Source organism: Brotaphodocola sp. (assembly GCF_983179755.1).
In genome coordinates this window covers 1-57,453 of record NZ_CFAHBC010000017.1, presented here as the reverse complement: position 1 = coordinate 57,453, position 57,453 = coordinate 1, and the positions used below count along the sequence as shown (strand labels likewise).

Annotated in this window: 48 protein-coding genes and 1 riboswitch; of the genes, 40 read left to right on the top strand and 8 right to left on the bottom strand. The window is 48.6% G+C overall.

What is annotated here, in order from left to right:
- The 7 genes from AC4EVX_RS07955 to AC4EVX_RS07925 all read left to right on the top strand — a co-directional run.
- Nucleotides 1-977, top strand: a 977-nt coding sequence (locus tag AC4EVX_RS07955) for a class I tRNA ligase family protein (protein WP_490159944.1), incomplete at its 5' end; no start/stop codon positions are given.
- Between the two features lie 187 nt (nt 978-1,164).
- Nucleotides 1,165-2,490: a bifunctional folylpolyglutamate synthase/dihydrofolate synthase gene (locus AC4EVX_RS07950; protein ID WP_177977758.1), complete on the top strand. Its 1,326-nt coding sequence runs from the start codon at nt 1,165-1,167 to the stop codon at nt 2,488-2,490.
- A gap of 46 nt (nt 2,491-2,536) precedes the next feature.
- The gene (locus AC4EVX_RS07945; RefSeq protein ID WP_177977757.1) at nt 2,537-2,674 is read left to right on the top strand and encodes a hypothetical protein; all 138 of its coding nucleotides are present in this window, start codon (nt 2,537-2,539) and stop codon (nt 2,672-2,674) included.
- Between the two features lie 12 nt (nt 2,675-2,686).
- Nucleotides 2,687-3,997 carry a tetratricopeptide repeat protein gene (locus tag AC4EVX_RS07940; protein ID WP_177977756.1) on the top strand — a complete coding sequence of 437 codons (1,311 nt, stop codon included), beginning with the start codon at nt 2,687-2,689 and terminating at the stop codon, nt 3,995-3,997.
- A gap of 317 nt (nt 3,998-4,314) precedes the next feature.
- The gene (locus AC4EVX_RS07935; protein WP_177977755.1) at nt 4,315-4,653 is read left to right on the top strand and encodes an STAS domain-containing protein; all 339 of its coding nucleotides are present in this window, start codon (nt 4,315-4,317) and stop codon (nt 4,651-4,653) included.
- A 16-nt stretch (nt 4,654-4,669) separates the two neighbouring features.
- On the top strand, nt 4,670-5,086 hold the full coding sequence (gene spoIIAB, locus AC4EVX_RS07930; RefSeq protein WP_308450782.1) for an anti-sigma F factor: 417 nt from the start codon (nt 4,670-4,672) through the stop codon (nt 5,084-5,086).
- A gap of 4 nt (nt 5,087-5,090) precedes the next feature.
- On the top strand, nt 5,091-5,816 hold the full coding sequence (locus tag AC4EVX_RS07925) for a SigB/SigF/SigG family RNA polymerase sigma factor (protein ID WP_177977754.1): 726 nt from the start codon (nt 5,091-5,093) through the stop codon (nt 5,814-5,816).
- Nucleotides 5,817-5,832: 16 nt separating this feature from the next.
- Here the strand turns inward: AC4EVX_RS07925 and AC4EVX_RS07920 are convergent, their stop codons facing one another.
- Genes AC4EVX_RS07920 through AC4EVX_RS07905 form a run of 4 tightly spaced genes read right to left on the bottom strand, consistent with a single transcriptional unit; the run spans nt 5,833 to nt 7,618 of the window.
- On the bottom strand, nt 5,833-6,288 hold the full coding sequence (locus AC4EVX_RS07920) for a SpoVA/SpoVAEb family sporulation membrane protein (protein WP_177977753.1): 456 nt from the start codon (nt 6,286-6,288) through the stop codon (nt 5,833-5,835).
- Between the two features lie 43 nt (nt 6,289-6,331).
- The gene (locus AC4EVX_RS07915) at nt 6,332-6,784 is read right to left on the bottom strand and encodes a stage V sporulation protein AB (protein WP_490159943.1); all 453 of its coding nucleotides are present in this window, start codon (nt 6,782-6,784) and stop codon (nt 6,332-6,334) included.
- Nucleotides 6,771-7,406 (bottom strand): stage V sporulation protein AA, encoded by a 636-nt coding sequence (locus AC4EVX_RS07910; protein ID WP_177977752.1) that lies wholly within the window; start codon nt 7,404-7,406, stop codon nt 6,771-6,773. Before AC4EVX_RS07910 ends, AC4EVX_RS07915 begins: the two co-directional genes overlap by 14 nt.
- Nucleotides 7,403-7,618, bottom strand: a complete 216-nt coding sequence (locus AC4EVX_RS07905; RefSeq protein ID WP_177977751.1) for a hypothetical protein — start codon at nt 7,616-7,618, stop codon at nt 7,403-7,405. Before AC4EVX_RS07905 ends, AC4EVX_RS07910 begins: the two co-directional genes overlap by 4 nt.
- Nucleotides 7,619-7,839: 221 nt before the next feature.
- On the opposite strand from AC4EVX_RS07905, the gene AC4EVX_RS07900 reads away from it, so the two are divergent.
- Nucleotides 7,840-8,856 (top strand): stage V sporulation protein AD, encoded by a 1,017-nt coding sequence (locus AC4EVX_RS07900; RefSeq protein ID WP_177977750.1) that lies wholly within the window; start codon nt 7,840-7,842, stop codon nt 8,854-8,856.
- 199 nt (nt 8,857-9,055) lie between these two features.
- Nucleotides 9,056-9,433, top strand: coding sequence for a SpoVA/SpoVAEb family sporulation membrane protein (locus AC4EVX_RS07895; RefSeq protein ID WP_490159945.1), 378 nt, complete (start codon nt 9,056-9,058; stop codon nt 9,431-9,433).
- A 25-nt stretch (nt 9,434-9,458) separates the two neighbouring features.
- Here the strand turns inward: AC4EVX_RS07895 and AC4EVX_RS07890 are convergent, their stop codons facing one another.
- A complete protein-coding gene (locus AC4EVX_RS07890; protein ID WP_490159942.1) occupies nt 9,459-12,146 on the bottom strand; it encodes a transglycosylase domain-containing protein in 2,688 nt (895 codons plus the stop codon).
- Nucleotides 12,147-12,492: 346 nt separating this feature from the next.
- Here AC4EVX_RS07890 and AC4EVX_RS07885 point away from each other — a divergent pair, with 346 nt between their 5' ends.
- From AC4EVX_RS07885 to AC4EVX_RS07805, 17 genes are all read left to right on the top strand, one after another.
- Nucleotides 12,493-13,149 carry a YigZ family protein gene (locus tag AC4EVX_RS07885; RefSeq protein WP_177976646.1) on the top strand — a complete coding sequence of 219 codons (657 nt, stop codon included), beginning with the start codon at nt 12,493-12,495 and terminating at the stop codon, nt 13,147-13,149.
- A gap of 192 nt (nt 13,150-13,341) precedes the next feature.
- On the top strand, nt 13,342-15,174 hold the full coding sequence (typA, locus tag AC4EVX_RS07880) for a translational GTPase TypA (RefSeq protein WP_308452093.1): 1,833 nt from the start codon (nt 13,342-13,344) through the stop codon (nt 15,172-15,174).
- A 191-nt stretch (nt 15,175-15,365) separates the two neighbouring features.
- Complete coding sequence (locus tag AC4EVX_RS07875) at nt 15,366-16,301, top strand: LysR family transcriptional regulator (RefSeq protein ID WP_177976629.1); 936 nt, start codon at nt 15,366-15,368, stop codon at nt 16,299-16,301.
- 174 nt (nt 16,302-16,475) lie between these two features.
- Entirely contained in the window at nt 16,476-18,101 is a 1,626-nt protein-coding gene (gene nikA / locus AC4EVX_RS07870) for a nickel ABC transporter substrate-binding protein (RefSeq protein WP_177976630.1), read from the top strand.
- Nucleotides 18,102-18,217: 116 nt separating this feature from the next.
- Complete coding sequence (opp1B, locus tag AC4EVX_RS07865) at nt 18,218-19,159, top strand: nickel/cobalt ABC transporter permease (protein ID WP_490159941.1); 942 nt, start codon at nt 18,218-18,220, stop codon at nt 19,157-19,159.
- A complete protein-coding gene (gene opp1C, locus AC4EVX_RS07860; protein ID WP_490159940.1) occupies nt 19,159-19,983 on the top strand; it encodes a nickel/cobalt ABC transporter permease in 825 nt (274 codons plus the stop codon). The genes opp1B and opp1C overlap by 1 nt, the downstream gene beginning before the upstream one ends.
- A complete protein-coding gene (locus AC4EVX_RS07855; RefSeq protein ID WP_490159939.1) occupies nt 19,980-20,852 on the top strand; it encodes an ABC transporter ATP-binding protein in 873 nt (290 codons plus the stop codon). The genes opp1C and AC4EVX_RS07855 overlap by 4 nt, the downstream gene beginning before the upstream one ends.
- Nucleotides 20,845-21,624, top strand: a complete 780-nt coding sequence (locus AC4EVX_RS07850) for an ABC transporter ATP-binding protein (protein ID WP_490159938.1) — start codon at nt 20,845-20,847, stop codon at nt 21,622-21,624. Before AC4EVX_RS07855 ends, AC4EVX_RS07850 begins: the two co-directional genes overlap by 8 nt.
- Before the next feature lie 48 nt (nt 21,625-21,672).
- A complete protein-coding gene (locus tag AC4EVX_RS07845) occupies nt 21,673-22,599 on the top strand; it encodes a M14 family metallopeptidase (RefSeq protein ID WP_490159937.1) in 927 nt (308 codons plus the stop codon).
- Nucleotides 22,600-23,083: 484 nt separating this feature from the next.
- The gene (locus AC4EVX_RS07840; RefSeq protein ID WP_177978432.1) at nt 23,084-23,713 is read left to right on the top strand and encodes a single-stranded DNA-binding protein; all 630 of its coding nucleotides are present in this window, start codon (nt 23,084-23,086) and stop codon (nt 23,711-23,713) included.
- Between the two features lie 87 nt (nt 23,714-23,800).
- Nucleotides 23,801-24,295, top strand: a complete 495-nt coding sequence (locus AC4EVX_RS07835) for a cob(I)yrinic acid a,c-diamide adenosyltransferase (RefSeq protein ID WP_177978433.1) — start codon at nt 23,801-23,803, stop codon at nt 24,293-24,295.
- A gap of 134 nt (nt 24,296-24,429) precedes the next feature.
- A riboswitch (Lysine riboswitch) is annotated at nt 24,430-24,605 on the top strand.
- 148 nt (nt 24,606-24,753) lie between these two features.
- Nucleotides 24,754-25,638, top strand: a complete 885-nt coding sequence (dapA, locus tag AC4EVX_RS07830) for a 4-hydroxy-tetrahydrodipicolinate synthase (RefSeq protein WP_177978434.1) — start codon at nt 24,754-24,756, stop codon at nt 25,636-25,638.
- 60 nt (nt 25,639-25,698) lie between these two features.
- Nucleotides 25,699-26,466: a 4-hydroxy-tetrahydrodipicolinate reductase gene (gene dapB, locus AC4EVX_RS07825; protein ID WP_177978435.1), complete on the top strand. Its 768-nt coding sequence runs from the start codon at nt 25,699-25,701 to the stop codon at nt 26,464-26,466.
- 247 nt (nt 26,467-26,713) lie between these two features.
- A complete protein-coding gene (locus AC4EVX_RS07820; protein WP_177978436.1) occupies nt 26,714-27,082 on the top strand; it encodes a hypothetical protein in 369 nt (122 codons plus the stop codon).
- 574 nt (nt 27,083-27,656) lie between these two features.
- Complete coding sequence (gene purF / locus AC4EVX_RS07815) at nt 27,657-29,096, top strand: amidophosphoribosyltransferase (RefSeq protein WP_177978445.1); 1,440 nt, start codon at nt 27,657-27,659, stop codon at nt 29,094-29,096.
- Nucleotides 29,097-29,323: 227 nt separating this feature from the next.
- Nucleotides 29,324-30,754: an adenylosuccinate lyase gene (gene purB / locus AC4EVX_RS07810; protein ID WP_177978437.1), complete on the top strand. Its 1,431-nt coding sequence runs from the start codon at nt 29,324-29,326 to the stop codon at nt 30,752-30,754.
- Between the two features lie 238 nt (nt 30,755-30,992).
- Nucleotides 30,993-32,285, top strand: a complete 1,293-nt coding sequence (locus AC4EVX_RS07805; RefSeq protein ID WP_177978438.1) for an adenylosuccinate synthase — start codon at nt 30,993-30,995, stop codon at nt 32,283-32,285.
- Between the two features lie 141 nt (nt 32,286-32,426).
- On the opposite strand, the gene AC4EVX_RS07800 is transcribed toward AC4EVX_RS07805, so the two are convergent.
- Nucleotides 32,427-33,524, bottom strand: a complete 1,098-nt coding sequence (locus AC4EVX_RS07800) for a ribonuclease H-like domain-containing protein (RefSeq protein WP_490159936.1) — start codon at nt 33,522-33,524, stop codon at nt 32,427-32,429.
- Between the two features lie 213 nt (nt 33,525-33,737).
- Between AC4EVX_RS07800 and ruvA the strand changes: the two genes are divergently transcribed.
- The 9 genes from ruvA (at nt 33,738) to AC4EVX_RS07755 (ending at nt 46,349) form a co-directional block, all read left to right on the top strand.
- Nucleotides 33,738-34,379: a Holliday junction branch migration protein RuvA gene (gene ruvA / locus AC4EVX_RS07795; protein WP_490159935.1), complete on the top strand. Its 642-nt coding sequence runs from the start codon at nt 33,738-33,740 to the stop codon at nt 34,377-34,379.
- Between the two features lie 41 nt (nt 34,380-34,420).
- Nucleotides 34,421-35,428 carry a Holliday junction branch migration DNA helicase RuvB gene (gene ruvB, locus AC4EVX_RS07790; protein WP_177978441.1) on the top strand — a complete coding sequence of 336 codons (1,008 nt, stop codon included), beginning with the start codon at nt 34,421-34,423 and terminating at the stop codon, nt 35,426-35,428.
- A 150-nt stretch (nt 35,429-35,578) separates the two neighbouring features.
- Nucleotides 35,579-36,112 (top strand): cell division protein ZapA, encoded by a 534-nt coding sequence (locus AC4EVX_RS07785; protein ID WP_490159934.1) that lies wholly within the window; start codon nt 35,579-35,581, stop codon nt 36,110-36,112.
- Between the two features lie 119 nt (nt 36,113-36,231).
- Nucleotides 36,232-39,045 (top strand): U32 family peptidase, encoded by a 2,814-nt coding sequence (locus tag AC4EVX_RS07780; protein WP_490159933.1) that lies wholly within the window; start codon nt 36,232-36,234, stop codon nt 39,043-39,045.
- 83 nt (nt 39,046-39,128) lie between these two features.
- Nucleotides 39,129-40,448 carry an FtsW/RodA/SpoVE family cell cycle protein gene (locus AC4EVX_RS07775; RefSeq protein WP_490159932.1) on the top strand — a complete coding sequence of 440 codons (1,320 nt, stop codon included), beginning with the start codon at nt 39,129-39,131 and terminating at the stop codon, nt 40,446-40,448.
- Nucleotides 40,445-41,875, top strand: a complete 1,431-nt coding sequence (locus AC4EVX_RS07770) for a peptidoglycan D,D-transpeptidase FtsI family protein (protein ID WP_490159931.1) — start codon at nt 40,445-40,447, stop codon at nt 41,873-41,875. Before AC4EVX_RS07775 ends, AC4EVX_RS07770 begins: the two co-directional genes overlap by 4 nt.
- 318 nt (nt 41,876-42,193) lie before the next feature.
- Nucleotides 42,194-42,646, top strand: coding sequence for an NUDIX hydrolase (locus tag AC4EVX_RS07765; RefSeq protein WP_177978619.1), 453 nt, complete (start codon nt 42,194-42,196; stop codon nt 42,644-42,646).
- A gap of 93 nt (nt 42,647-42,739) precedes the next feature.
- On the top strand, nt 42,740-44,692 hold the full coding sequence (locus tag AC4EVX_RS07760) for an ABC-ATPase domain-containing protein (RefSeq protein ID WP_490159930.1): 1,953 nt from the start codon (nt 42,740-42,742) through the stop codon (nt 44,690-44,692).
- A 154-nt stretch (nt 44,693-44,846) separates the two neighbouring features.
- Nucleotides 44,847-46,349 (top strand): carboxypeptidase M32, encoded by a 1,503-nt coding sequence (locus AC4EVX_RS07755; RefSeq protein ID WP_490159929.1) that lies wholly within the window; start codon nt 44,847-44,849, stop codon nt 46,347-46,349.
- A gap of 130 nt (nt 46,350-46,479) precedes the next feature.
- On the opposite strand, the gene AC4EVX_RS07750 is transcribed toward AC4EVX_RS07755, so the two are convergent.
- Nucleotides 46,480-47,850 carry an MATE family efflux transporter gene (locus AC4EVX_RS07750; RefSeq protein ID WP_490159928.1) on the bottom strand — a complete coding sequence of 457 codons (1,371 nt, stop codon included), beginning with the start codon at nt 47,848-47,850 and terminating at the stop codon, nt 46,480-46,482.
- A 707-nt stretch (nt 47,851-48,557) separates the two neighbouring features.
- Between AC4EVX_RS07750 and AC4EVX_RS07745 the strand changes: the two genes are divergently transcribed.
- The 5 genes from AC4EVX_RS07745 to AC4EVX_RS07725 all read left to right on the top strand — a co-directional run bounded on the left by AC4EVX_RS07745 (nt 48,558) and on the right by AC4EVX_RS07725 (nt 56,572).
- The gene (locus tag AC4EVX_RS07745; protein ID WP_490159927.1) at nt 48,558-49,925 is read left to right on the top strand and encodes an MATE family efflux transporter; all 1,368 of its coding nucleotides are present in this window, start codon (nt 48,558-48,560) and stop codon (nt 49,923-49,925) included.
- A 56-nt stretch (nt 49,926-49,981) separates the two neighbouring features.
- Nucleotides 49,982-50,578, top strand: coding sequence for a cytidylate kinase family protein (locus AC4EVX_RS07740; protein ID WP_177976585.1), 597 nt, complete (start codon nt 49,982-49,984; stop codon nt 50,576-50,578).
- A 180-nt stretch (nt 50,579-50,758) separates the two neighbouring features.
- Nucleotides 50,759-52,669, top strand: a complete 1,911-nt coding sequence (locus tag AC4EVX_RS07735; protein ID WP_490159926.1) for an ABC transporter ATP-binding protein — start codon at nt 50,759-50,761, stop codon at nt 52,667-52,669.
- Nucleotides 52,666-54,507 carry an ABC transporter ATP-binding protein gene (locus AC4EVX_RS07730; protein ID WP_490159925.1) on the top strand — a complete coding sequence of 614 codons (1,842 nt, stop codon included), beginning with the start codon at nt 52,666-52,668 and terminating at the stop codon, nt 54,505-54,507. Before AC4EVX_RS07735 ends, AC4EVX_RS07730 begins: the two co-directional genes overlap by 4 nt.
- Nucleotides 54,508-54,622: 115 nt before the next feature.
- Nucleotides 54,623-56,572 carry a S8 family peptidase gene (locus AC4EVX_RS07725; RefSeq protein WP_490159924.1) on the top strand — a complete coding sequence of 650 codons (1,950 nt, stop codon included), beginning with the start codon at nt 54,623-54,625 and terminating at the stop codon, nt 56,570-56,572.
- Between the two features lie 38 nt (nt 56,573-56,610).
- On the opposite strand, the gene AC4EVX_RS07720 is transcribed toward AC4EVX_RS07725, so the two are convergent.
- A complete protein-coding gene (locus AC4EVX_RS07720) occupies nt 56,611-57,165 on the bottom strand; it encodes a methylated-DNA--[protein]-cysteine S-methyltransferase (RefSeq protein ID WP_177977257.1) in 555 nt (184 codons plus the stop codon).
- Nucleotides 57,166-57,453 lie beyond the last annotated feature (288 nt).

Sequence of the window (57,453 nt, the reverse complement as noted above, 5' to 3'; positions counted from 1 at the left end):
GCCGTAACTTTGCAAACAAGGTATGGAATGCATCCCGTTTCATCATGATGAACATCGAGAAGGCAAGTGCAGAGCGCATGGCAGAGTATGACCGCGCATATGCGAAGGATGCAGATGCATCTCTGGCAGAGAACGCACCGCTGACTCTGGCTGACAAGTGGATTCTCTCCCGCGTCAACACGCTGGCGAAGGATGTGACCGAGAACCTCGACAAGTTCGAGCTTGGAATCGCACTTCAGAAGGTTTACGATTTCATCTGGGAAGAGTTCTGCGACTGGTACATCGAGATGGTAAAACCGCGTCTGTGGAACGATGAGGACACGACGAAGGCTTCCGCTCTGTGGACGCTTAAAAAGGTTCTGATCCAGTCCTTGAAACTTCTGCATCCGTACATGCCGTTCATCACCGAGGAGATCTTCTGCAACCTTCAGGAGGAAGAGTCCTCAATCATGATTTCTGCTTGGCCGGAGTACAGCGAGAAGCTCAACTTTGCATCTGAGGAGCAGGCAGTTGAGACGATCAAGGAAGCAGTTCGCGCAATCCGTAACGTGCGCACCTCCATGAACGTTCCGCCGAGCAAGAAGGCAAAGGTATTCGTTGTATCCGATCGTCAGGATGTTCTTGACATCTTCGAGCACAGCAAATCCTTCTTTGCGACTCTGGCATATGCGAGTGAGGTTGCACTCCAGGCAGATAAGACAGGAATCGGTGAGGACGCAGTATCCGCAGTGATCCCTTCCGCATCAATCTACATGCCGTTTGCAGAGCTTGTCGATGTGGAGAAGGAGATCGAGCGTCTTGAGAAGGAGAAGACCCGTCTTGAGGGCGAACTTAAGCGTGTAAACGGAATGCTCAGCAACGAGAAGTTCATCAGCAAGGCTCCGGAGGCAAAGATCGCTGAGGAGAAGGCAAAGTTAGAGAAGTACACCCAGATGATGAAGCAGGTTGAGGAGCATCTGGCTCAGCTAAAGAAATAAGAGTTTTAAAGAAATAAGATCGGCAAAATCCGTTGCGGTTTGCGAGGCGTGTGAACGGTGACGGGAAAGCATCAGGCAGAAAACAGCAGGCATGTCCGGGGGCACAGGAAGAAAGTGTGCATAACCCCGGACATGATTGCATACATTGTAACAGTTCAAAGCCTGGAAAGGAAAGAATAAGAAAGAGATGGAAGAGCAGGCAAGAGCTTATCTGGATCAGATTCCATTCTGGACCAGAAAGAAAAATACGCTGGAGCAAGTCAGAGATTTTCTCACAGAACTTGGAAATCCAGACGATTCCCTCCGCATTATTCATGTCGCGGGGACAAATGGAAAGGGTTCGGTCTGTGCGGATCTGACGGCTGTCCTCCTGTGTGCGGGATACCATGTCGGAACGTTTATCTCTCCGCATCTGACGGATGTGAAGGAAAGATTTCTTCTCGATGGGAGTCCGGCACCGGAAGAGACGTTTGAGAAGAGTTTTGAGAATGTGCGCGCAGTCACCGGGAAGATGTGCGCGAAGGGCTATGCTCATCCGACGTTCTTTGAATTTGTCTTTCTGATGGCGATGGATCTGTATGGGCGGGAGAAACCGGACTGGGTGGTGTTGGAGACCGGACTTGGCGGACTTCTTGATACGACGAATGTTATCCGGAGTCCAAAGACCTGTATCATCACCTCGATCAGTCTCGACCATACCGCCTATCTTGGTACAAGCATTCCGGAGATTGCGATGCAGAAGGCGGGGATCATCAAGCAGGGAGTTCCGGTGATTTTTGATGATACTCAGCCTGAGGCGTCCGCAGTGATCGCAAAACAGGCAGAGAGCAGAGGCTCTGCATTCTATCCGGTGAATCCGATCAAGCCGATTAATGTGCAGGATATTCAGGAAAATGATGCGGTCGATCGGAAAGTGGTCTCGGAGGTGAAGTTTTCAGCTCCTTATCAGGCACAGAATGCGAGAATTGCGCTCAAGGCGATTGAGGTGCTGACAGAGCGCGGAGAACTTGAGACTGTGGCAGAAGAGACAAAGCGGGAAGCACTCAGCCATGTGTGCTGGCCGGGACGGATGCAGAACGTTCGCGAGGATGTCTGGCTTGACGGTGCTCACAATCCCGGAGGAATCTCGGCGTTTATTGAGGCAGTCAAGGCACAGAAGAGTGATAAGGCGATTCATCTGCTGTTTGCGGCGGTTTCGGACAAGGATTACCGGGAGATGATCAAGATGCTCTGTGACAATCTTCATCCCGCTGTCGTGACGGTTGTCCACATCGACAGCGCACGCGCGACAGATGAAAATTTGCTTGCTAATCTCTTTGGGCAGGCAGGATGCGAGACTGTGGAACAGTATGGATCTGCAAGAGAAGCACTTGAGTCTGCACTTGCAAAGAAGAAAGAGACGGATCGATTATATGTCGTCGGCTCTCTGTATCTGATCGGGGAGATTCAGCGCATCTTAAAGACGATGCCGGAAGCTGTCTGTGAGAAAACTGTCGGAGGGAAAATGCTCTGAAAAACAGTGACTTTGGACTGGAAGAAAGGATTGGTGAATAACAATCATGCTGGATTTTGAACAGGAAATTGCCCGCTTTAAGCCGAGCCTTGAGGTGAGTGAGGTGGAAGCGTCGATTGTGCGGGAAGATTTGACGGATATGAATGACCTGATGATGGAATTTTTAAAAGAGAAAAAACAGTAAGGCGGATATAGGATGGATACACAAAAAAGAAACCGCCGGATCGCCGATGCCTACTATAATCTGGGACTGGAGAGAGCGGGGCAGAGGGATTTGACCGGAGCTGCTATGGCGCTCAAGAAGAGCCTGCGGTTTGATAAGTACCAGACGGATGCCCGGAATCTTCTGGGTTTGATTTACAATGAGACCGGAGAAGTGGGATCGGCGCTCACACAGTGGGTCATCAGTCTGAATCTTCAGGAGAAAAACAATCTTGCGGAAGAGTACCTGCGCCGTGTCCATGAGGATAAGGGATATTTAGAGCTGGCAGACCAGTCGGCAAAGAAGTTTAATCAGGCACTTGGACATGCCGTAAACAACAACGAAGATCTTGCGGTGCTGATGCTTTCTCGCATGCTTGAGGATTTTCCGCAGTATGTGAAGGCACAGGAACTGCTTGCCCTGCTCTATATTCAGCGTGAGGATTACACGAAGGCGGGGCGCTGTCTGTATCAGGCACTTAAAGTTGACCACTACAATCCGCAGGCACAGAGATATATGGATGTGGCGAAGAAGCACACCGGAAAGGCTGAGGTGGAGAAGAGAAAACTCAAAAATGCGTTTTCCCATCGCCAGATGCAGGATGACGACATCATCATTCCGCCAAGTTACAAGGAAACGACGGGACTTCAGTCTGTCTTGAACATTCTGGTGGGACTTGTTCTCGGTGCAATGGTGATTTTCTTCCTTGTCATGCCGGCAAAGACCGAGGCACTCAATGCGAGCCACAATCAGGAGACACAGAAGATTCTCGAACAGCTGAATCAGAAAAATCTGGAAGTCGATGACTTGAACAGCCAGCTCGATATGGCAAATGCGGAAAAGCAGAAGGCAGAGGATTCGCTTCAGACGATTGTCAGCAGTAATGACGGAATTTTAAGTCAATATCAGAGATTGGTACAGATCCTTCAGGCATATCGGGACAATGATATGAAAACGGCTGCTCGGCTCTATTCCGACACCGACTTTTCTGTGATGAATGACGATGCATCCATGAGAAACACGATCTCATGGATTCAGACTGATATGGAAGAAAAGGCGTGGAAGATCCTTGAGGAGTTGGGCGATGAGGCGGTCTCTCAGGATCCGGCATCCCAGCAGGCACTTGTGTATTACCAGAAGAGCCTGATAGTTAAGGGCGACAATCCATCGGCTCTGTACAAGCTCGGAAGTGTCTATCAGGCACAGGGCGATATGAATTCGGCAAATACTTATTACGGGGATGTGATTTTGAATTTCCCGAACTCCGAGTATGCGAGAGAGGCGCAGAGACAGAGAGGATACTAAGTTGTGAGTAAGCGCAGATGAAGCACAGATTAAATGTGGATCAAGTGTAGTGCAGATCAAATGCGCGAGAAAGAACATAACATATAAAAATATTAAAAAATTAAGAATTTTAGGAATTGAAAAGCACGACAGAGAAATTGCGTAGGCGATGGATCTGGAGTGCTTTTTTGTATGATAGGAAATTGCACCCTCGCGGAGCGGAGCGTATAACTCAGAAGGGGATTGTCTCCCCTCCTGAGAAGACTTGTGATACCCCCCACCTAAAGAGGAGGGGGACATCCACTCTGAGTTATAAATGATAAAGGGAGGACACAACTATGACAGAAACCTTCACCTATGAAGCGCGGGATCAGATTCTGGTGATTCATCTTCCGAAGGAACTGGATCATCACAACTGCCGAAATTTGAGATATGAGACGGATCTTCTGTTCTCGGAAAATTATATCCGCAAGGTGGTGTTTGATTTTTCCAGAACGGAATTCATGGACTCTTCCGGTATCGGGGTTCTCTTAAATCGCTATAAGCAGATGGCAAGAAGCGGGGGGAGTGTGACGCTCTACGGGGTCAGGGAACAGATTGGTCGTGTGCTTGCGATTGGAGGAGTTACCCGACTGATTGCACATTTTGACACAAAGGAAGCGGCAATCGCGGGGTGAGATGGAGGAGATGTGCATGCAACGGTTTCATATGGAAATGGAGAGTTTATCGGAGAATGAGGAATTTGCCCGGGTGGTGACGGCGGTCTTTATGAGTCGTCTCGACCCGACACTCGAGGAGATCGAGGATGTGAAGACTGCGGTCTCGGAGGCAGTAACGAATGCGGAGATCCACGGATATGCGGGAAAGCAGGGGATCATTGAGATGGACTTGGAGATTGAGGGGCAAGAGCTGACGATTCAGGTGAAGGATTGCGGGCGGGGGATCGAAAATGTGGAGAAGGCGATGGAACCTCTGTTTACGACCGACCGCTCGGGAGAACGCTCCGGTATGGGATTTTCTTTTATGGAAGCCTTTATGGATGAGTTGGAGGTGAAATCGGAGGTCGGAAAAGGAACGTTGGTGATCATGAAAAAGAGGATCGGACGGTGAGAGCATGGAAGAGGTACGGGAACTTTTACGGCGTGCCCGGGCAGGAGAGACAGAATGCCGGGAGGCAGCTGTGCTTGCAAACACTGGTCTTGTCTGGAGCATGGTCAGACGCTTTACAGGGAGAGGATATGAGGCGGAGGATCTATTTCAGATCGGATGCATCGGGCTTTTAAAAGCGATTGATCGGTTTGATCTGTCCTTTGATGTCTGCTTTTCGACGTATGCGGTTCCGATGATTGCCGGGGAGATCAGGCGATTCTTAAGAGATGATGGGATGCTTAAAGTCAGCCGGTCGATGAAAGAACTGGCGATGCGCGTTCGCTCTGCGAGGGAGGCATTGACTGGGGAGCTTGGGCGAGAGCCCGGGATGGATGAGATTGCCGGTCGTGTCGGGGTGTCACGAGAGCAAGCGGTGGCATCACTTGAGGCAGTGACGCAGGTGGATTCGATTTATCGAAATATCGGAAATAAAGAAGGGCAGGAGCTTGCCCTGATGGATCGACTCACGGATGAAAATCAGGAAGAAGAAAACTTGATGAATCGAATGGTTCTTGAGCATCTCCTCGAAAAACTTGACGGGCTGGAAAGAGAAATCATTGTGCGCCGATATTTTGAGGATCAGACGCAGACGCAGATTGCACAGGAATTATCGCTTACGCAGGTGCAGGTATCCCGCATGGAGAAGAGGATTTTACAGCGCATGCGGGAGTGGATGAGGGAATCTTCCTAGCTTTCTGGAAATTTTTCTAAATAAATCCTAAAAATTTTCCGATCAGGAAAATCAGACCGAGAATCCAGCTTGCGAGGACTCCGTAGAGGATCACAGGACCGGCGATCGTAAAGATCTTGACGCCGATGCCGAATACATGACCTTCTGTGCGGTATTCGATTGCGGGTGCGGAGACGGAGTTCGCAAATCCGGTGATCGGGACGAGAGCACCTGCACCGCCCCATTTGACGATCTTGGGGTAGATTCCAAGACCCGTAGAGAGGGCGCTCAAGAAAATTAAGGTCAGCTGTGTGAGCGTCTGTGCCTTTTCTTTTTCAAGACCGGCACGGCTGACGAGAAAAAGAATCAGGATCTGGGCACCGGCGCAGATGACTCCTCCTGTTACAAATGCCTTTCCCATATCTGCGAGAAGTCCGTTGACCGGAGTTACTTTTTTGACGTAATCGCCATATGCTTTTTTGTTCAGTTCCATAGAAAATCAGTCCTCCAGTTCATATATTTATCTTAGAAAATTCTTACCCATCCATTCCATAAAAAAAGTAGAGCAGAGATCCAGCCAACTTTCCGAGGGCGATGGAGAGAATCAGATATTGGAGCCCGACAGAGAGATGGCTGCGTCTGCTGATAACAGGAAGTGTCTTGAGCGTTTCCGCAAGTGACATGGCGAGACAGCCGACAAAAATTCCGACCGAAGCTCCAAAGATCGCGAGGAGAAGTGAGGCGATCGGGGCAAAAATCGAGGTGAGCGGGAACTCGTAGAGATCCCAGAGATTTCCAAAGATTCCGCCGGAAACAATCACAGTCTCATAGAGCATAATGTGAGATCGTGTTTTTGTTTTTCCGATCAAACGGGGAAATACGCCGATGATGGCGAGAAATGCGAAGACACCACCTGCAATGATGCTTCCGGCACTCAGTCCAATCAAAGATAAGAGAAGCGTATGCAGAAGTGGATTATTGAATATCAATGTCCTGCTCCTTTCGAGAGTCGTTTTGAATCAGTGTCTTGCAGATATTTTCCTCATAGAGTCGCATTTCCACCTCAAGCGGTGTCGGGTCCGTGTTCAGCTTGAAACGGAGTACATGATTAAAAAAGGCGAGAATTCCGACAGCAAGTCCGATGGAATAGGATGCCTCTAAGACCGTGAAGCCGGTTTTCTCCTGACCGGTCACAAGGCGGTAGACCTCGGAGAAGACGTCGGTTACATTAACATCGTTGTTGAATGTCATGATCGCAAATGCAGATCCGCAAAAGGCAATCAGACAGACAATCAGTGTTTTCGTCCATGCCAGAGCCAGTTTTGGCGGGTGCGGGGGCTGATAGTCAATGATGAATTCGACTTTTCCGATGTTTGTGACCTGAATCGTAGAATCCGCAGATTCTAAAAGCGAGATCACATCCAGAGCCTGACAGACATAGCGCCGGGGCTTTGAGCTGTGAAGCGTGCGGATCTTCATCGATTTACACCGGTTCTGGATATGCGGATTTTTGCAGTAGACATCAGCCACATTCCGCAGAAAGACATCTTTTTCATGCACTTCCGTGATCTCTCTGAGATTGAGATAGACCACAGAGGCTGCCAAACTCATAAAATGACCTCCAGGGTGATGGAGGCATCCGCTGTGAGAGCCATTCTCTGCTCTGGCATTTCTATGGAAGTTTGCTGTACGAGGGTGCTTCCCTCATGGTGCGGGCGCCTGGTGTCTGTCCAGAGAATGAACAGGAGGACGCTGATTGTGAACAGGCAGATCAGTGTCATAAGTGCGCGCGCGTGGTTTTTTAAAAAACTGAGAATCGTCATCGTATATCACATCCTTTTCAGAAATCAGTATATGCAAAGAATCGTTCCAATATGTGTGGACGAGAAGTCAATGACTGGAAAAACTGAACGCAAAAACAGACGAGAGACGACAAAGATAGAAAAATAGAATAGAAGTTACATGGTGCGGGAATTCTAATGGAAAAAAGAATTAAAAAAGGACTTTGAAAAACTTTATTGAGGAGAAAGGAGCTTGAAACAACATGCAAAAAGGAAGAGCGAGTATGGTTCCGGGGCGACCGGTTTATCTGGTCTCATCGGCTTCAGTTGTCGGAAAAAAGGAGGGGGAGGGACCACTCGGAAAAAAATTTGATGTTGTGGAGCAGGATGCGATGTTTGGAGCGCCAAACTGGGAGCAGGCGGAGAGCGCGATGCAGAAGCAGGCAGCGGATCTTGCACTTGAGAAGCGGGATATTCACAGAAAAGATGTCCGTTACCTGTTTGCGGGAGATTTGCTCGGACAGCTGATTGCAACCTCGTTTGGAACCGTGGATCTCGACATTCCGCTGTTTGGACTTTATGGAGCGTGTTCGACAATCGGGGAGGCGATTGGTCTTGGAAGCATGTGTGTCGGGGCAGGGGATGCCGACTGTGTGCTTGCGCTCGCTTCCAGTCATTATGCGACCGCAGAGAAGCAGTTTCGGTTTCCGCTTGGATATGGGAGTCAGAGACCGCAGAGTGCCTCGTGGACTGTGACCGGATGTGGAGCAGTCGTACTCTCATCGAAACGTCCATCGTCTGGAACAGCAGTCAAGATTGCAGGCGTCACGACAGGAAAACTTGTAGATATGGGAATCCATGATTCAATGAATATGGGAGCTGCGATGGCACCTGCTGCTTGGAACACGATTATGACAAATTTTCAGGATTTTGGGGTGGATGAATCCCATTATGACCGGATCATCACCGGGGATCTTGGGCGAATTGGTCAGAAGATTTTGCTTGATTTCATGAGAGAAGAAGGTCATGAGCTGTCAGGGATTCACATGGACTGCGGAATTGAGATTTATGATTATGGATCTCAGGACATTCATGCGGGCGGAAGCGGGTGCGGATGCTCGGCAGTGACACTGTGCGCGCAGATTTTCCCTAAACTTTTGAGCGGGGAATGGAAGCGCGTGCTCTTTCTCCCGACAGGTGCACTGCTCTCGACGGTCAGCTACAATGAGGGACAGAATATTCCGGGGATTGCACACGGAGTAATTCTTGAGAGCGTTTGAGTGAGATAAAAAATAAGTAAAGATGAATGAAGTTAAGTGAAATAAATGAGATAAGTAAGATAGGGTTGCAGAGGTGTGGAATTTACCCACATAAAAATCAAGGATGACAAAATGGAGAAAACAACGACGGGAAATGGATCGTGTGAGCCATGGACTGAAAAATGAGAAGAAAAGGAGACTGTGAGAAAATATGATGAATATGACAGGGATGGAAGTTACAGTGGAGATCGGGAAATCGTTTCTCGTCGGAGGGGCTATCTGCGCGCTCGTTCAGATCCTGCTTGACCGGACAAAGATGATGCCGGGAAGGGTGATGGTACTGCTTGTGGTATCGGGGGCAATTCTTGGATTTTTCGGGCTTTATCAGCCATTTTCGGAGTGGGCGGGCGCAGGTGCGGGGGTACCGCTTCTCGGTTTTGGAAATACACTCTGGAAGGGAGTAAAAGAAGGAATTGCAGAGAATGGGATGATCGGGATTTTCAGCGGAGGCTTGGAGGCCAGTGCAGCGGGAATTTCCGCCGCACTGATCTTTGGTTACCTCTCAGCCCTGATCTTTAAACCTAAGATGAAAGAGTAATCTAAGTTTTCGGTGTTGTTTTAACCTAGTCACGTCCGGGACCATTTGAGATTCCGGCTCTTGGCAGTGCCGAAGCACCGCCTCCCGGACCATAGCCCGGACCAAGGTTGCTGATTCCGGCAGGCGGAAGCGTCTCCGGAGTCTGACTGGAAGGTCCACCGCTCTCTGCACCATCAGTTGCCGGGGCAATCGTGGAAGCCGTGTGTCCGCCACACTTTCTCGTCGGCATTGCGTAAGCAGAATCATCGGTTGAGCTGTCTGCATCTGCGGGAAGTGCAAGGCGGATTTTTGTTGATTTCGGGCATCCGGAGTTTGGAAGCAGTCCGGTGATGCTACATACCGTTGCACGTACATGAACATCGCACAGATCCGTCGGGACACTGCCCTTTGCAAAGTACTCGGTGTAGGTTGCATCTCCGCGCGGATCCTCATCGCAGACTCCGGGAATTGCAAGCTTTCCGGATTTCCGGCAGATCACAGCGGTCTCTACGCTGTCCGGAACACTGAATCCCGGATCTTCTTTTCCCTCGTGAACCCGGGTCATGATCTTTCGCCAGATATCCTTGTGGAAGGAGGTTCCGCCGTTTCGTGAAGTCAGTTTCTGGTTATCGTCACAGCCGGCCCAAATGCCGGCAGTGAAGTACGGGGTGTAGCCCACAAACCAGATATCGTTGTTCTTGGAAGTCGTTCCGCTCTTTCCGGCACTTGACATGTTTGCGATTTTTGCGCGGGTACTCGTCGAGTTGATCGAGCTTCCGAACTTTCGGTTTGCCTCCATCGAATCCGACATGGCGTCCGTCAGAAGAAAGGCTGTGGAATCCTTGAGCACGCGGTGCGTCTCCGGCTCGTTGTTGATCAGGATCTTGCCGTCGTGGTCTAGAATCTTCGTGAAGAAGATCGGTTTCGTGTAGACACCGCCGTTTGCGATCGAGGCGTAGGCGGCAGTCAGTTCAAGGTTGCTGACACCTTTTGTCAGTCCGCCGAGAGCAGTTGCGGCGTTGTAATCAGTCGCGGTCAGCGAGGTGATTCCGAAGTTATTGGCGTACTCGACACCGACCTGAGGAGTCACGGTTTCCATCAGACAGCGTACGGCAACGATATTCATTGAGTAGATGATACCGTCGCGGATGCTTGAGTAACCGGTGTATCCCTGACTGTACCAGTTGGAAAATGTTTTGTTTCCAACGGTGTACGGAGCGTCGTAGTAGACGGTTCCGAGAGTTGCTCCGCGTGCATCGATCGCGGGCGCAAAGGCAGAGATGATTTTGAATGTTGATCCCGGCTGACGAAGCGTGTTTGTCGCGCGGTTCAGCGTCAGGCTTGCGGTCTTGGAACCTCGACCACCGCTGATTGCCTTGACCTGTCCGGTTTTCTGATCCATGAGTACAAATGAAACCTGAGGCTCTAAGATTTTTGTCAGGCGCTCGCCGATGATCGTGTCTCCCTCCTTGAGCAGATAAGCCTTGTATGCTTCAATATCTGCGTCAACTGCCTCCTCCGTGTCATAGAGACCGTCGAAATTGTCGTCGCGGACATCGGTGTGCCAACTGCGGATCGATTTTTCTGAGAAATGCTCGGTCGTGCCATCCGCGTGTGTCACGGAGAGACGGTACTCGATCGAATAGCGTTTGACGGAGTAATTGTCCGGATTGTTGACTTCCTCATCGACGATTGTCTGGAGATCCGGGTCCTGAGTCGTGTAGATCTGAAGACCACCGCTGTAAATCAGGTTGTGCGCCTGTGTGTCGGTGTAGCTGAGTTTTTCCATCAGCGTTTCCTTGACCTGCTGGATCAGCTCATCGGTGAAATAGCTGTACGGGGTGGAGTTCTCGCGATTTGCGGTGTCAATGTTCTGAATCCGGTCATAGACATCGTCGGCAAGAGCTTCCTCCTGTTGCTCCTTCGAGATATAACCCTGTTCGAACATATATTGAAGGATGACCTTGCGCTTCTCCGCATTTGCCTCCTGCCCGGTGATCGGGTTTAATCGAGACGGGTTCTGCGTGATTCCCGCGATGACAGCGCACTCGGAGAGCGTCAGATCGGAGACATCTTTATTAAAATACCGTCTTGCGGCAACCTTGACTCCGAGCGTGTTGTTTCCGAGATTGATCGTGTTTAAATAGTTGGTGAGGATGAGCTTGCGGTCCATCGAGCGCGTGAGCTGGAGCGCAAGATACTGCTCCTGAATCTTTCGCTCAAGGCGGGCACCAAAGCTGGTCTCCATTCCGCCATTAAAGACGTTGTTCTTGATCAACTGCTGGGTCAGTGTACTTCCTCCACCGAGGTTCTGACCCGTCAGGACACCGACTGCCGCACGGGAGATCGAGCGCAGATCGATGCCGTTGTGTTGCCAGAATCGGGAATCCTCGATTGCGACAAACGCGTTGATCAGATCCTGCGGGAGCTCGTCGTAAGTAGCTTCCTCGCGGTTCGAGCCGGTCTGTACGAGAGTATCGGTCAGGTTTCCGGCACTGTCATAGACCGTCGTGGCATAGCCGACCGGGACAATGCTGTCGACATTGAGCTCCGGGGCACTGTCAATGATTCCCATGAAAATGCCGATGCCGATGCTGGAAGTGACCAGAACAGCAAAAAGGCAGAGAATCAGAAAGGTCTTAAAGAAGGTGAGAAAGACACGGGTGGTGTATTTCTTTTTCCTGGAATAGATCAGATCGATCTTCTTTTCTGTTGCTTCTTTTCCATAATTCATGTATTTGCCAAAAAATCCTCCTGCAAAATAAAAATGTGTATCAGCTTTTCTCATTATAACAAAAACTGACGGACAAGTAAACCGTGGAGCATGTTTTCAAAAATATGCCCGGATTAGCCGTTCTTGTTTATACGTTGTGGAAAGGAAAACAGATTTTGCCGGTGCTTTGCATATTTTCTTTTCTTATGATATGATGGAAAACAGGACGATCGCATATCGACTTGAAAACAGAAATCACGAAAAATCAGGAATCACTAAAAATAAAGAAAAAACCAAAAGAGCAGACAGAAAGATAAAACAGGAAAAAGAAAAGGAAACGGAATAAATGATGGAACAGACAAAAAATATGCCACAGCAGTACAAAATCCTCTACCGCGGGGGAGAGGGAGAGATTGTTGAGAAGAAATCCCGCTTTATTGCGACGACGAGACCGGTAAAGAGCGAGGAGGAGGCGATCGCCTTCATCGAGGAGATGAAGAAAAAATACTGGGATGCAAGACACAACTGTTCCGCCTATGTGATCGGAGAGCGTGGTCAGGTGCAAAGATGCAGTGACGACGGGGAGCCGAGCCAGACCGCAGGTCGCCCGATGCTTGATGTCCTTCTCGGGGAGGAAGTCCGCAATATCTGCGTTGTGGTCACGCGGTATTTCGGTGGAACCCTGCTTGGAACGGGCGGTCTTGTGCGCGCGTACTCGAGTGCGGTTCAGGAGGGACTCAAAAACAGCGCGGTTGTCGAGAAATGCCTCGGAGACCGGATTCTGATCCACACAGATTACAATGGAGTCGGAAAACTCCAGTATGTCGCAGGGCAGATGGGGCTGACAATCCTCGACACCCAGTACACTGATCAGGTCGATATGACGTTCATGGTTCCGGTTGATCAGACGGGTTCGTTTCTCAGCCAGGTGACCGAGAAGACTGCAGGCAGAGCCCAGATTGAGCGCGAGGGAACCCTCTACTATGGAATGCTTGACGGCGAGATGATTCTGTTTGAGGATTAGAGAGGGGATTTGTATTTTTTTGCGTGCAAGGTTTTCTCACCTTATAAAATATGAAAATCACGAAAAAAAGCCTTGCAATCTGTGAAATGCAATGCTATATTAGAGTACTGTAATGGAAACCGAGAACAGGAGCTAAGGGCAGAATAATTCGTCCTTAGCTCTTTTAAAGATTAAAGAAGGAAGAGCACAGAGATGAAGATTAAGAGAGAAGACGTAAGAAACATCGCGATTATCGCCCATGTTGACCACGGTAAAACCACTCTGGTTGATGAGCTGTTAAAGCAGAGCGGTGTATTCCGCGCAAACCAGGAAGTCGAGGAGCGTGTCATGGACTCCAACGATATCGAGCGTGAGCGTGGTATCACCATTCTGTCCAAGAACACCGCAGTTTTCTACAAGGATAAGAAGATCAACATCATCGACACCCCTGGACATGCAGACTTCGGTGGTGAGGTTGAGCGTGTACTGAAGATGGTAGACGGCGTTGTTCTGGTTGTAGATGCGTATGAGGGTCCGATGCCACAGACCAAGTTCGTTTTACAGAAAGCGCTGGATCTTGATCTCTCTGTCATCGTCTGCATCAACAAGATTGACCGTCCGGAGGCAAGACCGAACGATGTTATCGATGAGGTTCTGGAACTGTTCATGGATCTGGATGCTTCTGACGAACAGCTTGACTGCCCGTTCGTATATGCATCTGCAAAGGCTGGATTTGCAAAGAAGGAGCTTGACGATCCGGATGTGGATATGAGCCCGCTGTTCGAGACGATCATCAACTACATTCCGGCTCCGCAGGGAGATCCGGATGCACCGACCCAGATGCTGATCTCCACGATCGACTACAACGAGTATGTAGGTCGTATCGGTATCGGTAAGATCGACAATGGTGTGGTAAAGGTGAACCAGGAAGTTGCAATCGTAAACCATCACGATCCGGACAAGATGCGCCGTGTCAAGATCGGTAAGCTGTACCAGTTTGACGGCTTAAAGAGAGTTGAGGTTCAGGAGGCTACGATCGGAGACATCGTTGCTGTTTCCGGTATCACAGATCTTCACATCGGAGATACCCTGTGTTCCGTAGAGAACCCGGAGGCAATTCCGTTCCAGAAGATTTCCGAGCCGACGATCGCAATGAACTTCATGGTAAACGACAGCCCGTTAGCAGGACAGGAAGGTAAGTTCATCACTTCCCGTCATATCCGTGAGCGTCTGTTCCGTGAGCTGAACACCGATGTCAGCCTGCGTGTCGAGGAGACCGATTCACCGGATTGCTTCAAGGTATCCGGACGTGGTGAGCTTCATCTGTCTGTTCTGATCGAGAACATGCGCCGTGAGGGCTTTGAGTTCGCAGTCAGCAAGGCAGAGGTTCTCTACAAGTACAACGAGAGAAACCAGAAGCAGGAGCCGATGGAGCTTGCTTACATCGATGTTCCGGAGGAGTTCACCGGTGCTGTTATCCAGAAGCTGACTTCCAGAAAGGGTGAGCTTCAGGGAATGAGCCCGACAAACGGCGGATACACCCGTCTCGAGTTCTCAATCCCGGCAAGAGGTCTGATCGGATACCGCGGTGAGTTCATGACCGATACAAAGGGAAATGGTATCATCAACACGATGTTCGACGGATATGGTCCGTACAAGGGTGATTTGAGCTATCGCAGAACCGGTTCCCTGATCGCATACGAGAGTGGTGAGGCAATCACCTACGGTCTGTTCAATGCACAGGAGCGTGGAACCCTGTTCATCGGACCTGGCGAGAAGGTATATTCCGGTATGGTTATCGGACAGAGCCCGAAGACCGAGGACATCGAGGTCAATGTCTGCAAGACGAAGAAGCTGACCAACACCCGTTCCTCAAGCTCTGATGAAGCTCTGCGTCTGGTTCCGAAGAAGATCATGAGCCTTGAGCAGTGCCTCGAGTTCATCGATACCGACGAGCTTCTTGAGGTTACCCCGGAGAACCTGCGTATCCGCAAGCGTATCCTTGATCCGCTTCTGCGTAAGCGCGCTTCCTTCAAGAAGGGTTGATGGAAATTACTTAAAAACGAATAAAAAAATAGGGTATTACATTCAGAATCGTGAGGATGCAATACCCTTTTTTTTATACAGGGGTTAGCCTAAGCTAATTTTGGATAGATGGAAGCAGATTAGAATTTGCATATAAAAATAAGCACAAAAACAGGATTGCATAAGAATATGACAGATAAAGGAGAGATCTCATGGAAATCAAACAGCTAGAGTACTTTGTCACTGCGGTAGATTGTGGAAGTCTGAATCAGGCAGCACAACAGCTTTATACGACACAGCCGAATGTCAGCCGGGTGCTTGCAGGGCTTGAAAAAGAGCTGTGTACCGAACTCATGGTCAGAAGCAGTAAGGGAATCAGCATGACTTCCCAGGGAGAACTCCTTTACAGTCATGCCATGAATATTTTAAAGCATGCAAATATCATTCGATCGATGACAGGAAAACAACGCGCGCCAAGACTCAGTATTTCGGGTTACAGAAGCAGTATTCTGACGAGGCTGTTGACGGAGATTTATCAGGAAAATGAGAGTTTGAACAGAAAAAAAGGAGAAAGATCTCTTGAATTTGAGTATCATGAGGGAACGATGGAAGAGATCACAGATGATGTGTCGGAGCATGTATCAGAGCTTGGAATTGTGTATCTTGCGGAACGTCAGCTCAAATGTTTTCAACATATTCTGGAACATAAGAAACTGAAATTTTTCCCGCTCGACCGGAGAAAATTCTGTATTTATATGGGAAAGCATCATCCGTTGTATGAGCGGGAGAGTTTGGAGTTTTCTGAACTAAAAACGTTAAAGTTTGTCGGAGAGGTGCAGGATTTTTTTGCGATGGAGCATCATATTGAGAGCGTCAGTATGGGAGAATTTACGACGGAACATATGGAACAGACCTTTGTAACAAACAGCGACTATATGATTCACAATCTCCTGCTTCACTCGGATGTATGCTGTATGGGAATCGAATTTGTATCTTCCGAGTATCAGAAATCAGAGATTCGCGGGATGCCGATTGATGGATGCGAGCCATTTCTTGTGATTGGATATGTGATTCCGGAAAAAGGAGAATTGTCAAGTTATGCGAGACGTTATCTGGAAAAATTAAAGCAGAACTTGCAGGTGTTATAACAAAATGTGATAACATATCCCCTCTAAATCGGTATTAGTAAGTTAGTGCTAACTGTGATATATTATTTCTCGTGCAAAAAAGTAAAGTAAAACAGAACGCAGAGGACGAAAGAAGAGGTGTCTCTGTGAACAGACAAAAGGTAGTATGCGATTTATGCAATGAGGAGGAATAAGATGAAAAAGAAGTTAGCTGGTCTTTATCTGGCAGGAGCTGTGGCAGTGGCTTTAAGTGGTTGTGGCGGTTCTGCCGAGAAGACGACAAATCAGAAAAATGAGGCAGTGAGCACAGAGGAATCTTCGGTGAGCGCATCGGAGGAAAAGACCGACCTGATCTTTGTAAATTACCGCGATATCCGCGACTTAAATCCGCATCTCTATGCAGGAGAGATGTATGCGCAGGAAATGCTCTATGAGGGACTCGTCAATATCACGGCAACCGGATATGAGGGATGCCTTGCAGAGAGCTGGGACATCAGTGAAGATGGAAAGACTTATACGTTCCACATCCGTGACGGTGTAAAATTTTCTGATGGAGAGGTCTGTGATGCAAATGCAATCAAGGCAAACTTTGATGCAATCATTGAAAACAAGGATCGCCATACCTGGTTGGAGATGATGAATCTGCTTGTCGGAGTTTCTGCTCCGGATGAGAAGACGTTCGTCATTGAGCTTTCTGAGCCGTACTATCCGCTTCTGACAGAGCTTGGAGTGACGAGACCGTTTGCGATGATCTCTCCGAAGGCAATGAAGGACGGAAGCACAAAAGACGGAGTGAATGCCTACATCGGAACAGGTCCGTATGTGCTGACAGATTTTGTGACGGATGAGTATGCGGTATTTGAGGCGAATGAGAATTACTGGGGAGAACAGCCGGCAATCAAGAAGATCACGGTAAAGGTAATTCCGGATAACCAGACGAGAATTCTTGCGCTTGAGAAGGGCGAGATTGACATGATTTTCGGAAAGAACATGATCGATGCCGACGCAATCAACCAGTATCAGGGAAATGATAAGTTCAAGGTGGAGCTTTCTGATCCGACTTCCACACGCCAGATTGTCTTAAATACGACGAGAGACGTTCTTGCAGAGAAGGAAGTTCGCCAGGCCTTACAGCATGCGACGAATAAGCAGGCAATCTCAGAGGGAATCTTCTACGGTCTTGAACAGCCGGCAGACACACTTTTTGCAGAGACGATTCCGTATTGCAACATTGGTCTGACACCGTATGAGTATGATGTGGAAAAGGCAAAGAACATTCTTGCAGAGGCAGGATGGAGCGCAGGAAGCGATGGAGTTCTGGAGAAGGATGGACAGAAATTAAACATAGATCTTCTGTACAACAGCGACAGTGTGACGGAGAAGGCGATTTCCGAGTATCTTCAGAGTGAATATGCAAAGATCGGAATTTCTCTGAACATTCATGGAGAGGAAGAACAGTCTTACCGTGACAATATGAAAGCAGGAAACTTTGATATGGTATTTAATATTTGCTGGGGAACCCCGTATGATCCGCAGTCTTCTCTTGCAGCGATGAGAGCTCCGGTATATGGGGATTATGCGGCACAGCTTGGGCTTGAGGATAAGGCGGAGATCGATGAGGCGATCACAAATATTCTGATTTCCACAGATGAGAATGAGAGACAGGATCTGTATAAATTTGTCCTGACCAGACTTCATGAGGATGCCGTTTACATTCCGCTGACTTATGAGTGCAACAAGGCGATCTACCGTTCTGATCTGAAAGGCTTCCATTTCACTCAGACACAGTATGAAGTGCCGTTTGCAGATTTTTCCTTCTAAAAAACAACACTTTTAGAAAAACCAACAGACAGATCACAGAAGCCGTCTCTTGCAGACTGCCGGAAGCAGTTGCGGGAAGACGGCTTCTCCTAAAATGAACGGAGTAGAATTTATTTATGAAACAGTATGTGACGAAGCGGATTCTCTCGGCGATTCCGCTGTTGATCATTATTTCTTTTGTGTGTTTTGTGTTTATCAATCTGATTCCTTCTGATCCGGCGGAGGTTGCTCTGCGCGTTCGTCAGGTACCGATTATCACAGATGAGGCGATTGCAGAAGTGCGGGCACAGCTCGGTCTGGACAAGCCGTATCTGGTTCGTTATTTCAGCTGGCTTTTAGACTGCCTGCATGGAGACTTTGGAATCAGCTATGTCAATCCGACCCGAACTGTGGCAGGAGAACTGATGAGATGTCTCCCGGCGACGCTTCAACTTGCGGGTGTTTCTTTTGTGATGGTGATTGTTCTAAGTCTTCCGATTGGTTTCTTATGTGCCGTCTATAAAGATGGCTGGTTTGATAAAATCATGCGTGCCCTTGTTTTTATGACGACGGCAATGCCAGCCTACTGGGTTGGACTTCTTCTGATGTGGCTGGTTTCCATCAAACTGGATCTTCTTCCGACAAGCGGAAATGGAACTTTAAAACATCTGATTCTTCCCTCCTTTACGGTGTCGCTGAGCTATATTTCCACCTACATTCGTCTGATCCGCAACAATATGCTTGAAAATATGAAGCAGGATTATGTGTTGTATGCAAATGTAAGAGGACTGCCGTCGAGAAACATTCTGGTAAAACACATTTTAAAAAATTCCATGCACACCTGTATCGTGGCGATTGGAATGAGTATTCCTCAGTTGATTTCCGGAACGATTGTTGTGGAAAATGTATTTGCGTGGCCGGGACTTGGAACGCTCTGTATCAGCTCGATCTTTAACCGGGATTATCCGGTGATTCAGACGTATGTACTGCTGATTGGAGTACTTTTTGTTGTGTTTAACCTTGTATTTGATATTTTGCAGACGGTATCTGACCCACGAATGAGAAAGGAAGGAGCATAATGGGAAGACGGTTTCTTCAGAATAAAACGGCGATGGTGACGGTTGCCATCGTACTTCTTACGGCACTTGCCGGAATTTTTGCACCGGTACTTGCACCGCACGATCCTTATGAGGCGGATATTATGAACAAATTTGCCGGTTTTTCGGCGCAGTATCCGCTTGGAACAGATAATCTTGGGAGGTGCATTCTTTCCCGAATGATTTACGGAATTCGCCCGACTCTGGGACTCGCGGTGCTGACGATGCTTGGCACGATTGGACTTGGAGCGCTGATGGGACTTCTTGCAGGATATTTTCGTGGAATCCCGGAAGAAGTGATTATGAGAACCGTTGATGTCATGCTCTCATTTCCGAGTCAGATCATGGTTTTTGCAGTTGTGGCACTTCTCGGAATCAATGTCCAGAATGTGATTCTTGCAAATGTGTTTATCAAGTGGGCGTGGTATGCAAGAATGATCCGGACGGGAGTCATGCAGTATCGCGACCGCAATTTTGTCCAGTTTTCGCGCTGTGTGGGAATGCCGGAGAGATTTATTCTTGTGCGCCATCTCGTGCCTTCAATTGCAGCGGATCTGGCAGTTCTTGCTTCTCTCGATGTGGGTTGGGCAATCATAAATATTTCCACACTCTCGTTTCTTGGTCTTGGCGTGCAGGCACCGACACCGGAGTGGGGCGCTATGCTGAATGAGGCGAAAAATGTGCTGACGAGCAATCCGACCCAGATGATTGTCCCGGGTGTGGCGATTGTGATTCTCGTTTCCGCATTCAATTTGATGGGAGATGCGCTGAGAGATGTACTGGATCCGAAGGAGGTGGATCGATGAGAACCGAAACATTGTCGGTTGAAGAGCGGGCCGGTCAGAAGCCGGTTGTCCGCGTGGAAGATTTGAGGGTTTCTCTGAAAAAACGCCATAAGCAGACAGAACTTGTAAAAGAGGTGTCGTTTGAAGTCTATCCGGGGGAGTGTCTGGGAATCCTTGGAGAGTCAGGAAGTGGAAAGAGCATGAGTGTCAAGGCAATGCTTGGAATTCTCGATAAGAACTTTGAAGTCAGCGGAAATGCGTGGTTTGAGGAGAAAAATCTGATTAAGGAGAGCAAGGAAACGCTTCGATCCATTCGAGGAAGCAAGATTGCAGTTGTTTTGCAGAACCCGATGACCTGTTTTGATCCACTCTACCGGATCGGAAATCAGATGGCAGAGACGTTTGCGACGCACACAGACTGGAAAAAAGAAGAGATTTTCCGTCGCTCGGTCGAGATTTTAGAGCGCATGAAAATTCGCAATCCCGAGGAGGTGCTGGCGAAATATCCACACCAGCTATCAGGTGGAATGCTTCAGCGAATCATGATTGGAATTGCAATGGCATTAAAGCCGGCGCTTCTGATCGCGGATGAGCCGACAACAGCGATCGATGCAATCACTCAGCATGAGATTTTGGAAGAGTTTATTCGAATCAAGCAGGAGCATCAGACGGCGATGATTTTTATCACGCATGATCTTGGTGCAATTTCCAGAGTGGCGGATCGCCTGATTGTGATGAACAGCGGGGAGGTTGTGGATCGCGGAGATTTCCAACATATCCTGCATCATGCATCGGATTCGTACACCCGTCTTCTTGTGGAAAAACGGGCGGAGGTCATGAAAAAATACCGGGAGAGCATTCACGGTCATCAGGAGGTTTGCCATGATTAAGATGAGAGAGATCTGTGTCAGCTTTCGCAGTGAACGTCAGGAAAAGTTATTTGGAGTTAGCAGAGATCAGATCCTTTTTGATGTCTCTCTTGATTTGGAACAGGGAAGCTGTCTGGGGATTCTTGGAGAGTCGGGGAGCGGAAAATCTACGCTTGGCAGAGTGATCTGTGGGCTTTTAAAGCCAGATTCCGGTTCGTATCAACTTGATGGGACAGAGGTATATGCCTCCAGAGCGGGAAAAAAACTTTTGCAAAATCGTCTCAGTGTGGTATTTCAGGATTATACAACATCTGCAAACCCGAGATTTCGGATCCGTGATGTGCTTGCGGAAGGAATTCGTGTGTGGGAGAGAAAGAGCAAAGAGAAGATCGATCGCACAGCGGAATGCCGTCGACTGATGGAACTTGTGGGACTGAATGAGACGTATCTGGATCGTTTTCCACATGAACTTTCCGGTGGACAGCTTCAGCGCGTCTGTATTGCGAGAGCGGTTGCCTGTCGTCCGGAGCTGATTCTTTTTGATGAGGCAATCTCTTCCCTCGATGCCCATACGCAGGTGCAGATCATGGATCTTTTGAGGGAACTGAAAGAAAAACTGAATCTGACGTATGTTTTTATCACACATGATCTGACATCGGTCACCTATCTGTGTGATCAGGTGATGTTTTTGTATCATGGGCGCGTAACAGAGCGTATTCCGGTAAATCAGATTGCACAGACGAAAAATCCGTATGCGAGAAAACTGCTGGAATCTGTGATTGAGTTTGCGTAAAGAAACGGCAAAGAAAAGTGAAAATATTAAAAAAGGTGAGAGCAGAACATGGGGAAAAAATGGAATGAATGGATCGAGGTCGAAGGTTCAGAGTCACTTCGTCTTCCCATCACAGTCATTGAAGGGAAACGGGATGGGAAGACCATGTTGATCTCTGCGGGCGTTCACGGTGCGGAATACATTGGAATTGAGACAGCACGCACGCTTGCTTCAACACTGGATCCCCAAAAAGTGAAGGGAAAAATTGTGATTCTTCTGATGGCGAATCCAACAGCATCGTATCAGTTTCAGCGTTTCTTTGTCCCGGAAGATGGAAAGAATTTGAACCGGGTATTTCCGGGAAAAGCGGATGGCACACTTTCCGAGCGAATTGCACATGTAATAACAGAAAAATTTCAGGTGGAGGCAGATTATTACATGGATTTGCACGGTGGAGATACCAGTGAGCATGTGATGCCGTTTGTCTATTACAATGGTGCAGCGGGAGAGGAAATAGAGAAAATTTCAAAATGGATGGCAGAGGCGACGAATCTTTCGGTGCGTGCCCGCTCGTTTGCAACGACGGGGGCATACAGCAGTGCCTGCCAGAGAGGACTGCCTTCCGTTCTGATTGAGAGAGGCGGTGGTGGACGATATACAAAAGAAGAAGTGATGGAATATTGTCAGGATGTCAGAAATATTCTTGTCCGGACCGGAATTCTGGAAGGGGAAGAGGAAGTTCACACGGTTTCTCAGAGAGAGATTACAACAGCGACCTATCTTGATGCACCAAAATCGTGTCTCTGGTATCCGAATTTTCAGCCGGGAGAATTTTTTCAGAAGGATGACTGCCTTGGAATCTTGACGGATGTATGGGGCGAGAGTAGGCAGGAAATTCTGGCAGAGTATGATGGAATTGTTCTTTATGAGACAACGATTCTCTGTGTGGGAGAAGGCGACCCCTTAATCGCCTATGGAAAAACAGAGAATGCCTGATCTAAAAAAAGGGCGTGTAAAAAATGATTTTTCAATCAGCGGTTCGCGAAGCATCGCATTTCTCTCCTGTTCGTCGTTGATATAAATCGGAATGAATTACCGTGTCTGAAGTCTCCGTTGCCTATGCCATCAGGCGTGGTTTCCGAAAGACTACGATAAGTGGCTTATGGCTATTCACAAAGCCCTATCCCAGTGGGATTACTTTTAAGCGACAGTTTGACGAAAAGCGCATTCTTTTCGTCGCTGTCGCTTTTCTTTTGAAGTCAATTGCACAGATTCGATGAGATTCTTTTGAATGTTAAGGAAGGGGAAAAATCTGGCGAAGTGCGAGAGAAAATGTGATAAAATGGAGAAAAACGAGAAGAAGTGCCGGAGTTTGTCGGGATAAGGCGAACGCTTCTTTTCATAAGCAGGAATTTCTGGTCATATAGATATTACCAGCGAAAAGCAAAAAATGTTTATGAAAAAAGGAGAGAGAAGTACCATGGCAGACAAAATGATTGAGAACAACAAAGTGAGTGTGATCGGAGAGATTGTATCCGGATTTACCTTCAGCCACGAGGTGTTTGGCGAGGGCTTCTATGTGGTTGAGGTTGCAGTAAGCCGTCTGAGCGAGCAGGCAGACATCATCCCGTTAATGATTTCTGAGCGCCTGATCAATGTGAAGGAAGATTATCAGGGCTGTACGGTGGAGGCGATCGGACAGTTCCGCTCGTATAACCGCCATGAAGGCGTGAAGAACCGTCTGGTGCTCTCTGTATTTGTCCGTGAGATTCATTTTATGGAAAAATTCACGGATTATACAAAAACGAATCAGATCTTCCTTGACGGGTACATATGCAAGAATCCGATTTACCGCAAAACTCCTCTCGGAAGAGAGATTGCAGATCTTCTTCTGGCGGTGAATCGTCCGTATGGAAAGTCGGATTACATTCCGTGTATCGCGTGGGGACGAAATGCGAGATTTGCCTCCACATTTGATGTTGGAACGAGAGTGCGGGTCTGGGGGCGTGTGCAGAGCCGTGAGTACACGAAGAAACTCAGCGAGACCCAGTGTGAAAAGCGGGTTGCCTATGAGGTGTCGATCAGCAAGCTCGAGTGTGCACAGGAATGAGTTTTTTAAACGATAATTTTATAACTTGCAAAACAAATCAGAATGTGATACGATAACCGCGCGATAAAACCATTGAGGTGCATGAAGATGAGTACAGGAAAAGTAGAGATGATCTGTGGCGGTACCTGTTCCGGCAAGACAGCGCTGGCACTCGGAAGAGCGCTTCAGGCTGCCGCAAGAAAAAAGAATGTGATTATCATTGAGTTTTTAAAGGGCAGTCAGAAGTTTGACAACACGGAGATTCTGGAGCGTCTGGAGCCGGAAATCAAGATTTTCCGCTTCGAGAAATCGGACTGCTATTTTGAACATCTGAGTGAGGAGGAGAAGCGTGAGGAGCGCGTCAACATCCGAAACGGTCTGAACTATGCAAAGAAAGTTCTGACGACGGGCGAATGTGACCTTCTTGTTCTCGATGAGGTGCTTGGAACGCTCGATCAGGGAATTATCGAGCGCGAGGAACTCAAGGCAATTTTAGAGTGTCGGGATGAAGCCGGTGTGATTCTGACCGGACAGGTGCTTCCAGAGCATCCGGAGGAGCTGGCGGACCGGGTCGAACATGTGAATGTGAGTGTGTTTGGTTAATGTTCAGAGGCAGGCACTTTTGGAACCGAAAGTGCCGTAAAATAACGTGGTGGTGGCAGATTTTGCCGATGCTTTGAAGATCCGGGATTGACAATTGATTCATATAATGATAGTATAACAACATAACAAGAAAACAAAAAAGTAGAGGTTGCGCGAAGCATGAGTACAGTACCAGATGCGTCAGGCCGCAGGGGAAGGCGCTGGAAAGGGTGGGCGCCGAAGGCAGGGGACGAGCCAAACGTCGTTTGTCTGGTCATCTGGTGAAGAATCATATGACTGTCATCCGAGGGGATGGAGCGCTACTTAAAGAGAAGAGCAAAGGCTGGGAACTTTAAGGGCGATGATCCGTCGCCACAGAGTTCACAGCCTTTATTGTTTTGCATATCTATATTCATCATACATCATATTTATATTTATTTTATTATTTTTATTTGATGTAAAATTCAGGAGGAGAAGTTATGGCTATTTTTGAAGGAGCAGGAGTTGCACTCGTTACCCCGTTTACAGAGTCTGGAGAGGTAAATTACCCGAAGTTAAAAGAGATCGTTGAAGAACAGATCGCAGGTGGAACTGACGCGATCATCGCATGTGGAACGACTGGTGAGTCTGCTACGATGAGCCATGAGGAGCATCTTGATGTGATCCGCTATGTGTGCGAGGTTGTTAACCATCGTATTCCGGTTATTGCAGGAACCGGTTCTAACTCCACGAAGGAGGCAATCCATCTGTCTCAGGGCGCAGAGAAGGCAGGAGCAGATGGTCTTCTTCTTGTAACCCCGTACTACAACAAGGCCACCCAGAATGGTCTGATTGCTCACTACACCGCAATCGCAAATTCCGTAAGCCTGCCGATCCTTCTGTACCATGTTCCGAGCCGTACCGGTATGACGATGAAGCCGGAGACGATTGTGAAGCTGTGTAAGGATGTTCCGAATATCGTGGGCGTAAAAGAGGCAAGTGCAAACTTCTCCGCAATCGCAGAGATCATGCAGTTGGCAGATGGCTGTGTAGACCTGTACTCCGGAAATGACGACCAGATCGTTCCGCTTCTGTCTCTCGGCGGTAAGGGTGTAATCTCTGTTCTCTCCAATGTTGCTCCGCGCCAGACTCATGACATCTGCGCATCCTTCTTTGAAGGCGATGTGAAGAAGAGCTGTGAGATGCAGTTAAAGGCAATCCCGGTGATCAACGCCCTCTTCTGTGAGGTAAACCCGATTCCGGTTAAGGCAGCGATGAACATGATGGGCAAGGAAGTTGGACCGCTTCGCCTTCCGCTGACTGAGATGGAACCGCAGAACAAGGAGCGTTTAAAGAAGGCAATGGAAGAGTACGGAATTCTGTAATTCGATCAGGAAAAGGAAGACAGATAAATTTCGGAAAAAGATAAAGAGGAATTGACAGATATGGTAAGAATGATTATGCACGGATGCGGTGGTGCAATGGGACGCACGATCGCAGGACTTGTGGAAAAGACAGAGGGCATTGAGCTTGTCGCTGGAATCGATCTTCACGCTTCCGGTCAGGAGACTTTTCCGGTATTTGCATCCCTGAGTGAGTGCGATGTTCCGGCAGATGTTGTTGTTGATTTCAGCTCTGCAAAGGCAGTTGACACGCTGATGGATGTCTGCGCAGAGAAGAAGCTCCCGCTTGTGCTCTGCACGACAGGACTTTCCGAGGAGCAGATTGCTCATGTGAGTGAGACCGCTAAGCAGACCGCAGTACTTCGCTCTGCAAACATGTCTCTCGGAATCAACACCCTGATGAAACTGTTAAAGGATGCTGCAAAGGTACTTGCAGGAGCAGGATTTGATGTGGAGATCGTTGAGAAGCACCACAATCAGAAGCTGGACGCTCCGAGCGGAACGGCTCTCGCACTTGCAGATTCGATCAATGACGCAATGAACGATGTTTATCATTACAAGTATGACCGCTCGAAAGAGCGCGCAAAGCGTGATCCGAAGGAGATCGGAATCTCTGCCGTTCGCGGTGGATCGATCGTCGGAGAGCACGATGTGATCTTTGCGGGAACGGATGAGGTTGTAACCTTCTCTCATACCGCATACTCCAAGGCAATTTTTGCAAAGGGAGCAATTGAGGCAGCGATCTTCCTTGCCACTCAGAAGCCGGGACTGTACACGATGGCGGATGTGATCGAGGCATCTTCCAACTAGTTAAGTCTGACGAAACATTTGTCATTTGTTTTGCGGAGATTTTTGCGGGAATTTCACGCTAGGTTTTAGGTTTGCGTTGAAATTGACAGGAAAATTATGGAAAAAAAGGCAGTCGAATCCTGAGAAAATCTGAGATAATCCGAAGCCTTCTTTCACATACTAAGAAAGCATAAAAAGCTCCTGTTTGCGTAATGCGTGAACAGGAACATGAAGAGTAGATGCGGTGAAAGGTGAAAGGAGAACAGATATGAAGAGAATCAGGGTTTTTGGCTGTCTTTTTGTCGTCATTCTGGCAGTAGGAATGCTCTCAGGCTGTACAAGAAATCGGAACAACACGCAGAATACGCAGATGAGCACGCAGGCACAGACAGGTGCGTCTGCTGGAAATGGAATGACGGAAATGGAGTCTGATACCTCGGCAGAGCGCGATACCTCGGCGGTTCCGGGAATGGAATCCGGCAGTGAATCGGGTGCATCCGAGGAGAGCACCATGCTTCCGTCCGATTCCGGGATGAGCGAGAACACAGGAGAGGAAAGCACGGGCGTGATCGGTGGACTTGCCGATGATTTGAAGCGTGCTGTGACAAATTCCGCCGATGAGGTGACCGGGCGATAACCCGGCTGACCAAAATCATACATCAGGTCGATTTTTGCATGAACTTGATAACTGGACTTGAATGGAAATTGCTCGAGAGTGACCAGAAAAGATCAGGGCTACGTGTGTTGGTAGCCCTTTTTGTTTGAGAAGAAGGAACTGCGACAGGAAATCGTTATAGTTTGCAGGGCGCGTGAACAGCAACACGAGAACGATGCCGGATTCTCATGCAGTAACGATTGACAGTTTTCGACAAACCGATTAAGATAAAAATGAATCAGACAACAGATACAAACAAGCAATAACCGCTCATTACAGTTCGTTGCACAAACTGTAATGGATTTTGCCGATGCTTCGCATTACAAATCGGCAAAATCTGTACCCGCTACTGTACTATACGGAATTTTCAGTTCAGAAAATTCCTACCCGTGTACAAGACGCAATAACCGCTCATTAATTAATCTAATAAAAGATGCTCTTGCAATTCCTTATATGCTGTATTATAATTTCTACTGAACTAACAGCTATTTATTTGTTTTGCTTATAAGTCAACAGAGAAACTGATACCATGGAGAGAGAGGAACGAGAAAAGCCGATGAAGGACGAGAGACAGATGCTGCATTCCGATGAAGTACATGAGGAGTGTGGTGTTTTTGGAATGTATGATTTTGACGGCAATGATGTGGCATCCGAAATTTACTATGGATTATTTGCACTGCAACATCGCGGACAGGAGAGCTGCGGAATCGCAGTCAGTGATACGGAAGGACCGAAGGGAAAGGTAAATGCCTACAAGGGAATGGGTCTTTGCAATGAGGTGTTTACACATGAGGTGTTAGAGGGACTTCACGGAAACATTGGCGTGGGTCATGTGCGTTATTCCACTGCGGGCAGTAGCACGCGTGAGAATGCCCAGCCACTTGTTCTGAATTATGTAAAGGGTACCCTGGCACTCGCACACAACGGAAATCTGGTCAATGCCCCGCAGTTGCGCCGGGAACTGGAGTACACGGGAGCAATCTTCCAGACGACGATCGATTCTGAGGTCATTGCATATCACATCGCACGCGAGCGTGTGATGACTCCGACCGTAGAGGCAGCGGTTGCAAATGCGATGAAGAAGATTATCGGTGCGTATTCCCTGGTTATCATGAGCCCGAGAAAGCTGATCGGAGCGAGAGATCCGTATGGATTCAAACCGCTGTGCATCGGCAAGAAGGAAAATGCCTACATACTGGTATCAGAAAGCTGTGCCCTCTCCACGATCGATGCAGAGTTTGTGCGCGATGTGGAGCCGGGAGAGATCGTGACGATCACAAAAGACGGAATTGTTTCCGACAAGAGCATGTGTCTGCCGAAGGAAAAGCAGGCGAGATGCGTGTTTGAGTACATTTATTTTGCAAGACCGGACAGTGTCTTCGACGGAGTGAGTGTCTACGGTTCCCGTATCTATGCAGGTCGCTGTCTGGCGAAGGATTCTCCGGTCGATGCAGACCTCGTAGTCGGCGTTCCGGAGTCCGGAAATGCCGCTGCCCTCGGATACTCGATGGAGTCTGGAATTCCATATGGAACGGCATTTGTGAAGAATTCCTATGTCGGACGTACCTTCATCAAGCCGAAGCAGAGCAGTCGTGTGTCAGCGGTAAAGGTTAAGCTGAATGTCTTAAAGGAAGCCGTTGCAGGAAAGAGAGTCATCATGATTGACGACTCGATCGTCCGCGGAACAACGAGCCACCTGATTGTAAAGATGCTCCGCGATGCCGGTGCAAAGGAAGTGCATGTGAAGGTCAGCGCACCGCCGTTCCTCTATCCGTGCTACTTTGGAACCGATATCCCGTCATCCGATCAGCTGATTGCGAGTGGACGAACGATTGAACAGATCCGCCAGATCATCGGTGCAGATTCCTTAGCTTACTTGAACATTGAGCGCCTTAAAGAACTCTCTGAGGGACTTCCGATCTGTACGGCATGCTTCACGGGCAAGTACCCGGTAGATCCGCCGACTGAGGATATCCGCGGTGAGTACACCAAATAAGCGCAATAAGTGAGCGTATGAAGTAAGTGTATGAAGTAAGCGCAGTGCTAAGTAAGGGCACGAAGGCAAGAGTACGAAATTAAGAGCAGATAAAGTTAAAGTTGTCTGATGCGAGTGCAAAAATCGCAAAAGAAAGAAACGAAACGATAAGAGCGTTAAGACAGAACGTTAAGACATTTACGAGATTTTAGACACGAATTATTATGAAAATACAGGAGGTTCTTTTGATGAACGACCGATATCAGAGCCCGTTATCAGAGAGATATGCAAGCAGAGAGATGCAGTACATCTTCTCCCCGGACAAAAAATTTAAGACATGGAGAAAGTTGTGGATTGCGCTGGCAGAGACCGAGAAGGAGCTTGGTCTTCCGATCACCCAGGAGCAGATCGATGAACTGAAAGAGCATGCAGAGGAGATCAACTACGAGGTGGCAAAGGAGCGCGAGAAACTTGTGCGCCACGATGTCATGTCTCATGTGTACGCATACGGACAGCAGTGCCCGAAGGCGAAGGGAATCATCCATTTAGGTGCAACTTCCTGTTACGTAGGCGACAATACTGACCTCATCATCATGACCGAGGGTCTTCGCCTTGTCCGCAAGAAACTGATCAACGTGATGGCAGAGCTTGCAAAGTTTGCAGATCATTACAAGAACCAGCCGACGCTTGCATTCACTCACTTCCAGCCGGCACAGCCGACGACCGTGGGCAAGCGTGCAACCCTGTGGCTCCATGATTTATATCTGGATCTCGAGGATCTCGAGTACGTTCTCGGTTCGATGAAACTGCTCGGCTCAAAGGGAACGACGGGAACTCAGGCGAGCTTCTTAGAGCTGTTTGAGGGCGACCATGAGAAATGCCGGAAGGCAGATCAGATGATCGCAGAGAAGATGGGATTTGCAGGATGCTATCCGGTATCCGGTCAGACCTACTCCAGAAAGATCGACACCCGTGTGCTGAACATCCTGGCAGGAATCGCACAGAGCGCACACAAGTTCTCAAACGATATTCGTCTGCTTCAGCACCTCAAGGAGGTTGAGGAGCCGTTTGAGAAGAATCAGATCGGTTCTTCTGCAATGGCATACAAGCGCAATCCGATGAGAAGTGAGAGAATCGCTTCCCTGTCCAACTATGTGATGAGCGATGTGATGAACCCGATGCTTGTTTCCTCTACCCAGTGGTTTGAGCGTACCCTCGATGACTCCGCAAACAAGCGTTTAAGTATTCCGGAGGGCTTCCTCGCAATCGACGGAATCCTTGATCTGTACTTAAACGTTGTCGACGGACTTGTGGTATATCCGAAGGTTATCGAGAAGCACATGATGGCAGAGCTTCCGTTCATGGCAACCGAAAATATCATGATGGATGCCGTAAAGGCAGGCGGAGACCGTCAGGAGCTTCATGAGCGCATTCGTCAGCTGTCTATGGAGGCTGGAAAGAACGTGAAGGAGAAGGGGCTTGACAACAACCTGCTTGAGCTGATTGCTCAGGACCCGACATTTGGAATGAGCCTTGAATCTCTGAAGGCATGCATGGAGCCATCTCGCTATGTAGGTCGTGCACCACAGCAGGTAGATGAGTTTCTTGCAGAAGTTATTCAGCCGATTCTCGATGAGAATAAGGAAGTACTCGGCATGACCGCAGAGATCAACGTTTAAATTCCAGGTTTAAGTCTACGAAGTCTAATTGGAGATGTGACGGGAGAAGTCTATCTAAAATTAATTAATAGCTATAAGATACGCTAATAACTAAAGGCAGGCAGATTAGAAAATCTGCCCGCCTTTTTGTGCTTTTTATATTGATTTTGCTCTGATTATCCGATATACTGTTAATGCTTGAAAAAATCAGGGCAAAACTAAAACTTTGTTTTATGGATAAAGACGAAGGAGATTGATTATGTCAAAGGTAGATGTCGTTATTGGTTGTTTTTATGGTGATGAGGGAAAAGGTAAGGTCATCGATTATCTTGCAGAGCATGCAGATATTGCAGTTCGTGCTACTGGCGGAGATAATGCCGGTCATACGATTGAGGCAGACGGAGTGAAGTATGCGATGCGTCTGACTCCGTCCGGAATTCTTTCCGGTCACACGATTGCTGTGCTTGGAAACGGAATGGTTCTGAATCCGCAGGTTCTGCTCGAGGAAATCGCAAACCTGAAAGCTCATGGCTTTGATGTGGATCATCATCTGAAAATCAGCGAGAAAGTACAGATCATTTTCCCGTATCACAGAATGCTGGATCGTGCACTTGAGAAGGCAAGAGGCGGTAGCAAGATCGGAACAACCGGAAAGGGAATCGGACCGGCTTACTGCGATAAGTACGAGCGCAGTGGAATCCGTATGGAGGATCTTTACGAGGCAAATTTCAAGGAGAAGCTCCAGCATGCCGTAGAGGCTAAGAAGGCACTCTTAAAGTTCTATGATCCGGAAGATACCACGATCGACGAGGCACTTGACTTTGAGAAGATCTATGCAGAATATAGCAATTATGCAGAGCAGTTAAAGCCGTATATGTGTGATACGGTAACCTATCTGCACAAGGCACTTGAGGAGGACAAGAACGTGATCGTGGAGGGTGCTCAGGCAACTCTTCTTGACATCGACTTTGGTTCCTACCCGTATGTAACCTCCTCCAACCCGACTGTTGGCGGTATGGTAACCGGAAGCGGACTGAGCGCAGGTGATATCGGCAATGTATACGGTGTTATCAAGGCTTACTCCAGCCGTGTCGGCGAGGGTCCGTATGTCACCGAGCTTCTCGATGAGACCGGAGACAAGATCCGTGAGCTGGGTCATGAGTACGGCACTGTTACCCATCGTCCGAGACGTTGCGGATGGCTGGATCTCGTAACCTTAAAGTATGCAAAGCGTCTGAATGGTCTGACCGCTCTTTGCGTGAACCATCTCGATACGATCGGAAAGTTTGACAAGATCAAGGTTTGCGTTGCTTACGACTGCAATGGAACCGTTACCGAAGATTTCACCACGAACCTGACGGTTCTCAACAGCGCAAAGCCGGTTTACAAGGAGTTCGAGGGCAACTTCGGAGATATTTCCGGATGCAAGACCTACGAGGAACTGCCGGAGAACGCAAAGGCATACATTAGCTTTATCGAGGAGTATATCGGTGTTCCGGTAAAATTCATCGGAACCGGCGCAGGCAGAGATGCGATGATCGTGCGCGAATAAAGAAAAGCGTGTAAAAACGCGGATAAAAAAGCAGATAGAAACAAAAAGAGGCAGGTCGGAAACCGTTTGCTCCGAAACATTTCTTTGAGTGGAGATGTTCGGAGAGGGTGTTCCGACCTGTCTGTCGTTTGAGTTTGTCTCTCACCGAATCCCGAGATGGTGCAGGATCTGGTTTAAATAGGACGAAAATGCATGGGGATCGGAGAGCTGAACATCGGAGAGAGTCGCATAGGAGAGTTTATCCTTTGGTTCTTTTTTAAATGCAGGCTCCCAGAGAACTTCAAATTGAGGGACGAAGCAGTCTTTCTGAGCGGTGTAGCAGGTGCGTGCCGTAGCCTTTGCGCGGGCGGAAGAGCCGGCAAGTGAGAGAAGACTCTTGTGAAGTGCGGTGTCCTGTTCCGGAAGAAAATAGTAGTCCCGGTAATTGGCATAGAAATGTTTCAGCGTTCCCTCGTAGAGATCGATTGTCAGTGTCAGTTCGTTTCCCTCAAGGTCACAGGCGACGGGATCAATAATGTACTCGATGGGTACGGGAATGGTGCAGTCGCCCTTGCATACGAGGCGGAGCAGATGACGGCGGGTCCCATAAAAGTCAGTTTCCGCGAGAACCTGCTGGGATGAAAGTGTCAGATTCTGGGCAAAGAAATCCGGATAATTCAGGATCGGAAGAATCGCCGGCATTCCCTTTAAATCATCTTCATTGTGAAGGATCAGATCATCATAGAGACTCTGCTCATGCGTCATCAGATACTTCTCGTAGACGGAGATGAGTTCTCCGCCGGAATACCGATCTTTTCGTGACACACCGAGAAATTGTTCAATGGATTTCTGCTTCATGCTCTCAAGACTGAGAAGTTTGCGGTAGGGCTTGATCCTGCGGTAAATGTCGACGCTTGTGACCGCTGAGAAATCATACGGAAGATCAAAGTGGCGACAGCGCTTAAGCAGGTACGGGATGTCAAAGCCGTCCCCGTTAAAATGAACAAGAATCCGATAGTTTTTCAGAAACGAAAAAAAGCTGTGGAGCAGTTCTGGCTCTGCTTCCTGCGTGTCGGCAAACCACTGGATTAAATTCCAGCTTCCATCCTGATAATAGGTGCATCCGATCAGATAGAGGTGGGAGCGGTCGCCGGAAAATCCCGTGGTTTCAATGTCAAAGAAGAGCAGATCCTCAAGCGCTCCGATGCGCTCAAGTGGGTAGGTGTCTGGAAGGTCTAAACGTTTCTCGATGGTGATCATGGAAAGTCCTCTTTCAAGTAAATGTAAAGTGTAAATTCTTATAAATATTATAAAAAGGAACTCCGGGAAAGTCAACGCGGAAAGAAGATCCGAACAGGGAACTTATGTTTGCATTTGGGTGGAGGATATGATATACTGCCATTCAGGAACGAGATCAAAAATTTAAAATTTAGAATTTAAAATTCAGAAATTGGAAATTGGAGGAGTTGAAGATTGTTTTCATATATCAGAGGACCACTTGTTGAGATCTGGGGGGATCAGGCGGTTGTGGAAGCCGGTGGAATCGGCTGGAATATTCATGTGCCGGTCTCGGTTCTGGATCAGCTTCCGGGCATCGGGGAGGAGGTACGGCTCTACACGTCTTTTCAGGTCAGAGAGGACGCAATGACGCTGTATGGATTCCTGACGAGACAGGATTTGAAGATGTTTGAACAGCTTCTCGGTGTCAATGGGATCGGGCCAAAGGCAGGGCTTGGGATTTTGTCTGCACTTGTGCCGGATGATCTTCGGATGGCGATCATCTCGGAGGATGTCAAGGCGATCGCGAAGGCACCGGGAATTGGTCCGAAGACCGCAAAGCGCGTGATTCTCGATCTCAAGGACAAGATCTCGATGGATGAGATTCTTTCCGGCGGTGCAGATGCGACCTCATCGGAAACTTCCGGTGGAAAATCGAGTGCGGGCGCAAATTCCGGTGCAGGCATGAGAGGTGTGACAAAGGATGCGGTTGAGGCGCTGACGGCGCTTGGTTACTCGCTGACGGAGGCTTCGCGGGCAGTGCGCAGAGTCGAGATCACGGATGGAATGAGTGTAGAGGCTGTCTTGAAGGCATCCTTGAAATATCTGGCAGGATAATTGGCAGGATGAGGAATAGGAAAAAGGGATAAGAAAGATCAATGGAGAGACGAATTATCACAACGGAAGTGACGGCGGAGGATAAGAAGATAGAGCCGAATCTGAGACCGCAGACGTTGGCGGAGTACATCGGTCAGGAGAAGATCCGCCACAACCTCAAGATTTACATTGATGCGGCAAAGGCGAGAGGGGAATCTCTCGATCATGTGCTGTTTTACGGTCCTCCGGGACTTGGAAAGACGACGCTTTCCGGAATCATTGCGAACGAGATGGGAGTCAACATGAAAGTGACCTCCGGTCCGGCAATCGAGAAGCCCGGAGAGATGGCGGCGATTCTGAATAATCTTCAGGAGGGAGATGTTCTCTTTGTCGATGAGATTCATCGCCTGAATCGTCAGGTCGAGGAGGTGCTCTATCCGGCGATGGAGGATTTTGCGATCGATATTATGCTCGGAAAAGAGGCATCGGCACGCTCGATTCGTCTCGATCTCCCGCATTTTACACTTGTCGGGGCGACGACGCGGGCAGGACTTTTGACGGCTCCGCTCAGAGATCGTTTTGGTGTGGTACAGAAGTTGGAATTCTATACACCGGAAGAATTGAGCGTGATTGTGGAACGGTCTGCGAGTGTTCTCGGCGTGGAGATTGACCCGAAGGGCGCTCAGGAGATTGCACGCCGGTCACGCGGAACGCCACGTCTCGCAAATCGCCTGCTCAAGCGCGTGCGCGATTTCGCTCAGGTGAAGTATGACGGGGTGATCACAAAGGAGGTCGCAGACTTTGCACTCGATATCCTTGATGTGGACAAGATGGGACTCGACAACAACGACCGAAATATTCTGCTTTTGATGATTGAGAAGTTTGGTGGTGGTCCGGTCGGACTTGAGACTCTGGCAGCGGCGATGGGAGAGGATGCCGGAACGCTGGAAGATGTCTATGAGCCGTATCTTTTGATGAATGGATTTATCAACCGAACTCCGCGCGGGCGCGTGGCGACAGAGTTGGCATATCGCCATTTAGATATTCCGAGCAGGGCGCGTGAACCGTAACGAAAGTGAGGCTATCGCACATGTAGAAATGGAATAGCTCTTGTTCCCTGCTTCCAGATATGGTAAACTAGGGTGTGAGAAAGAAAAAAGCTGTCTGTGAAGCCGGAACAGAGAGAAATCATAAGAGAAGAAAAATCAGGAGCGATCACAATGGAGCGAAAAGTACAGAAAGAAAATAAAAATTATGCAGAAGTTTTGATAGATGGCGTTGTCTACACGCTTGGCGGAGTGGAGAATGAGGAGTATTTGAGAAAGGTTGCCTCCTATCTGAACGAGAAGATCGGCAAGGTTAAGCAGTTTGACGGCTTTCTTAGAATGAGCGAAGAGTATCAGATGCTGATGATCGAGTTAAATATTGCAGATGATTATTTCAAGGAGCAGGAGCGGGCAAATGAGCTTGCTGAGCAGAAAAATGATCTCGAGAAGGACACATACAGTCTCAAGCATGAGCTGATCACAACGCAGATGAAGCTCGAGAATGTACGCCGGGAGCTTGAGGATGAGCGCAGAAAATTGCAGGAACTCAAGAAGAAACTTGCAGAGAACGGAAAAGAAGCGTTACTCGCAGAGGTGGTGGATGAAGACGAGCCGGATGAGGCTTTGACGGAAGCGACGAAGGAGACTGCGACGACTGCGCAAAAGACGGAGGCGGCAGCAAAGAAAGCTCAGGAAAAGAAGCATTAAGAGGAGCAGTGAAACGGAAAATTGGATGGGAAGGGGGTGTCTCAGCGCTGGGACATCCTTTCTTTTACTTTTTGTGATGGGAGCTGAGTCTTTTTTGAAATGGAGGAAATTTGAGAGTGATGAAACGACCACAAGTAGAGGTTCTGGCACCTGCCGGCTCGATGGAGAGCATGAAGGCGGGAATCAGCGCTGGAGCAGATGCGATCTATATGGGCGGAAGCCGGTATGGAGCGCGCGCCTATGCGGATAATCCGGAGGAAGATCGTTTTCTTGAGGCGATCGACTATGTGCATCTGCATGGAAAAAAGATTTACATGACCGTCAACACCTTGATGAAGGAAGAGGAGCTTGAGGATCTGACGGATTATCTGAGACCTTACTATGAGAGAGGACTCGATGCCGTTATCGTGCAGGATATCGGTGCAATCCGAAAGATTCGGGAGGTATTTCCGGATCTTCCGGTGCATGCGAGCACACAGATGACGATCACGGGTTATCGCAGTGCGGAGATTTTGCAGGAGATGGGAGCGGAGCGCGTTGTACCGGCGCGAGAGCTCTCTCTGAAAGAGATTGCCAAGATTCATGAGAAGTTGAATCTTGAGATTGAGTGTTTTGTTCACGGAGCACTGTGCTATTGCTATTCTGGTCAGTGCCTGCTCAGCAGTCTGATTGGCGGGCGAAGCGGAAACCGCGGTCGCTGTGCTCAGCCGTGCCGTCTGCCGTATGAGGTCGATGGAGTCGGTGGGAGCGGCAGTACGGGAGCGGGAAACGGCGCTTTATCGGGTGCTTACTCGTTTGGGCGCAAAGGCAGTGCGAGAAGCACGAGAGAAATGAGTGCGTCTTCTGATCGCGGAAATCGAGAGTTCAAACTGCCTTCCGGAAGTTCCGGAAAATCTGGAAAGTCTGGAAATGGAAAATTCGGCAGGAAAAGCGGTTCTTCGTCTGCATTTGGAAAGCAGGGAAATGCAAATGGAAAGAGCAGTGCGAGAGGAAACACAAAAGAAAATGGAAAAGGAAGTATAGGCGGAAGCGCAAAGAGCAAGAATGAGTTTAAAAATGCGCAGAGAAAGTCCGGCGTCAACGAGAAGAGACAGGCGGATGAGTCCTATGTACTCAGCTTAAAGGATCTGTGCACGCTCGATATTCTGCCGGACATTCTCGAAGCAGGTGTCTACTCGCTCAAGATCGAAGGACGAATGAAGAGTCCGAGATATACCGCCGGTGTCGTCCGCATATACCGCAAATATGTCGATCTCTATTTAAGCAAGGGGAGAGCGGGATACCGCGTTGATCCGGAGGATCGCAAACAGCTTCTCGATTTGTTTGACCGTGGAGGTCAGACTGATGGCTATTACCGCCATCATAACGGTCGTGAGATGGTTGTTCTCAAAGAAAAACCGGCATTTCGCGAGGCGAATCAGGCACTCTTTGATGAGATTGACCGCGAGTATGTGAATAAGGTGCTTCAGAGACCGATTCACGGAGTTGTGACGGTTCACGAGGGGGAGCCGTTGCGATTGATGCTTGAGACTGAGGATGGAAGTGCGCGCGTGCGCGCTGAGGGCGCTTTGGTTCAGAGCGCACAGAATCAGCCGTTGACGGAGGAGAAACTCTTAAAGCAGATGAATAAGACAGGCGGAGCAGAATTCTTTTTTGAGGAGCTCGAGGCGCATCTTGAGGGCGAATGTTTTGTGCCGGTTCAGGCACTCAATGAACTGCGCCGTCAGGGCATGGAGAAGCTGAAGGAGGAGATCTTAAAACCGTGGTATCGGGTGTGGAAGGCAGAGCGTGTCTCGTCAGAGCAGAGTGCAATGGATAAGTGTCAGAGTGATGAGAATGCGAAAGAAGAGAAGCGCAACGTTGAAGAGAGCAGTCGTGATGATATGCGTTATGCAGAAAGCGCATGCGGAGATGCAGAGCGTGAGATCAGCGAGGATGAAAAATCCGTAGAGTACGAGAATTACGAGGAAACTCAGCAGGAAGCGATAAAACAGGAGGCTGTAAACCAGAACGCTCTGCAAGTGACAACCGGATGGAGGCGAGAAAAAATAGAGTTTTCCGTGCGGGAGAAAGAGCCTCAAAAGCACAGGGAGGATGGAAGTGCGCGAATTCATATCTCTCTCGAAGATCCGTCTGCATTTCACGATGTGCTTCAGGAGCCGGATGTCGATGCGATTTATTTGGATGCAGTCGGATTTGAACCGGAGACCTGGCTTGACTGTGTCGTCAGCTGTCACATGATGGGAAAATCCTGCTATCTGCTTCTTCCACACATTTTCCAGACGGAGGCTGAGGCATATTTTCGGGCGCACGGGGAAGAACTGAGAGAGGCGAGATTTGATGGAATGGTTCTGCGCTCCCTCGATGAGATCAAGATGCTTGAGGAGCTCGGTGTGACCGATGTCGTGAGAGTCGCAGATCCGAACCTGTATGCGATGAACTCTGTCGCCGGGCGTGAGATGAAGCATCTCGGAATGGATCGTCAGACGTTCCCGCTGGAACTCAATTCGCGCGAGCTTGAATCCCTGTCAAAGAAGACGAAGGCAGATGAAATTGAGTGGGAACTTCAGGTTTATGGCTATCTTCCGGCGATGGTTTCCGCACAGTGCGTGGTCAGAACAACGAAGGGATGCACGCACAAGCCGGAGATCCTTTTTATGACAGATCGAACCGGAAAACGGATTCCGATGAAGAATCACTGTCGATTCTGCTACAATACGATTTACAATCCGAGTCCGCTGTCTCTGCTTGGCATGGAAAAAAGTGTGGAGCGAATTCATCCGGATGTGATTCGTCTTGCCTTTACGATTGAGAAACCGGCGAAGATTTGTGAGATCATTCGAGCATTTGCCGATCATTTCCGCTATGGTCAGGAGGGAGAAGCACCGTTTGATGATTTCACCCGTGGTCATATGAAGCGCGGTGTGGAGTAGCGAGGAGTGAAGAATGAGGTTACTGTTTATCAGTTGCTGTTTGCAACGTGTGAACCGTAACGAAATTAGAGGACTAAAACGATATGACAAATGTGATAATTGAAGTGTCAAAATACGTGCTGATTTTTCTGATGGCAGTTTATACCTACTTAAATTTCAGCTATTTCCGTTTTCATGATGTCTGGGAACAGAACCGGACGTGTGCGCGCCAGAATGTGATGATGTTTTTCATCCATCTGATTGCGTATGCGATTCTGTTTTTAAAATCAGAGGATGAGAGAGTCGTCCTGTTCTATCTGGCACAGCTCGTCTTTTTTACCGCTTATATCGGGCTGTACCGGCTGTTTTATCGCAACATGTCCCGGCTTCTTGTCAACAATATGTGTATGTTGCTCTGTGTCGGCTTTATCATGCTGACGCGCCTCTCATTTGACAAGGCGATCCGCCAGTTTCTGATTGTCGCAGTGTCGGCTCTGATCACCTGGATCATTCCGTTCATCATGGACCGCGTGTGGCAGCTGGCAAAGATTCCGTGGATTTACGGTTTTATCGGGCTTGGACTCCTCGTGGGTGTCTGGATCATCGGAAATAACAGCTTTGGAGCACAGCTCTCCGTCACGATCGGTGGAATCGCATTTCAGCCATCGGAGTTTGTAAAGATCAGCTTTGTGTTCTTTGTCGCGACGATGTTCTATCAGGATACGGACAGGCGAACAATCATTTTAACAACTGCAATGGCGGGAGCTCATGTGCTCGTCCTTGTGCTCTCTAAAGATTTGGGAAGTGCGCTGATTTTCTTTATCACCTATCTGGCAATGCTTTTTGTTGCGACAACGGATGTGCTCTACCTGCTTGGTGGACTTTTAGGAGGATGTGGTGCTTCTGTGCTCGCCTATCATCTGTTCGCCCATGTGAGAACGAGAGTAGAGGCATGGCGAAATCCGTGGGCGGATATTGATAACCGTGGATACCAGATCACCCAGTCGCTGTTTGCGATCGGAACGGGTGGATGGTTTGGAATGGGACTCTATCAGGGAATGCCGTACAAGATTCCGGTTGTTGAGAAGGACTTTATCTTTTCGGCGATCTCGGAGGAGCTTGGCGGAATCTTTGCAATGTGTGTGATTCTGATCTGCATCGGGTGTTTTCTCCAGTTTGTGATGATCTCGGCGAAGATGCAGGCGCTCTTTTATAAACTGATTGCGTTCGGTCTTGCGGTTGTCTATGCGGTTCAGGTCTTTCTGACGATTGGCGGAGTGACGAAATTTATTCCGTCGACGGGCGTGACGCTTCCGTTTGTTAGCTATGGAGGAAGCTCGGTACTCAGCACGTTTATTTTGTTTGGAGTCATTCAGGGACTCTATATCCTGAAAAAAAATGATGAGGAGGATGAGGAAGAGTGAGAAGAAAACAGACACAGCATTTGGATTCCAACAAGAGCATTCTGGGAATTGCCTATGTGTTTGTAGGACTTTTTCTCTGTCTGCTCGTATATTTCGGATATTTTCTTCAGGTTCGCAGTCAGACGGTGATCAACAATTCGTACAATGCGCGTCTCGACAGTTTTGCGGACCGGATTGTGCGCGGAGAGATTTTGAGCAGTGATGGACAGGTGCTTGCGCAGACGACAGTCGCGGATGATGGAAGTGAGAGACGGTCATATCCGTTTGACTCTCTTTTTGCTCATGTTGTCGGATACTCAGATCACGGAAAGACGGGGCTTGAGTCGCTGGCAAATTTCTACCTTTTGAGTTCTCATGTCAATCTTGTGGAGAGAACGGCAAATGAGCTTGCAGGCGATAAAAATATCGGAGACAATGTCGTGACGACCCTCGATGTCGGACTGCAAAAGGTCGCATCGGATGCGCTCGGAGATCACCGTGGCGCAGTCGTCGTTATAGAGCCGTCAACCGGCAAAATTCTTGCGATGGTGTCAAAGCCGGGATTTAATCCGAATACGCTCGCACAGGACTGGGACAGCCTGATCTCGGGCGACAACACAAAGGCACAGCTCTTAAACCGCGCGACGCAGGGTCTTTACCCACCGGGATCGACATTTAAGATTGTGACGATGCTCGCTTACATTCGTCAGCATCCGAACACCTGGCAGGATTTCACGTTCGACTGCGATGGCTCGTACCAGGTTGGGGATTACAAGATTTCCTGCTATCACGGCGAAGCTCATGGTCATCAGGATATCCGTCAGGCATTTGCAAACTCGTGCAACGGCGCTTTTGCGAGCATGGGGCTTGATTTTGAGCTTGGCGGAGTGAGGACGATGGCGAACAGTCTTTTGTTTAACTCGGAGCTTCCGATTTCAATTGCGTACAGCAAGAGTTCGTTTGTACTTGCGGAGGATGCAGGCGACTGGGAACGTCTTCAGACTGCGATCGGTCAGGGTGAGACGCAGATGACTCCGCTTCACAATGCGATGATTACTTCGGCAATCGCAAATGGTGGAATCCTGATGAAGCCATACCTGATTGATCATGTGGAGAGTGCAGTCGGGGAGACTGTGCAGAAATTTCTTCCTGCATCTTATGGGACTTTGATGAATTCGGCGGAGGCGGATACGCTCTCAGCGCTGATGCGTGGAGTTGTTACGGCGGGAACCGGATCGGCTGTGCGAACAGATGCCTATGCTGTGGCGGGAAAGACGGGTTCTGCGGAGTTTGAGACCGGAAAAGAGACACATTCGTGGTTTACGGGATTTGCGCCGGTGGACAATCCGCAGATCGTGGTTACTGTTCTGGTTGAGGAGAGCGGATCAGGCGGAAAAGTTGCCGCTCCGATTGCGAGAAAGATCTTTGATGAGTGGTTCTCGAGGTAAAGTTTGTAGGTAGGCACTTTTGGAACCGAAAGTGCCGTAAGATAAGGTGGTGGAAGCAGATTTTGCCGATTTAGGATACGAAGCATCGGCAAAATCCTGTTACAGTTTGTGCTTTGCATGAACTGTAACAGTGGTTCTCGAGGTAAAGTTTGTAGGGCGCATGAACAGTAACAAGCAGAACTTCAACTTGCAACTTCTGCAAATACGAGTTATACTAAAACCAATCGCAATCATTTTATATTTTTTGAGTGATTGCAGGCGGTCTAATTGGACACACCAAAGCGACGCAGAATGCGTGGCTGGGCAGGAGGAATTGCAATGATAGAAGCAACGAGCTGTGGAGGTGTGGTGATATTTCGCGGTAAGATTCTGGTTCTCTACAAGAATTACAAGAATAAGTATGAGGGCTGGGTTCTGCCTAAGGGCACTGTGGAAGCAGGAGAAGAGTATAAGGAGACGGCACTTCGGGAAGTAAAGGAAGAAACGGGTGTCAGCGCTTCCATTATCAAGTATATCGGAAAGAGTTCTTACTCGTTCAACACCCCGCAGGATATGGTGGAGAAGGATGTGCACTGGTATCTGATGATGGCGGACAGTTATTACAGCAAGCCACAACGCGAAGAGCATTTTGTGGATTCAGGGTATTACAAGTTTTATGAGGCGTACCATCTGCTCAAGTTTTCCAATGAGAAGCAGATTTTGGAGAAGGCCTACAACGAATATCTGGATCTGAAAAAAGCCAACCTCTGGGGAAGTAAAAAATACTTCTGATACGACTGTGCAGGAACAGGAACGGCACTCCGGATATCCGGTGTGCCGTTTCTTTGTTTCATAGGAATAGAAATAGGAAAGGTGTTTAAGACTATGCAGGAATCATCAAGAAAATTGCCGGATCGATCATCAAATCGGGTATCAGATAAGGAGGCGAATCGCTCATGGAATAAGAGTGCGGGAAAATCATCAAATGAACTGCGCACGATGTTGCGGGCGATGGATCACAAGAGCTATCCGGCGTATAAGTCTCTCGCGGGGGCGTATTCGTTTGGAACGTATGAGCTTGTCATCGACCATGTGCAGGGCGATCCGTTTGCCTCCCCGTCAAGTGTTCATGTGGAGATTGCACTTGAGAAAGCGGGATTTCCGGCGGAATATCTTGCAAAACCGTTTATGAGGATCGCACTCGAGGATTTTCTGGTTCGCCAGTTTGCGAGTCAGATCGAGTCTTACAATTTTAAGACGAGGGGATCGGGAAAGAGCGGACTGATCTCGATCAGCCGTTGCGGACAGGAGGTGCTTGAGCGAAGTGCCTGTGAGATTGAGGAGAGAAAGCTGACGGCTCGTTTTCATGTCGGTTTTCCGGCATTTGGGCGGACGATCGATGCAGGTGGTCTTGAGAAAATTCTGTTTGATTTTCTGCCAAAGTGCGTGGAGCGCAGTTTTTTCTATCGAAATCTGAATAAAAAACAGGTGGAGGAGACAGTCTTTCTAGCAGAGGATCAGCATCAGATGCGAGAGATTTTGAGAAGGGAACATTTGACGGCGTTTGTCGCAGATGGTTCGATTCTCCCGAGAAAGAGTGGAATCTCCGATCTTCCGATGAAAGAGAGTGTGCCGTTTGAGTCGCCAAAGACGATGCGCCGGACCTTTACTCTGCCTCACTGCGGGGAGATTTCCGGAATGGCAGTGCCGGAGGGAATCACGCTGATTGTCGGAGGCGGTTATCACGGAAAATCAACACTGCTGTCGGCACTTCAGATGGGTGTTTACAATCATATTGCAGGTGATGGGCGTGAGTTTGTGATTACGGATGACACGGCGGTCAAACTGCGTGCGGAAGAGGGGAGATTCATCCGAAATCTCGATATTTCGATGTTTATCAACGATCTTCCGAATGGCAAAGACACAAAGACGTTTTCGACTCAGGATGCGAGCGGAAGTACTTCACAGGCGGGTGCTGTGATCGAGGGGCTTGAGGCAGGAAGTCGCCTTTTCCTGATTGATGAGGATACCTCAGCGACGAACTTTATGGTGCGCGATGAGTTTATGCAGGAGGTGATCAGCAGGGAGAAAGAGCCGATCACGCCATTTCTTGAGCGTGCCCGTGATCTCTATGAGAAGGCGGGAGTCTCAACGATTCTTGTCGCGGGAAGTTCCGGTGCATTTTTCTATATCGCGGATCAGGTGATTCAGATGGATGCGTACCGCCCTGTGGATATCACGGAGCGAGTGAAGGAACTCTGCAAGGCGCATAGAGCGCCAAGAACGCAGGCACCGGGATTCGTGATTCCGGCATTTGATCAGGCATTCAAGGCAGGGAAAACGTCAGGTGCGACAAAGCCAGCTTCAACGGGGCGTGTGTATGCCGAAAAGTATGGAAGAGGCAGAGGCGGACGGAATGCAGATCGTGCAGAGAACAGGGAAGAATACGGGGAGCAGAGTGCAGACCAGAGCGCGGAGGATAGCAGATTTGGGGCAAGAGGAGCAAAAGATCGGGGAGGCGAACAGAGATCTGGGCGCGGAAGCAAGATTCGTTCCTCAGGCACGGATTCGTTCTCTATCGATCGCGAGAGTGTGGAGATGCGTTTTGTTGAACAGCTCGCTGATCCGGAGCAGAATACGGCACTCGCAAGCCTGTTAAGATATGCGCTTGAGCAGGTGATTGACGGACGGCGCAGTCTGCGACAGGTTGTGGAGATCCTCTCAGAGACGCTTGAGAAAAAAGGATGGAGTGCATTTTCAGGCTCCTATGTGCCGTGTGGACTGGCGAAACCGAGAAAACAGGAGATCTTTTCGGCGATGAGTCGTTTCCGTGGATAGTCGTCAGCAGAGTAAAATCTGGGATTTTTGGGTTTGCAGAACAAAGGTTTTATGATGATGAAAAAGATCGAGAGAGCAATTTATGGAGAGCGGAGAAAACTCGCTGGAAGTATAGAATAAAAAAGAGAAAACAGAACGGTGGTGTAAAATCATTATGAGAAAAGAACTGGAAAAGAGATTGGAGCGCGCGATGGCTTACCAGACGGCGCTGACACTTTTTGAGTGGGATAATGAGACATTGGCTCCGGAGGAAGCGGGACCGTACACGGCTCGCGTGCAGGGAATTTTGTCGGAAGCCTATCAGGAGGTTATGACCGATCCTCAGATGAGGGAACTTCTTGAGGAGGCAGAGCAGGAAAATGTTCCGGGTGAGGAGAATACGGAGGTCGATCGCGCCGTAATTCGCGAGGCAAAGGAAGAGCTTGATCGACTTGCGTGCATTCCGCCGAGAGAGTACCGTGCTTATCAGGAACTCGTCGCAGATTCCGCGCGGATCTGGGCGAAGGCGCGAAAGGAGAATGACTTTGAGAGCTTCGCGCCGACACTCGAGAAGATTGTGTTCTGGCAGAAGAAATTTGCCGGATATCAGGCGAAAGAGGGACAGAAGCTCTATGATGTGATGCTTGACACCTACGAGAAGGGATTTGATATGGCGCATCTCGATCCGTTCTTTGAACTTCTGAGGGAGGAGATTGTTCCGCTTTTGCATCAGGTGATGAGTGCGGATTCCGTCTCGATCGATGATTCGTTTTTGAGCGGGGAGTATGACGAGGACAAACAGAGAGAGCTCGGGGAGTTCCTTGCAAAATATGTGGGTTTTGATTTCAAGAAAGGCGTGCTTGCGACGAGTGCGCATCCGTTCACGACAAATCTGCACAATCACGATGTGAGAATCACAACACATTACAAGGATCGCGTCGACAGCTCGCTGTTTTCTGTGATCCACGAGTCTGGTCATGCGGTTTATGAGATGGGAATTGCGGATGAATTGACGCAGACGCTTGTCGGACAGGGCGCCTCGATGGGCATGCATGAGTCCCAGTCCCGTTTCTTTGAAAATTTGATCGGGCGCAGTGAAGCGTTCTGGGTTCCGCTCTACGGCAAACTCAAAGAGCTCTTCCCGGAGGAACTGAGAGGTGTTGGACGTGAGATGTTTGTTCGGGCGATCAACAAGGTACAGCCGGGGCTGATTCGCACGGAGGCAGATGAACTGACATACAGCCTTCATGTGCTTGTGCGTTATGAACTTGAGAAAAAGCTGATCGAGGAAGATCTCGATGTGCGGGAACTGCCGAAACTCTGGGGTGATCTCTACGAGAAGTACCTTGGCATCCGTCCGGCAAATGATGCCGAGGGTGTGCTTCAGGATATTCACTGGGCGCAGGGCTCGTTTGGATACTTCCCGTCGTATGCGCTTGGAAGTGCGTTTGGTGCACAGATGTATGCCTACATGCGCACGCAGATGGATGTCGACGGACTGCTTGAGACTGGCAAACTCGAGGTGATTCGCGAGTATTTGAGAGAGCATGTTCATCGCTTCGGCAAGATGAAAACGAGTGCCGAGATCATCCGTGATATGACGGGCGAAGACTTCGATCCGCATTATTATGTGAATTATTTGAAGGATAAGTACAAGAAATTGTACCGGCTGAATTAAGTCCAAACAAGTCTTCTCAGGAGGGGAGACAATCCCCTTCTGAGTGATACGCTCCGCGAGGGTGCAAAGCGCCAGTGGCGCTTGTTATGCACCGACCGCAGTGAAACGGAGATGCGCAGTAATTCTGTTTTTATTTGTATGTGCTGTTGTATGAGCAAGACTTTATTGTCGTCTTCAACAGACGGCGGGAGGTGGTAAAGCTGTAAGCAAAGGCGCAGACTTCTGCGATCCAGAACGCGTACCAGGCGTGCGAGAGTCCAACGGTTCTGATCAGGAAGGAGAGACAGGGAATCAGAAGGACAAACTGGCGGATTCCCGCGCTGACCATGTTGACGATTCCGTTTCCGAGTCCGGAAGCAAAGTATCCGCAGAGAATTGTGACTGAGGCAAAGACGAAGGAGACGGAAATGATTCTGAGTGCGGGAACGCCGAGTGCCAACATCTGTGCATTTGCGGAAAAGAGGGTCAGCAGTTGCCCCGGGAAGAGCCAGAAGAGTACAGTTCCACACAGGGCAATTCCGGCACCGGTTGGGAGTAAAACTCGCCACGTCTCGCGGATGCGGGAGATATTTTTTGCACCGTAGTTGTAACCGACGATCGGGATTCCCGCCTGCCCGAGACCGTTGATTGGCATCATCAGGAAATTCTGGAGCTTGTAGTAGATTCCGAAGAAAGCGACTGCAGTGGTCGAAATCTCAAGAAGGAGATGGTTGATGGTGAATGTCATCAGGCTTCCGATCGCCTGCATGACAATCGTGGGGAGTCCGACGCGGTAGATGTCGCGGACATCCTGCCAGTTGAATCGATAACCGCGGAAGCGAACGTGAATCAGCGGATTCTTGAAGCGATTGAAGAGAAGTGCAGAGATTGCACCTGCGATCTGTCCGATGACAGTTGCAATGGCTGCGCCACGGATTCCCATTGCAGGACAGCCAAATAATCCAAAGATCATGATCGGATCAAGAAGGATGTTCAGGATTGCGCCGATGATCAGAGAGAGCATCGAAAGCACGGTATCTCCGACTGCCTGGAGCAGACGCTGACCGTAAGTTTGAAGAAAAATACCCTCACAGTAGACGAGGTTGATTGAGAGGTACTGTCTGCAAAGTTCTCGAAGTTCGGGATCAGTTGTCATATTTTTGGCGATTGAATCCGAGAAGAAGACGCCGACAAGTGAGAAGAAGAGAGCGGTTGCAAGCATCAGAAAAAGACCGGTTGTCGCAGTCTGACAGGCCTCGTCAATCTTGTGTTGCCCGATCTTTTTGGAGAGCAGGGCATTCAAACCGACTGCGGTTCCGACACCGATCGCAATCATCAGAAACTGAATCGCATAGACGAGGGAGGTCGCAGTCAGCGCAGTCTCAGAGAGTCTTGCGATAAAGATGCTGTCGACGATGTTGTAGAGAGACTGGACGAGAAGCGAGAGCATCAGAGGGACTGCCATTGTGTATAGCAGGGGGCGGATTGGCATATCTGCCAGTTTGTTTTTGGTGTTGTTCATGACAAAAACTCCTTTCGTTTGCAGCAAGAAGGAAGCCGAATATGCACCCTTGCGGAGCATTTTTGGTTCATAGGACGCAAGTTCCTATGAAATAAAAAAAGCGTGAAATCGGTGAGGGTAAGCAAATCCTCCTGATTTCACGCTCTGTAAAAGCCGGCTTTTCTTGATGATTTTGTTTGAATTCCATTTTCGTAAGCCTATTATAAACGAGGAAAAGAGAAAAAAGCAAGCAAATTTTTTGTTGACTTTTTGAAAAACAGGAAATATAATGAGCGGGTAAACGAGTAGCAGAAACTGCGTAAATCCAGTTTTTGACTGCTCGTTTTTTTGTATGATAGGAAATTGCGTCCTATCATACAAAAAATGCTCCGCAAGGATGCGCACTCGGCGCAGGGGAAGATGGTTGTTGAAGCAACCGCGCCTCGGCGCGAGAATGTGCCAGGGCACATTCTTTTTTATATGATAGGAAATTGCGTCCTATCATACAAAAAATGCTCCGCAAGGATGCGCACTCGGCGCAGGGGAAGATGGTTGCCGAAGCAACCGCACCTCGGCGCGAGAATGTGCCAAGGCACATTCTTTTTTATACAAAAAGTTTGTCCTAGTGTGTAGCTTATCAGCGTAAGTCCAACTTGTCAACTTACGGGAAAAGATACACACTTTTTTGATTTTATGGGGACAAAAAGAAGAAGGAGGAGAAAAAGAAAATGGCAGAAAGCAATAAAATGAAGGAGATGCCGGTTGGTAAGCTGATGGTTCAGATGGGAATCCCGATGATCCTATCGATGGCACTTCAGGCAGTCTACAACATTGTGGACAGTGCCTTTGTCGGAAATATGAAGACGGGAAGCGAGTCGGCGCTGAATGCGTTGACGCTGGTTTTTCCGATCCAGATGCTGATGGTTGCAGTCGGAATTGGAACCGGAGTCGGAACGAATGCGCTGCTTGCGAGAACTTTGGGACAGGGAAATCGAAAGAAAGCGGGAATGATTGCGGGCAATAGCCTGTTTCTCGGGGCAGTCATTTATCTGATCTGTCTACTGTTTGGAATTTTTGGAGTAAAAGCCTATATCTCGTCTCAGACAATTGATCCGAAAGTGCTTGAAATGGCGGTGAGCTATTTGAAAATCTGCTGTGTAGTCTCATTTGGAATTATCTATTTTTCACTGTTTGAGAAATTGCTTCAGGCGACGGGACGTTCCCTCTATTCGACGATCGGTCAGGTAGTCGGCGCAGTTGTCAATATCGTTTTAGATCCGATTATGATTTATGGACTCGGACCGGTTCCGGAAATGGGAGTCCGCGGTGCTGCTTATGCGACGGTGATCGGTCAGGTGGTGTCTGCGGGACTTCTTTTGATCTTTCATCTGAGACTAAATCAAGAGTTTGAGCACGGTATGAAACTGATGAAGCCGAATGGATCGATTATTCGGGAAATTTATGCGGTCGGACTTCCGGCAATTATCGCGCAGGCGTTGATGTCGATCATGGTGTATGCTATGAATTTAATTCTCAAATTCAGTCCGTCTGCGCAGACAGCATATGGACTTTTCTACAAGGTTCAGCAGTTTGTGCTCTTTCTCGCTTTTGGACTGAGAGACGCAATCACGCCGATTCTTGCGTTTGGTTATGGAATGCGAAGCAGAAAGAGAATTCGGGACGGAATCAAATATGGAATTTTGTATACTGTGATTCTGATGGTTTTTGGTATCTTTGTGACAGAAGGATTTCCGGAATCGTTTGCGACGTTGTTCAATGCGGGACAGTCGCGTGAGTATTTTATTGGGGCAATGCGTGTGATTTCGATCAGTTTCCTCTTTGCAGGAATCAATGTTGCTTATCAGGGCATTTATCAGGCATTGAACCGCGGACTCGAATCGCTCGTGATCTCTCTGCTCAGACAGCTTGTGATCATTTTGCCACTCGCAGGTGTGTTCTCGATTTTCGCGAGAAATGGTCAGGCAGATCTTACATTGATCTGGTGGTCGTTCCCAATCACGGAAGCCCTGTCCTGTCTGGTTGGCTATGTGTTCTTGAAGAAAATCACAAAGACGACCGTAGAGGTTCTGAATTGATAATTTCACTACACTGTAAGTGAAATAAAATAAAGGTCTAAAAGGAGGAAAATGCAATGAAAAAACGAATCATCACAATCAGCAGAGAATTTGGAAGCGGGGGACGTTTCATCGGAGAGGAAGTTGCAAAGAAACTTGGGATTGCTTACTATGACAAGAATCTGATCAACCAGATTGCACAGCAGTCAGGACTGGCTCCGGAGTACATTCAGGAGAGTGCAGAACTCTCTCCGAGAAAAGGACTGTTTGCCTATGCACTTGCCGGACGGGACAGTGCCGGAAAATCGATGGAAGATCTCGTCTGCGAGGTCCAGAGAAAGATCATTCTGGAAATTGCAGAGAAAGAACCGTGTGTGATTATCGGAAGAAATGCGGATTTTGTTTTGAGAGACCGAACGGATGTGCTTAATGTGTTTATACATGGAAATCTGCCGGAGAAGACGCAGAGAATCTGCCGGATCTATGCGGTTTCTGAGCAGGAGGCGAGGAAGATGATGGCGGATACGGATAAGAGAAGGATGACAAACTATAATTTTTATACAGATCAGAAGTGGGGAAAGGCGAGCAACTACACGCTGTCATTAAATAGCTCAGAATTGGGGTATGAGAGATGTGAGAAGATCATCATGGAATGTGTGGGGATGGACGAGTAAGAAATCATGTCAGTGTGATATAGGAACAGGAACCCGAAGTCAAAGCGGAAAATCCAGGGTTTACAGAGAATCCAGTGTTTGCAGAATTGCGAAAAAAGCGGTAAACTAGAACTTAGAAATTGGGGGTAGGTAAAAAGCGGAGGGAGAGTTATTTTCTGCGGACCGGGGGAAGGATTGACTATGTGGAAATACATTCGGCGTTATCTTTATTTTGCAGTATTGGCGGGGCTTTTTATGGTTGGAGAGGTGATGATGGACCTGCTCCAACCGAGAATGATGAGCCGAATTGTGGATGAGGGAGTTTTGGGACTGAATCATGGCGGGGTCGGAGATATGAACGTGATCTGGACTCTGGGTTTAAGAATGATCCTCATTGTGCTTTTGGGGTGTTTTTGTGGCTCAATGAACAATGTTTTCGTCCATATTTCGGGGCAAAACATTGGAAATGAGATGCGAAAAGACTGTTTTGACCGGATCATGAAGTTTTCATTTCCACAGATGAACCGGTTTGGCGCAGGTTCTCTGGTGACGAGAGTGACCAACGACATCACGCAGGTGCAGAATTTCGTTTCCCAGTTTGTCCGTGGTATGCTTCGCACTTTGTTGTTGACGTTTGGAAGCATGTACTGGATGTTTCGCCTGGACGTACGGTTTGGGGAGATTGTCGTGTGCGCGTTTCCGTTTCTTGTCGGGACACTTGTGTTCTGCCTGTGGAGATCAAGACCGCTGTTCTTGAAATTGCAGGCTCAGCTCGATCAGATCAATGCGATCATGCAGGAGGATGTCTCTGCGATCCGCATTATTAAGGCCTGTGTCCGTGAGACATATGAGAAGAAGCGGTTTGGAAAGGCGAATGAGGGGCTTGTCGGGATTCAGCTTCGGACGCTCGTCATTTTTGCATTCATGAATCCGGTGATCAATGCGATGATGTATCTGGTTGTGGCATTGATTTTGCTCGTCGGCTCGTTTGAGGTCGGAGCCGGGAGAACGACACCGGGCAGTATCATGGCGGGAATCACTTACACAACCCAGCTCCTTCACGGAATTTTGATGATGGTGATGTTGTTTCAGAATATCTCAAGGGGCTTGGCTTCGTGGAAGCGGGTGAAGGAAGTACTTGAGAGCGAACCGGAGATTAAAGATGGAACGTTTGTTGGAGCTTGTGCAAAAACGGAACAAAAAATGAAACTGAAAACGAAAGCGAAGAGTGAGCCGGGAGATGAAAAGATTGGTGAATTGAAAAAGATTGGTGAATTGAGAGGCAAAGAGAAAGACAAAGAGAACGTAGGCGTAGAACGCGGAGAAGAACGCGGAGAAGAATGTGGAGAAGAAAACGGTGAACGAAGAGGTGAGATTGAATTTCGTGAGGTCTCGTTTGCCTATCCGGGAAATACGGAGATGGTGTTGTCTCATATCAGTCTCTCGATTCACAGAGGAGAGACAATTGGCATTATGGGGGCGACTGGATGTGGAAAGACAACCCTGCTGAACCTGATTTCCCGCTTCTATGACGTGACGGAGGGAAGTGTATTTGTCGACGGAGTCGATGTCAGGGAGTACCGGCAGGAGGCTTTAAGGGAGAAAATTGCGGTTGTCCTGCAAAAGAGCGAGCTGTTCTCAATGACAATCGGAGAAAATATCCGTTGGGGAGATCCAAATGCGGATGAGAAGGCGATCAGGAGATCTGCCGTGATCGCGCAGGCGGATGAATTTATCTCATCGACAGAACTGCAATATGACACGCAGGTCGCAGAGCGCGGAATGAGCCTGTCCGGAGGGCAGAAACAGCGAATCTCGATTGCGAGAGCTGTGCTCAAACCGGCAGAAATTCTGATTTTTGATGATGCGACGAGCGCGCTTGACTTAAAGACCGAGGCTTTGCTTTATCGGGCGCTGAGGGAGTCTCATTCAGACTGCACGAAGATCATTGTGGCGCAGAGAATTGCTTCTGTTTGCCATGCAGACCGGATTATTCTGATGGAGAATGGAGAGATTTCTGCCTGTGGAACGCACGAGGAACTTTTGCGAACCTGTCCTGCCTATCAGGATATCTATCGCTCTCAGATCGGGGAGGAGGGAGTATTTGCATGAACGAAGGAAACGAAAAAATTCCGAAGTTGGTTCAGGGAAACCTCCCCGGAACGAGAACGAGGGGACAGAGATTTGCGAAGATTGAGTATGCAAACGATATTCGCGGAACATTGAAACGACTGCTCTCTTATTTTGCGCGGGAGCGGGCAGTTGTCTTTGCGATGATTGGAGTTGTGGTGTTTGGAACCGTCTGTGGTATCTATGCGCCGAGTCTTCAGAGCCGGGCTGTGGATATCATTGCGAAAGAGAAACATGGAAATCTGGGTTCCAGCCTGATTGCGATGATTTTTGTTTATCTTTGTTACAGTGTCAGCGGGCTTTTTCAGAGACTTTTAAGCGCCAGACTTGGTCAAAGCGTTGTAAAGCAGATGAGGGAGGAATTGTTTGGAAAATTTGTTGATTTGCCGATCCGATATATGGACACCCACTCGCACGGAGATGTGATGAGCCGGATGACAAACGACATCGAAAATATCTCGACGACGGTCTCTCAATCTCTGCCATCGTTCTGCTCAGGGGTGCTCACAATCGTTGGAACAATGGTTGTCATGATCTGGTATTGCTGGCAACTTGCCTTGCTGAGTCTAATTACAGTTGTGTTGACTCTGATTGCGACAAAGATTCTCTCAGGTCAGGTGCGAAAGTTTTCAAGAAAGCGTCAGATGCTTCTCGGACAGCTGAATGGCACGGTCGAGGAGATGGTTTCAGGTTATGCGACGATCATCGCCTACAACCGCCAGAAAATCACGACAGAGGAATTCTGTGAGACTGCAAATGCGCTCACAAAGGCGGGAATCCGGACCGACATTTTCAGCGGGGTCATGGGACCGATTATGAATGCGATCGGTAATACAGGATTTGTGATCATTGCCGTCTTTGGAGGATATTTTTCCTTAAAAGGCATGATCTCTGTCGGTGTGATTTCGGCATTTATCGTCTATGCAAAACAGTTCAGCCGTCCAATCAATGAGATCGCTCAGATTTACGGGCAGCTGCAGACTGCGGTTGCAGGAGCGGAGCGGGTGTTTCGCGTTCTCGATGAAAAAAATGAGGACATGGATGGGGAATCCTTTGTCCGTGCGGTTCATGCGGGACAGGAACAGGCTTCGGTGGAATTTCGTGATGTCAGCTTTTCGTATGAGTCCGGAAAGCCGGTAATCAAAGATTTCTCATTGGCGGTTCCGGCAGGAAAAAAGATTGCTCTAGTCGGGGCGACTGGAAGCGGAAAGACGACGATTGTAAATCTTTTGATGCGGTTTTATGAGATTGACAGCGGAGAGATTCTGATCAATGGTCGTGATATCCGAACGATTGCGCGGGATGATCTGCGAAAACACATGGCGATTGTGTTGCAGGACACGGTTCTGTTTTCCGATACCGTCCGCAACAATTTAAGATACGGCAGAGAAGAGGCAAGTGAGGAGGAGATCGAGCGGGCTGTGGAAATGAGTTATTGTGCGGAAATGATTCACCATCTCCCACAGGGGTATGATACGGTTCTCGAAGGAGCAGGTGCGACAATCAGTCAGGGTCAGCGACAGCTTCTTGCGATCGCCCGCGCGTTTGTCGCAGACCCGGAGATTCTGATTCTCGATGAGGCGACCTCAAATGTCGATACCCGGACGGAGAAGGCGATTCAGACTGCGATGCAGAAAATCATGCAGGGGCGCACGAGCATTGTGATCGCGCACCGCCTGTCGACGATTCGCGACTCGGATCTGATTGTCGTGATGGATCACGGCGAGATTGTGGAGAGCGGAACTCATGAAGATCTGTTAAAGAAACAGGGAAAGTATTATGAGCTGTATATGACGCAGTATTCCGGATTTGCGATTTAGATCTTAAAATGTGCTTAGATCTTAAATAATCGGGCGGGGAAGAATGTTTTGATGAGCTCTGGAATATCTTAGACAGAAAAATGAAAAGCCGAATGAATGGATTGGCAAGACAGAAATGGCAGAAATTGATTTGAGTGTGGAAAAAATGGGAACTTCGACGAATCAGAAACTGGAAAATATCTTAAATCTCTCACTTGATGTCACGCCGGAGGAGAGGGCGCGCTCGCAGGAACTTGAGACGGGGTACAATCCGCAGGAGAAAACCTGGGAGCTGATTGTCAAATATTCAGGCAGTCTCGATGCACTTGAAAATCAGGTTGAACGAGAACGCGACACAGGGCAACGTGATAAAATAAAAGTTGAGGAAATGCGCAATGAATATGCGATCCTGACTCTGCCAGAGTCTCTGATTGAACGGGTGAGTGCTCTGCCACAAATTGAATACATAGAAAAACCAAAGAGGCTGTTCTTTTCGGAAACGATTGGGACAGCCTCGTGTATTTCTGCGCTTCAAGAGCCGTTTGATGAATCTGGGAATGGACGCGATTTTGATGACGGACAGGGAGAAAAAAACGAATTTAGCGGATTTGACGGACTTGGTAGACTTACTGGAAGAGGGACGATCATCGCTGTGGCAGATTCGGGGATTGACTGGTTTCATGAGGATTTTCGCAATCCGGATGGGACGACACGGATTCTTGCACTCTGGGACCAGACGCTTGGACAGGTATTTACGAGGGAGGAGATCAACCAGGCGCTTGCGGGTGGAGATCGAAATCAGGCGTATCGCATTCTTCCGTCTGTTGACAGCAGTAGTCACGGGACAGCGGTTGCAGGGATTGCAGTCGGAAATGGAAGGGCAAGGCAGGGGCGTTACCGCGGGGTTGCCTATGAGAGTGAGCTGCTTGTAATCAAACTTGGCAATCCGCAGGCAAATTTGCGGGCGGAGGGATTTCCACGGACAACTGAAGTTATGCGAGCCGTGAATTTTGCAGTTGTGCGGGCAGTGGGGGAGAATCGTCCTCTTGCGCTGAATCTGAGTTTTGGAAATACCTATGGGTCTCATGATGGGAGCAGTCTTTTGGAGACATTTTTGAATGACATTGGAAATTACGGAAGAACGACGATTGTCGTCGGGAGCGGGAATGAGGGGGCTTCCTCGGGTCACGTTTCAGGCATTGTGAGAGAACGCAGGAATCAAAATTTGGGAGCAGGTGCAAGTGGGAACGGAGCAGGATTTCGTAGAACACCGACCGAGACAAATGCGGAAGAAGCAAAGGTGGAACTTCTCGTCGGGGAATATGAAAATGGATTTTCGGTACAGCTCTGGAAAGATTACACGGATCAGTTTGAGATCCGTCTTCAGACACCGACCGGGGAGATCGTTGGCCCGTTGGCTGAGACGCTCGGTGCAGTGCGCTGCCGTTATCGTCAGACGCAGATCTTGATTTATTACGGAAAGCCGGGGCCGTACAGTCTCGCTCAGGAAATCTATTTTGACTTTGTGCCGGATGAAGGGGCATATGTCGAGAGCGGGGACTGGACGTTTTGGATCACGGCAGTTCAGACCGTCGTGGGGCGGTATGATCTGTGGCTTCCGTCAGCCGGAGTTCTCGGCGAGTCCACACGGTTCTTGCGCCCATCGCCGGACACGACGCTGACGATTCCGTCCTGCGCCCAGAATGTGATCACAGTCGGGGCATATAACAGCGCTTATCAGTCATATGCGGACTTTTCAGGGCGCGGATTTACGAGGAAAAATCAGTTTGTAAAACCGGATCTTGCTGCACCCGGAGTCGGGCTTATGGCACCGTTGCCCGGAGGCGGGTATCGGCAGGTGTCCGGGACTTCATTTGCGACACCTGTCGTGACAGGGAGCACAGCGTTGATGATGGAGTGGGGAATTGTAAATGGAAATGATCCCTATCTCTATGGTGAGAAAGTTAAGGCATATTTGAGGCGGGGCGCACGCCAGCTTCCGGGATTTTCAGAGTATCCGAATCCTTATGTGGGCTTTGGAACGCTCTGCGTCAGGGACAGTCTGCCAAGGCAGGAAAGAATCTGATTATCCGGATAAAATTATGTACGGCAGAGACTTCCCGTTCACTCCGGTTCCGGTTGTAAAGAAAAACTTGCTTTCGGAACAAAGAGATGGCTCATGTCGGTGTGTTCGAGAGTCAGCAGTTTGATCTTTTTATCGATCCCGCCGGCATATCCGGTCAGACTGCCGTTTGCTCCGACAACGCGATGACACGGGACGATGATAGAAATCGGATTGTGCCCGACTGCACCGCCGACCGCTTGAGCGGACATTTTGGAGACTTCGTTTTCTTTGGCAAGCTGTTTGGCGATCTCTCCGTAAGTCATTGTGTGCCCGTAGGGGATCGTAAGGAGAATCTTCCACACGGCTTTGCGAAAGTCGGAGGAAGTCTGCGGGTGGAGCGGGGGCAGAAAATCAGGATTTTTGCCAGAAAAGTAGATATCAAGCCAGTGTTTGGTCTGTGAGAGAATATCCGTCTCTTTGCTGATTGAGGATTTTGCCTTTATGGAATCGGCAAAATATTTCTGCCCGTCCATCCAGACACCGATGAGCCCAATGTCATCTGACGCAAGAAAAAACGGTCCAATCGGGGAATTATAGGTTGTGGTGTAGATCATAAAATGCCTCCTGTTTGTCTTCACTTATATCCACATTGTATCATAATTAAAAAAAATAGTTGACATTTTCTCTCAAACTACATACAATAAATGATGTTTCTGTTACAAAAAAATGAAATAAACAAAGACAGTTCGTTTGTACCATCCTGTCTATAAATAAAACCAGGGCTAAAGATGAAAGATTTGAAAATCATTTTGAGAAAGAAATAGGCAGACTCTGGCGGGGGTCTGCTTTTTTGTTTTTAATATGATAGGAAATCAAGTGAGGATCAGTTTGATCGAATCGAC

Excerpts from the sequence above, each read along its gene's own strand:
- AC4EVX_RS07735 (WP_490159926.1), top strand. The coding sequence starts at position 50,759 with ATGTGGAAATACATTCGGCGTTATCTTTATTTTGCAGTATTGGCGGGG.
- AC4EVX_RS07750 (WP_490159928.1), bottom strand. The coding sequence starts at position 47,850 with ATGAACAACACCAAAAACAAACTGGCAGATATGCCAATCCGCCCCCTG.
- AC4EVX_RS07800 (WP_490159936.1), bottom strand. The coding sequence starts at position 33,524 with ATGATCACCATCGAGAAACGTTTAGACCTTCCAGACACCTACCCACTT.
- AC4EVX_RS07855 (WP_490159939.1), top strand. The coding sequence starts at position 19,980 with ATGAGAACCGAAACATTGTCGGTTGAAGAGCGGGCCGGTCAGAAGCCG.
- AC4EVX_RS07945 (WP_177977757.1), top strand. The coding sequence starts at position 2,537 with ATGCTGGATTTTGAACAGGAAATTGCCCGCTTTAAGCCGAGCCTTGAG.
- AC4EVX_RS07850 (WP_490159938.1), top strand. The coding sequence starts at position 20,845 with ATGATTAAGATGAGAGAGATCTGTGTCAGCTTTCGCAGTGAACGTCAG.
- AC4EVX_RS07835 (WP_177978433.1), top strand. The coding sequence starts at position 23,801 with ATGAGTACAGGAAAAGTAGAGATGATCTGTGGCGGTACCTGTTCCGGC.
- purB (WP_177978437.1), top strand. The coding sequence starts at position 29,324 with ATGAACGACCGATATCAGAGCCCGTTATCAGAGAGATATGCAAGCAGA.
- AC4EVX_RS07940 (WP_177977756.1), top strand. The coding sequence starts at position 2,687 with ATGGATACACAAAAAAGAAACCGCCGGATCGCCGATGCCTACTATAAT.
- AC4EVX_RS07950 (WP_177977758.1), top strand. The coding sequence starts at position 1,165 with ATGGAAGAGCAGGCAAGAGCTTATCTGGATCAGATTCCATTCTGGACC.
- AC4EVX_RS07775 (WP_490159932.1), top strand. The coding sequence starts at position 39,129 with ATGACAAATGTGATAATTGAAGTGTCAAAATACGTGCTGATTTTTCTG.
- opp1C (WP_490159940.1), top strand. The coding sequence starts at position 19,159 with ATGGGAAGACGGTTTCTTCAGAATAAAACGGCGATGGTGACGGTTGCC.
- spoIIAB (WP_308450782.1), top strand. The coding sequence starts at position 4,670 with ATGCAACGGTTTCATATGGAAATGGAGAGTTTATCGGAGAATGAGGAA.
- AC4EVX_RS07725 (WP_490159924.1), top strand. The coding sequence starts at position 54,623 with ATGGCAGAAATTGATTTGAGTGTGGAAAAAATGGGAACTTCGACGAAT.
- AC4EVX_RS07785 (WP_490159934.1), top strand. The coding sequence starts at position 35,579 with ATGGAGCGAAAAGTACAGAAAGAAAATAAAAATTATGCAGAAGTTTTG.
- opp1B (WP_490159941.1), top strand. The coding sequence starts at position 18,218 with ATGAAACAGTATGTGACGAAGCGGATTCTCTCGGCGATTCCGCTGTTG.
- dapB (WP_177978435.1), top strand. The coding sequence starts at position 25,699 with ATGGTAAGAATGATTATGCACGGATGCGGTGGTGCAATGGGACGCACG.
- AC4EVX_RS07845 (WP_490159937.1), top strand. The coding sequence starts at position 21,673 with ATGGGGAAAAAATGGAATGAATGGATCGAGGTCGAAGGTTCAGAGTCA.
- AC4EVX_RS07910 (WP_177977752.1), bottom strand. The coding sequence starts at position 7,406 with ATGAGTTTGGCAGCCTCTGTGGTCTATCTCAATCTCAGAGAGATCACG.
- dapA (WP_177978434.1), top strand. The coding sequence starts at position 24,754 with ATGGCTATTTTTGAAGGAGCAGGAGTTGCACTCGTTACCCCGTTTACA.
- AC4EVX_RS07920 (WP_177977753.1), bottom strand. The coding sequence starts at position 6,288 with ATGGAACTGAACAAAAAAGCATATGGCGATTACGTCAAAAAAGTAACT.
- AC4EVX_RS07760 (WP_490159930.1), top strand. The coding sequence starts at position 42,740 with ATGCAGGAATCATCAAGAAAATTGCCGGATCGATCATCAAATCGGGTA.
- ruvB (WP_177978441.1), top strand. The coding sequence starts at position 34,421 with ATGGAGAGACGAATTATCACAACGGAAGTGACGGCGGAGGATAAGAAG.
- AC4EVX_RS07730 (WP_490159925.1), top strand. The coding sequence starts at position 52,666 with ATGAACGAAGGAAACGAAAAAATTCCGAAGTTGGTTCAGGGAAACCTC.
- AC4EVX_RS07875 (WP_177976629.1), top strand. The coding sequence starts at position 15,366 with ATGGAAATCAAACAGCTAGAGTACTTTGTCACTGCGGTAGATTGTGGA.
- AC4EVX_RS07820 (WP_177978436.1), top strand. The coding sequence starts at position 26,714 with ATGAAGAGAATCAGGGTTTTTGGCTGTCTTTTTGTCGTCATTCTGGCA.
- purF (WP_177978445.1), top strand. The coding sequence starts at position 27,657 with ATGAAGGACGAGAGACAGATGCTGCATTCCGATGAAGTACATGAGGAG.
- typA (WP_308452093.1), top strand. The coding sequence starts at position 13,342 with ATGAAGATTAAGAGAGAAGACGTAAGAAACATCGCGATTATCGCCCAT.
- AC4EVX_RS07925 (WP_177977754.1), top strand. The coding sequence starts at position 5,091 with ATGGAAGAGGTACGGGAACTTTTACGGCGTGCCCGGGCAGGAGAGACA.
- AC4EVX_RS07755 (WP_490159929.1), top strand. The coding sequence starts at position 44,847 with ATGAGAAAAGAACTGGAAAAGAGATTGGAGCGCGCGATGGCTTACCAG.
- AC4EVX_RS07890 (WP_490159942.1), bottom strand. The coding sequence starts at position 12,146 with ATGAATTATGGAAAAGAAGCAACAGAAAAGAAGATCGATCTGATCTAT.
- AC4EVX_RS07895 (WP_490159945.1), top strand. The coding sequence starts at position 9,056 with ATGACAGGGATGGAAGTTACAGTGGAGATCGGGAAATCGTTTCTCGTC.
- AC4EVX_RS07745 (WP_490159927.1), top strand. The coding sequence starts at position 48,558 with ATGGCAGAAAGCAATAAAATGAAGGAGATGCCGGTTGGTAAGCTGATG.
- AC4EVX_RS07765 (WP_177978619.1), top strand. The coding sequence starts at position 42,194 with ATGATAGAAGCAACGAGCTGTGGAGGTGTGGTGATATTTCGCGGTAAG.
- AC4EVX_RS07805 (WP_177978438.1), top strand. The coding sequence starts at position 30,993 with ATGTCAAAGGTAGATGTCGTTATTGGTTGTTTTTATGGTGATGAGGGA.
- AC4EVX_RS07905 (WP_177977751.1), bottom strand. The coding sequence starts at position 7,618 with ATGACGATTCTCAGTTTTTTAAAAAACCACGCGCGCGCACTTATGACA.
- AC4EVX_RS07900 (WP_177977750.1), top strand. The coding sequence starts at position 7,840 with ATGCAAAAAGGAAGAGCGAGTATGGTTCCGGGGCGACCGGTTTATCTG.
- AC4EVX_RS07935 (WP_177977755.1), top strand. The coding sequence starts at position 4,315 with ATGACAGAAACCTTCACCTATGAAGCGCGGGATCAGATTCTGGTGATT.
- AC4EVX_RS07885 (WP_177976646.1), top strand. The coding sequence starts at position 12,493 with ATGCCACAGCAGTACAAAATCCTCTACCGCGGGGGAGAGGGAGAGATT.
- AC4EVX_RS07840 (WP_177978432.1), top strand. The coding sequence starts at position 23,084 with ATGGCAGACAAAATGATTGAGAACAACAAAGTGAGTGTGATCGGAGAG.
- nikA (WP_177976630.1), top strand. The coding sequence starts at position 16,476 with ATGAAAAAGAAGTTAGCTGGTCTTTATCTGGCAGGAGCTGTGGCAGTG.
- AC4EVX_RS07720 (WP_177977257.1), bottom strand. The coding sequence starts at position 57,165 with ATGATCTACACCACAACCTATAATTCCCCGATTGGACCGTTTTTTCTT.
- AC4EVX_RS07780 (WP_490159933.1), top strand. The coding sequence starts at position 36,232 with ATGAAACGACCACAAGTAGAGGTTCTGGCACCTGCCGGCTCGATGGAG.
- AC4EVX_RS07740 (WP_177976585.1), top strand. The coding sequence starts at position 49,982 with ATGAAAAAACGAATCATCACAATCAGCAGAGAATTTGGAAGCGGGGGA.